Origin of the sequence: Candidatus Chloroploca sp. Khr17 (assembly GCF_004138165.1) — a bacterium.
GTDB lineage: Bacteria > Chloroflexota > Chloroflexia > Chloroflexales > Chloroflexaceae > Chloroploca.
On the sequence record NZ_RYFF01000006.1, the window covers coordinates 1 to 57,671 of the forward strand.

The window sequence follows — 57,671 nt, forward strand, 5'->3', positions numbered from 1 at the left end:
GGAAAGGTGCTGGCACGCACCCAGGGGCCGGTTACCGTGTTGGAACGGCCCGCTCAAAAAAGTGACACCTGGTGAGGGTATAGCCCTCTGATCAGAGGCATGCCATATTGCGGAAGTATCCGCGATCATGTTATGATGCTTCCAGTGACAAAGGTCTGGTTGTTCTTGCATCAGGCAGTGGAACATAGCGTACCCTGCGCGTAGCCGTCGGCGAAGCGAAGGGTTTTATGTTGTACGCATACTCAGTACACAGGTGCCGGAAAATGAACCAACATGGCCCACAACCTGATGCCCATGAACGTATCATTGAATTGCGCTTGCCTAGTAAACTGGGCTATGAGCGCGTCGCGATGGACATGGCCTCTTCTGTGGCTCGGCGCATGGGTTTTGCGTCCGAACGCATTGACTCACTCAAGACGGCGATTAGCGAGGCGGTCACGAACGCAATTGAGCACGGTAATGAGTATGATGCCGCAGTCAAGGTGGTGGTGCTGTTGACGGCCCGTGATGATGAGTTGATCGTCAGCGTTGCCGACCAGGGCCGCAAACCGCTCGACCAGAAGTGTATGGGCGCAACGCCGTCGATTGAAGACGCCCTCCAACGCGATGATAAGGGTGGGTGGGGCATCTGGTTGATCCGTGAGTTGATGGACGAAGTTGAGTTTACGACGGCACCGAGCGGGGGCAATCAGATCCGCATGGTGATCCATCTCGAATGAGCGCGCAACGCTTAGGTGTGATGATAGTTGAGCTAACTGACCTGCCTGGGAGGAACTGGCATGATGCTTGAAGACGAGTTGACGGTGAGCACCCGTGAACGTGACGGGGTCGCCATCATCGATCTCGTTGGTGATGTAACAACTTTCGCCGAAGAGAAGATCAATAGTGCGTATCGTGAGGTCACGAGGCGCAATGCGCAGCATATCTTGCTCAATTTTCGCCAGAATGACTATATCAATAGCGCCGGGATTGCGATTTTGATTGGCATCGTAACTGAGGTGAATCGCCACCAGCAAAAACTGGCGGTGAGTGGGCTCTCGCCTCACTTCCAGAAGATCTTTCGGATGGTTGGCCTCGCGCAGTATGCCGAGATCTATGCTGATGAAGAGAAGGCGCTTGAGGGCTTTCGCCAGTAGCAAGCACGGTGCTGTTCATGAAAGAGACCTGCAAAGCTGGCCTCTTTCGTGAACAGCATAAGGATCATGCAGCGCTGCCAAGCGCATTGCGTAGCTCGTCAGGCGTGACTACAGCATTGCCATACCGTCGCACAACCAGTGCTGCGGCGGTATTCGCAAGCTGGGCCAGCGCAAGAGGAGCGTAGCCTGCGCTCAAGGCGAGGGTCGCTACGGCAATAAACGTGTCGCCCGCACCGGTTGTGTCGTAAACTTCGCTGACCCGTGCGGCGGGAATGTGGTGGTACGCCAGCCCTGCCCCTTCGATCGCGAGGCCATCGGGTCCACGCGTGACAATGACGAGCTTGGCCCCTAGGCTGATGCGAAGTTGGTGGAGCCCACGCGCAAAGTCGCTTTCGGTGCCCAGGGCATAGCCAAGGGCCGCTTCAGCTTCGCGGTTGTTGCAGCGAAAGAGATCGGCCCCTTCGTAAAAGTGTGAGTTGCCCTGCGCATCAACACAAAACGTGGTGCCATGCGCCGCGCAGAGGCTGCGCACACGCCCGACGATCCTTGGCGTCAACAGACCGAGTTGGTAATCTGAGCAGATCACTGCATCATGGTGCGGGATCGCTTGCTCGAGCAGGGCAAGCACTTGTGCCTCTTCTTCGGCGTGCAAGGGGGTGCGATCAAGTCGATCAAGGCGGGCAATCTGTTGTGGCAAGCGTGGCGCTTCGTCGGCGAGGATGCGGGTTTTGCGGGTCGTTGGCCGTGTCGCGCTCGTCAGCAAACCCGTTCCGTCAATTGCGTGCGCCTCGACCAGTTCGTGCAACTGCGCACCCTCTGGATCGGCCCCGATGATGCCAACGAGCATTGCCTGGCTGCCTAGGGCAACAATGTTGCGCGCCGGATTCGCGGCCCCGCCGAGGATGACCTCGCGCCGCCGCAATTCGAGCACCGGAATCGGTGCCTCCCGCGAGAGCCGCGTGGCCTTGCCATAGAGGTACTCGTCGAGGGTGAGGTCACCAAGCACGAGGATGCGATGTTCGGCCAGTCCTGGCACGAGGGTGGCAAGATCGGTGACGGCATCTTTCGTCATTGAGGGTGTGCTTTCACATCTCACGGACAAGGCTTGCGGCACACAAGGCCAACGCAGCTGGCCTTGTGTGCCGCAAGCCTTGGTCGCTCCCTAAGGCAGGTTTCAGAATCGGGCCTCTCAGCGTGACCGTTTGGAGTGCCGACTTATGGTTTTTCAGGAAATGATCCGCTAGGAAACCGATGCCGTGGGGCTGAAGCCCTCGGCTCTGGGAAGCGAAGCCCGCCTGCGCGGGCGAGACCGGATTCATTTCTGGAAGACCATCAGTCGGCTGAGCGGGAAGCCGACTGAAGTCGGCACTCCAATCACCGCAAACGGTCAAGCTCGTGTGAAACACGCCTAACTTACTGACTCACGGAAACGACGCATTCCTTCGACAATTTCTTCTTCGGATGTTGCATACGAGAGGCGGATATAGCCGGGTGCCCCAAACGACTCACCGCTCACACAGGCAATATGGGCCTGATCAAGCAGGTAGTTGTTCAGATCGTCACTCGTTGCACAGACAACCCCATTTTTCAAAGGTTTGTTGAGCAACCCGGTCACATTCGGGAAGACATAGAAGGCCCCATCGGGGACATTGCATGTCACCCCAGGGATCTCGGCGAGCAAGCCGAGGATCAGGTCGCGGCGCTTGTGGAAGGCAGCAACCATCGTCTGCACCGCCTCGTCAAGTTCGTCACTGGGGGTATACGCTTTGACCGCGGCATCCTGGGTAATCGAGGCCGTGTGGGTGCTCGTGTGGCTCTGGATATCTTTGATTGCCGTGATGATCGGTTGCGGCCCGGCAACATACCCAAAACGCCACCCCGTCATCGCATAGGCCTTGGCGGCACCATTGACGATCAGGGTGCGGTCGGCCATATCGGGGGCCACCCGCAGCCAGCGGGCATAGGGCACATAGCTGATTGCATCATAGATCTCGTCAGCAATAATGATCGCGTCGCTCTCACGCAAAACATCGGCCAGCGCAGCCAGTTCATCAGCACTATAGACAGCGCCGGTCGGATTCGAGGGCGAGTTGAGCATCACCACCCGTGTGCGTGGCGAGAGAGCCGCCCGCAATTGCGCGGGGGTTACTTTGAAGCCCGTTGCTTCGGTCGTCTGAGGGGTGATCGGCGTAGCCCCTGCCAGGCGGGCCTGCTCCACATAACTGACCCAGTACGGGGCCGGAATGATCGCCTCATCACCCTCGTCACACAGCGCCTGGAAGGCGAGATAGAGACCTTCTTTGGCCCCGGCGGTTGTCGTAATCTGGCCAAGCGCATAAGGAATTTCTTGATCAGCCGACACTCGTGCGGCAATGACCTTGCGCACCTCAAGCGTGCCGCCCGCAGGCGTATAGTGGGTGCGATTCTTATTGATCGCCTCAATCGCTGCAACCTTGATTGGCTCAGGCGTATTGAAATCAGGCTCACCGACACTGAACGAAATCACCTTGATGCCTTCGGCGCGCAACTGTTGTACCCGCGCATTCATCGCGGCCGTTGCGGAAGGCTCAAGTTGGGCCAGACGGCGGGCTAACCGATATTCGGTTTTGACACTCATCTTGTCTACTCCTGCTTGGAACACTACGTGCCCAATTTTACCATGCTTCGTGGGGCTTGCCCCACGAAGCGATTCTTTTGGTTCGTGTTGGCGGCGAAGCCGCCAACACGAACCAAAATAGCCCCAACTCTTACCTTGAAGGTGCTATATACTTAGGTTATGCAAACCCTCGAAGGCACGCTTGAGCGCATTACGTATCAGAGTGAGGAGGACGGGTATACCGTCGCTCGTCTGACGCCCACTGGGCGTTCGTATCTCGTGACGATTGTTGGCAAGCTCGCCGGGGTGCGTCCCGGCGAGACGTTGCTGCTTGAGGGTGAGTGGCAGGCGCATCGTGACCATGGCCGCCAGTTTGCCGTGGTTACCTGTCGGACGCTGATGCCAGCCACGATTGATGGAATCAGGCGCTATCTGGGCAGTGGTCTGATCAAGGGCATCGGCCCCGCAACGGCACGCCGCATCACCGAGACGTTTGGGCGCTATACGCTCGAGGTGCTTGATCGTGAGCCGGAACGCCTCGCTGAGGTGCCCGGCCTCGGGCGCAAGAAGGCTGAGTTGATCAAAATGGCCTGGCGTGAGCAGCAACGCATTAAAGAGGTGATGCTCTTTCTGCAAGAGATTGGCTTGCCTACGGGAATGGCTGTCCGTATCTATAAGCAGTACGGCGATGAGGCGATCCAGGTAGTACGCAATGAACCCTATCGCCTCGCCGATGAGGTCTATGGGATCGGGTTTTTGACCGCCGATACGATTGCGGCCTCGCTCGGCGTCGCCCACGATGATCCCCGCCGTATCGCCGCCGGGCTCCGCCATACGCTGAGTACGGCGACTGACGATGGACACACGTTTCTCGCCGCCGACGATCTGATCCGGCGGGCGACGGCGATGCTCGGTGCCGAGCAAATACTGGTTCACGAGGTGCTGACAACCCCGGCGCTCGCCCGCGATCTCGAGGTGGTTGACCCCGCCGAGCCGACAACGCCCGTCTATCTCAAGCCGCTCGCGATGGCTGAGACCGGGGTTGCTGCGGCTCTCTTGCGCCAGCAACGCGCCCCTTCACGGATGGCCGCTTTCTATCGCCAGGCGCACTGGGATCGCGTCTTTGCTCATCTCGCCGAACGCCATGATGTCGTGCTGACCCCGCGGCAGCAAGAGGCAGTGCAGATGGCCCTGACCACCAAGGTGAGCATTCTGACGGGCGGGCCGGGTACGGGCAAGACGACGACGCTGCGTACGGTTGTCCGTCTCGCACAGGCCCGTGGCTATCGCGTGCTGCTTGCTTCGCCAACTGGCCGTGCCGCCCGCCGTCTCAGCGAGACGACAGGTGCCGAGGCAAAGACGATCCATCGGCTGCTTGAGTATGCGCCCGGTGGGGGCGGTTCCTTCCGCCGTTGCGCCGATTGGCCGCTCGAGTGTGACCTGCTCGTGGTTGATGAGGTGAGCATGCTCGATATTTTGCTGACCAACCATCTGCTCAAGGCGCTCCCTGCCCATGCCCACCTGTTGCTTGTTGGCGATGCGGATCAACTGCCGAGCGTTGGACCGGGGCGGGTATTGCGCGACCTGCTCGCGAGCCAGGCGGTTGCAAGCGTTCATCTCGATACGATCTTTCGTCAGGCCGCAGGCAGCGGGATCGCCTTCAATGCCCAGCGCATCAATCACGGCGAAATCCCGCAACTCAAGGGGCTTGACGATTTCTTCTTCTTCGCCGCACCTTCGCCTGAAGCCTGTGCCACACGGGTGGTGGAACTGGTGACCGAGCGCATCCCTGCCCGCTTTGGCCTCGATCCGCGCCGCGATATCCAGGTGCTCGCACCAACCCACAAAGGTGCCGCTGGTGTCACCGAACTCAACCGGCGGCTCCAGGCGGCCCTCAACCCACCCGCGCCCGACCGCCCTGAAAAAAGCTTTGGGGCCACGATCTTTCGGCTCGGTGACCGGGTGATCCAGCAGCGCAACAACTACGAACTCGATGTCTACAATGGCGACATCGGCACGATTGCTGCCTTCGACCAGGCTGAACAACTGATCCGCGTGCAGTTTGAAGATGGCCGTGTCGTCGCCTACGATGGCAGCCTGCTCGATGAACTAGCGCTCGCCTATGCGCTCAGCGTCCACAAGAGCCAAGGTGGCGAATATCCGGTGGTTGTGCTGCCGTTCCTAATGCAGCACCGCAGCATGCTCCAACGCAACCTGCTCTACACCGGCGTGACCAGGGCGCGTCAACTTGCCATCATCGTCGGCGACCAGCGTGCCATTATCACCGCCGTCACCGACGAACGCACCCAGGAACGCAACAGCGGCCTGAGCGACAGGCTCATCGCGTTGCCATAAGACCAATATTGTTGCGCAGGGCGCATGGTCGCTAGTAGTGTGTGAAGTAAGTTGTCTGGTGTCCTCAGCCGTCCACGAATTGGGGCCACGAATGAACGAAGAGCGTATGGAGCAGCCCGTATTCGTTTCTTCGTTCTCAGCATTTGTGGTCGGCGGCGCTACCGGGAAATGTAGTTGACAGACTAGTCACCCTGAGTGGCGCAAGGGGGCGGCCATGCCGGAGGGAAGACGCTTCGCTTGGCGCCGCATGACCATCATGCGCTACCATCAACGGTCATTGGCCTTATGCCGACGGGCATGTATCGGCCAACCAGGCCTGGAGATCATCCAGACTCGTGAAATCGAGCAACGTCTCGCTCAAATCCAGAAGGTGTTCGGGGCTCAGAGCGAGCACGTGATGCTGCACCGACTCCGGCAATGGGCCGCACCGCCGCGTCAGTTGGCGCAGCACGACTTCCTGGAGCGTCTGGTGACGTCCTTGCTCGACCCCCTCGGCGAACGCAAGCTCCTCAATACTGGTCACAAACGTGTCCATCTGGGTCTCCTCCTGTTCAATCAGGCGCATTGTAGCACGAACCGTCGCGTGCATGCTGGGGTTGAGGCGCAGCATCTGATCGAGCACACGATAGAGTCGGCGCATATCGGCGGCCCCGTAGCCGTTGCGGAAGAAGGCGCGAAAGCGGGCCAATTTGCGCCGCAGCCGCTCCGCAGGTTGCCCCCGGGTGGCCTGCGCGTCGCGGTGGATCAAAATGACCATCGCGATCGGATTGCGGCTGGCTTCGAGCATCGCCAAGTCAAGGTCGAGCAGTTTGACCGTGGGAAAGTCGAGCCGCACCACGCACCCGGCCTCGGCGTAGCCAAACGAGCGCGGGTGCCACCCCGGTTGGTCGTCGCTCAAGACGGCGAGGCTAATCACGGGGCGGCGTTCGCGGACAAAGATCTGGGCGTTCCTCGGGCAAAACGGATGTTGCTGGTTCTACCGCACGAGGGGGGCGAAAGATACGGGGGCACGCGAAGACGCGAAGACGCGAAGAGGGATTGACGCAAAGGCGCAAAGGCGCATGTAGGGGCACGGCTTGCCCGTGCCCCTCGCCCGTGCCCCTCGCCCGTGCCCCTCGCCCGTGCCCCTCGCCCGTGCCCCGCCCGTTGCACGAACGCCCCTGTCTGATGCTGCGCCCCCGGTGATGCCACCCGTGCCCGATGACACGCGATCGCGGTGCGATGGCCGGCTGTAGGGGCGCAGCAGCCCATGGCCCGCCCGTTACCCAAACGCCCCTGCCATCGCTGCTGCGCCCCCGGTGATGCCACCCGTGCCCGATGACACGCGATCGCGGTGCGATGGCCGGATGTAGGGGCGCAGCAGCCCATGGCCCGCCCGTTGCGCAAACGCCCCTGTCATCGCTGCTGCGCCCACCGGCCCCCGGTGACGCATCCCGCGCCTAATGGCAGGCCGATCGCGGCGAAATGGCCGATCCCGCACCCACGGCAGGGCGGACACGGGTGAATCATCGCGATGGGGCTGATCCCGCACCCACGGCAGGGCGGGCACGGGTGAATCATCGCGATGGGGCCGATCCCGCACCCACGGCAGGGCGCAGCAGCGAACAGAGGTCGTCGTGGTTGACAGGGGCGCATGGGCTGCTGCGCCCCTACATGTGCGTAACACGGGGATGGATCACGGCGATGGGACGGATGCGTACGCGGGGTGGGGATCATGTCCGGGGGCACGGCGGCGGGGCAGGGCAGGGCACGGCGGCGCCGTGCCCCTACATTGCGGTCTTGTATGCCTTGCAATTGCTCTGATTCTGGGTATACTCTTTGATCAGGATTACGCTTATTTTCAACCTTCGGTTTTCTTTATGGCACAACTCTCGCCTCATGCTTTTGTCGCTAAGTGGCGTTCGGTAACGGTTAAGGAGCGTAGTGGTTACCAGGAACATTTCCTTGACCTCTGTCATCTGGTCGGCCATCCCACTCCTCTGGAGGATGATCCGGTCGGGACGCGCTATGCCTTTGAGGCTGGTGCTGGCAAGCAGCAGGGCGGCCAGGGTTGGGCTGATGTCTGGAAGCGGGGCTTCTTTGCCTGGGAGTACAAGGGCAAGCATGCCAATCTGGATCGTGCGTATCAGCAATTGTTGCAGTACCGCGAGAGTTTGCAGAATCCGCCGTTGCTTGTTGTCTCTGATATGGCGACGATCCAGATCCATACGAATTTCACCAATACGGTGAAGCAGTTGACGGTGTTGACGCTGGATGATTTGCTGACGCCCGATGGGTTGCAGCGGCTGCGCGATCTCTTCTGGCATCCGGATGCATTTCGCGCTACGCAAACAACTGAATTGGTGACCCAGGAGGCGGCTCGTGAGTTTGCGCAATTGGCGACATTGCAACGACGCTATGGACACGATCCGCAGCGTACGGCCCATTTCTTGATCCGGCTGCTCTTCTGTCTGTTCGCTGAAGATAGCGGTCTCTTGCCGAACCAGGTCTTTGCCAAGCTGATCAAGGCGACGCGCAGCCGTGCGCCGCTCTTTACCGAGCAATTGGGGCAACTCTTCGCGGCGATGAACTGCGGGGGCTTTTTTGCGATGGAGGACATCCCGCATTTCGATGGTCGCCTCTTTGATAATGCCGAGGTGCTTCCGCTCGATAGCGAGAGTATGGCGATCCTCCAGCGCGTGAGCGAGCTCGACTGGTCAAGCATTGAGCCTTCGATTCTCGGCACGCTCTTTGAGCGTTCGCTTGACCCTGCCAAGCGTAGTCAGTTAGGGGCGCACTATACCAGTCGTGATGACATCCTGCTGATCATCGAGCCGGTGCTGATGGCGCCGCTGCGTCGTCGCTGGGCAGCGGTGGCGCAGCAGGCCCGCGAGCTGGCCGTGCAGCGCGATGCCGCCAGGGGCGCTCAGGCCAAACGCTTGCAGCATGAACTACAGGCGTTGTTGCAAGGCTTTGCTGGCGAAATTGCCGCCACGCGGGTGCTTGACCCGGCCTGTGGCTCGGGCAACTTTCTCTTCGTCGCGCTCAAACAGATGCTCGACCTGGAAAAAGAGGTCATCAGTTTGGCCCAGGATCTCGCCGCTGGTGGCTTTTTTCCTAGTGTCTCACCAGAGCAACTCTATGGCATCGAAATCAACGAATATGCCCACGAACTCGCTCAGGTCACCGTCTGGATCGGCTATATCCAGTGGCTGCGCGATAACGGCTTTGGGCAACCCGCCGAGCCGATCCTGAAACCGCTGGATACGATCCAACGCATGGATGCCATTCTTGCCTATGACGAGACCGGCCAGCCTGTTGAACCAGCCTGGCCCGCTGCCGACGTGATTGTCGGCAATCCGCCTTTTTTGGGGGGCAATAAGGTTCGCAAAGAACTCGGAGATGCGCAGATTGAGGCTATCTTCAAGCTCTACGAGGGACGAGTGCCAGCTTTTGCCGATTTAGTCTGTTACTGGTTTGAGCGAGCACGCGCACTGATTGAGCAGGGCCAGCTTCAACGCGCAGGTTTGCTTGCGACGCAGGGAATTCGCGGTGGAGTTAATCGAAAAGTATTAGAACGAATCAAGGAGAGTGGCAACATTTTTATGGCCTGGAGTGACCGCAAGTGGTATCAGGAGGGTGCGGCTGTCCAAGTTTCCATGGTTGGTTTTGATGATGGCAAAGAGACCGAGCGTGCGCTGGATGGGATGAAGGTCAGTGCTATCAACGCTGATCTCACATCATCGGTCAACCTTACTACGATCAAAAATCTTCGTGAAAATCATGGTATATGCTTCATGGGGCCATCGGCAAAAGCCCCCTTTGATATTGACGCTGATACCGCTGTTCACATGCTCAGCGCACCACTTAATCCAAACGGACGCCCCAATAGTGATGTCATCCGCCCTGTCGCTAGTGCGATCGATCTGGTGCAACGTCATCGAGGCAAATGGACAATTGATTTTGGTCTGCTATCACAAGACGAAGCGGCGCTCTACGAAGCACCTTTTGAGTACGTGCGAACGCACGTCTATCCAGTGCGTATGGATGCAAGCCGTATAAAGTATGCAGGTAATTGGTGGCAGTATGCAAGGCCAAGGGTTGAGATGCGTGAAGCGTTAAAGAAACATACCCGTTACATTGCCACCCCAGGCGTAGCTAAACATCGGCTTTTCGTGTGGGTTCAGCCCGAGGTGCTGTGCAACCAGGGCACGCTTGTTTTTGCGCGTTCTGACGACTACTTTTTTGGCGTTTTACACTCCAGGGTGCATGAATTGTGGGCCAGGCGAACTGGTACCCAGCTCCGCGAAGCAGAAAGCGGCTTTCGCTACACCCCCACCACCACCTTCGAAACCTTCCCCTTGCCGTGGCCGCCAGGCCAAGAGCCCGAGGGCGATGTGCGCGTCGAAGCCATTGCCCGGGCCGCACGGCGGCTGGTCGAACTCCGCAACAACTGGCTCAACCCCGAGGGGGCGAGCGAAGCGGAATTAAAGCAGCGCACGCTGACGAACCTCTATAACCAGCGTCCCACATGGCTTGACAACGCGCACCGCACCCTCGACGAAGCGGTGATGTCCGCCTACGGCTGGCCGGTGGATCTGAGCGACGAAGCGATCCTGGCGCGTCTGCTGGAACTGAACCTGGAACGCGCCGGCGATCGCGGCGACGGATAGGGGCACGGCGTAGGGGCACGGCTCGCCCGTGCCCTTGCTTCCATGGGGCACAGCGGGGATCGGGGATCGGGGATCGGGCGGGGCACGGCGACGCGGCAGGGCGGCGCGGCACGGCGGCGCGGCACGGCGGCGCGGCACGACGACGCGGCACGGCGGCGCGGCACGGCGGCGCGGCACGGCGGCGCGGCACGGCGGCGCGGCACGGCATCGCCGTGCCCGTACGTTGCTGTATCCGCAGGAGACCGGCTTATGCCGACGCGCACGTACGCGCCAACCATGCCTGGAGTTCATCCATGCTGGTGAAATCGAGCAGCGTCTCGCTCAACTCCAGGAGTTGTTCGGGACTCAGGGTGAGGAGTTGATGCTGCACTGACTCCGGCACTGGGCCGCACCGCCGAATCAGTTGGCGCAGCACGACTTCCTGGAGCGTCTGGTGACGCCCTTGCTCGATGCCCTCGGCGAACGCAAGCTCCTCAATACTGGTGACAAAGGTGTCGTCCATCTGGGTCTCCTCCTGTTCAATCAGGCGCATTGTAGCACGAACCGTCGTGTGCATGCTGGGGTCGAGGCGCAGCAGTTGATCGAGCACGCGATAGAGCCGACGCATGTCGGTGGCTGCGTAGCCGTTGCGGAAGAAGGCCCGAAAACGGGCTAATTTGCGCCGGAGCCGTTCCTCGGGTTGCCCGCGGGTCGCCTGCGCGTCGCGGTGGATCAAAATGACCATCGCGATGGGGTTGTCGCTTGCTTCGAGCATCGCCACGTCAAGCTCCAAGAGTTTGACCGTGGGGAAGTCGAGCCGCACCACGCACCCGGCCTCGGCGTAGCCAAAGGAGCGCGGGTGCCACCCCGGTTGGTCGTCGCTCAAGACGGCGAGGCTGATCACGGGGCGGCGTTCGCGGACGAAGATCTGGGCGTGGTAACAGAACATGCGCTCGGCAAAGCTAGGGTCGCGCTGGGACTGGACTTCCAGGTGGATGAAGATCGTGCGTGGGGTGCCATCGTGAGCCTGCACCTGCACAAGTTTGTCGATGCGATGCTTGCCGCGATTGACATCCGGGTCGATCTGGTGCAGTTCGGTATCCCGGAAGATGACCGGTTGCTGCCAGTCCACGGTGCGCCAGACCAGCGGGAAGAGCAGTTCGAGCAACGGAGCGACGTAGTGATCGAGCGCATATTTCCACGCGCCATCAAAATCAGCCGGCGGAAGTTCCATGGGCGTTCCTCGGGCAAAACGGGTTCGTGATGTTGTACCGCACGAAAGGGGCGAAAGATACGGGGGCACGCGAAGGCGCAAAGGCGCGAAGGGGGATTGACGCAAAGGCGCGAAGGCGCAGAGGGGGCGAAAGATACGGGGGCACGCGAAGACGCGAAGACGCGAAGGGGGCTTGACGCAAAGGCGCGAAGGCGCAAAGGTTTTGATCGTGCATGGAGGGGCACGGCGGTGTCGTGTCCCGCCCGTTGCCCAAACGCCCCTGTCTGCTGCTGCGCCCCCGGCCCCCCGGTGAGGCGCACCCGCGCCCGATGACAGGCCGATCGCGACGAAATAGCCGGGCGTAGGGGCACGGCTCGCCCGTGCCCTGCCCGTTGCCCGAACGCCCCTGTCTGCTGCTGCGCCCCCGGCCCCCGTTGCCACCACCCGCGCCTAATGACAGGCCGATCGCGGCGAAATGGCCGATCCCACACCCACGGCAGGACGGACACGGGCGGATCATCGCGCTGGGGTCGATCCCGCACCCACGGCGGGGCGCAGCAGCAAATAGAGGTCGTTGTGGTTGACGCAGGGCGCATGGGCTGCTGCGCCCCTACGGGTGCGTAACGCGGGGGTGGATCACGGCGCTGGGATGGATGCGTTGCCGGGCGTAGGGGCGCAGCAGCCCATGGCCCGCCCGTTGGCCGAACGCCCCTGTAATAGCTGCTGCGCCCCCGGTCGCCCGGTGACGACACCCGCGCCTGTGATGGGGCCGATCCCTCAGCGAGGGGCAGGGCTATGTTGCATAACCCTGCCCCTCACTCACGTGCCCCATCCCGACGTTCGACCGGTTGAGGTCTACTGGCAGGGCGAAGGGCGGTTTGTCTTTGGCTGTATCGCCGTGCCATACAGCCAGGGACTGACCTGTCATTCTCCTGCCGAGGCCACACCGCCACCCGTAAGCACCGGAATCTGCTAGGCCCCGACAACTGGCAGAATGATTGGCGACCCGCAACCCGTTGTTGTTGTTGCGGTTGCGCGGGTTGTTGTTGTTGCGGTACGAAGCCCGGACGTTCCACGGCAGAAGACCCTCCTGCCGCGCCACCTGGTGGTGGGTCGGTCAGCCCCCCTATCTCAAGACCCGGAGGTCGGAGACAGCTCTTCACCACGACGGAGCCAGCCGCCTAAGAGGCGGCCAAGTTCGCTGCTGCGTCGGGCACCTTCTTCATATTGTTTGAATGAGAGCATGTGCAAATCACGGGCGAGCCGTAGCAAGAGCCGCAGCTCGGCCAGGGTGATATCCGCTTCGCGTAACAATGGCGTCGGGTTGTGGCCCTGCTTGGCTGCGGCAATGAGTTGCCGTTGCAAGAGAAAGGCAGCCTCTGGCAGGCGGCGGCCCAGGCCTGTGCGATGTTCGCGTGGCATTGCGGCGGCCAGCGGAAGCAGCCAGCGCAAGAGGTCATAGGTCTGGCTAAAGATCGGCGACTGACTGGAATGGCTTGTCATCGGTGCTGATCCTTGCCAAATGGATGCGTGCGTAACAGGCGCGAACGGAGGCGATACGTGTCAGCGTGTTTGGCGTGGGCAATCCAGCTTCGTAACGAGGCCTGGATGGAAGCAGCCGCGAGATGACCCGCCCGATACCCGCGCTGTTGTCGGCGCAAGCGGCGCACAAAGCGTTGCACACCGCTGCGGCGCAACCGCCGATGATCACGGAACAACCGATAGCCGACAAACTCGACCCCTTCGTCGGCGGCATAGAGGCGCGTTTTGACCGGGTGCAGGGTTAGCCGCAACTGGGCGGTGTGCTCGTGAAGGAGCGCAAGCGCCTGGTGCAAGGTGGGCTTGTCATCGGCAAAGACGAGCATGTCGTCACAGTAGCGGACATGCGGCAGCCGCAATTCACGTTGCAACAGTGTATCGATCGGATTAAGGTAGACATTGGCCCAGAACTGACTGGTCAGGTTGCCAATGGGCAAGCCGCGTGGACGTAGGGCCGCCAGCAGATCATCCCCTGGAAAGAGTCGGAGCGTATATTCATTGGCGAGGATGCCATCGCCGCTTGCCATAATGCGCTGGCACAAGGCGAGGGTGGGCTTGCAGGCAAGATGGCGTTCGAGCAAGCTGGAGAGGATCGCGTGGTCAATCGACGGAAAAAACTGGGCAATATCAGCTTTCAGCAGATACTTGTGGCGGCGTAGCAAGATCTGCGCCTGGTCAGCGGCACGATGGGTGCCCTTTTTGCGGCGACATGCATACGAGGCATTCGAGAAGCGTGCTTCAAAGATTGGCTCGATGACGCGCACCAGCGCGTGATGCACCACGCGATCGCGGAAGGGGGCAGCGCTGATCTTGCGCCGTTTGGGTTCGCGGATGTAAAACGAACGATAACGCCCGGGTTGGTAACGCCCGGCGAGCAACTCGCGCTCGAGTTGCAGCAGATTCGGCTCAAGATGGCGCTCGAAAGCGGCCACATCAGGGCGACGGCGCTTGCCGCGCTGGGCTGCCTCCCACGCGGCAAAGAGGTTTTCAAAGCTCGCGATCTGCGGAAAGAGGTTGTTGAAACGCTTGGGCATCGCCCGCCCCTTGCAAAAAAAATCGCGGATGCGCGCTACGCGCGGGTGGGGAAGGAACCCTTCCCCACACCCCATCCCCTGGGTACACCATCCCCCTGATTGTACCAGACAAGCACGCCTGATACTACAGCAAACAGCAATCAGGATTCAGAACCGGGCAACGGAGAATGACTGGCGACCCGCAACCCGAAGTCGAAGTTGCGGTTGCGCGGGTTGAGGTAGACGCGGTACGAAGCCCGGACGCTGTTTGCGCTACTATAAAATGCCCCGCCGCGTAATCTACGTGGTTCGTCTTGCTCTAGATAGGTCTCGCACCATTCGTCTTCGACCGCATATGGATAGCCGCGACCATAAATGGTTGCGCACCATTCATAGACATTGCCAGCCATGTCGTGAACCCCGTAGGCGCTTGTGTCGGCAGGGAAGCTGCCAACTGGTGATCGTCGGCCAAGCTCTAGCTCTCTGCTATTGCAGCGCCCGGGTTCCCAGGTATTGCCCCAGGGCCAGATGCGTCCGTCGGGGCCGCGGGCGGCTTTTTCCCATTCGGCCTCGGTGGGTAGGCGAAACTCAATGCCGACTCTGGCGGTTAACCAGCGGCAGTAGGCCACGGCTTCGAACCAGTTGACTTCGACGACAGGCAGATTGTCATCACCGGTTGCCGGCCCCTCCCATCGCTTGGTTGTGGTTGTCCGCCGGTTGTTGCGCCATGGCAGCAGGCCACCAAGTCGCTCAAGCATAGTCGTGCTGCCATGCAACCACTGCCAACCTGCGGTCGTCCAGTAGGCCCGGTTGGTATAGCCATCGTCGTTGGCAAAAACACGCCACTGCGCGACGGTGACCGGATAAGTGCCGATCCAGTAGTCAGGCAGATCCAGGCGATGTTGGGGCTTCTCATCACTGTCGGCCATGGTATCCGCATCGCTGCTGCCCATCAGGAAGGGGCCAGCGGGGATGTGGGTCATCTGCGGGCACCAGTGTTCACCACTGAAACGCGGATCGCCACCGGCAAGCGCGTACCCAGCCGCGAGGCGGGGCCGATAGTCTGGATCGTCTGTGGCAAGCGTGCCAAGCAGGGCCCGCAGGGAGGCGTCGGTTACCGCAGGCATGCGTTCTGCCTCCCGCGAAGACCGACGCTGCGCAGGTGGTCTGATGAGCTTGCGTTCGAGCATGAGTTCGATGATCCGGGCGCGTACCGGGCCGTGGATGGCAGTACGCACGAGGTGGCGTAGTTCCGCCTGCGCAGGGATCATCTGGAGTTCTTCAAGGTGGGCTAACGCAGCAGTGGCTTCGGCTTCACTCGCATCTGGTTCGGCAAAAGCGAGGGCGTGCAAGCGTGATCGCGTGGCTTCGCGTAGCTCCTCCAGGCTGCTTTTGTTCGGACGTTCCAGCAGCACCGCACCGGCGAGCAGGGTACGGTCGTGACCCGGCGCGGCGAGCACCTGGCGAAGCACCGGATTGGGATCATGGCTCGCCGCATAGAGCAGCAACACCTCGCGCCAGGCGGGACGATCCCAGCGGTTGAGGATGATCGACTGGCGGGCTTCGGTCGCTTCGGTAGCCGCAGCGCGGGCCGCCAAATACTCCTGAAACGTCAGGTGCGCAAACTCCATCCAGAGATCAGTACGACTCCCCTTCACAAAGCCCTTTTCGAGCAGCACCCCTCCCCGTTGACTAAGGTATCTGCGCCACGTATCAGCGGAACGCACCGCAGCGACCTGACGTTCTTCTTCTTTCCGGTTAGGCTCAAACCCTCCCAGATTGGGCAGCAGCAACGCAAGCTTGGCGTTGACCTCACTGCTGCGCACCATCAGATGCGCCCGCGCATCACTGCTTGTGGCACCCTGTTGAAACATCATCCACGCCAACTCACGCAGCAGATAGAGCCGATCCTGGAGGCTCAGTTCCGCTAGGCCATCCTGGGTCTCATGCACCCGACGTTTGCGCTGCTCCCAGGCACCTGCCATCAAACCAATCGCCGCTTCGTAGAGCGTATGACGCTCTTCGGGCAACTTCAGGCGTTGGCCCTGATAGTCATAATGGAGCGCAACGGTCAGCGAGAGCAAGAGCGGATTGCGACTCAGGCGGCGCAAACCAGGATTGCCGGGCAAGCGCCGAATGAGATCCTGGGCTTCGCTTTCAGGTTGCCAATCGAGGACATCGAGACTGCCACTGCCTCCCAACTTACGGCTTTCACTGGCAGCAATGGCCGCATAACGTGCATGGATAAAGCGGGCGGTCTGTTCATCATCAAGCTCATCGAGCTGGCGTTGAACAAAGCCCTCGCTATCCAATTGACCTTCATAGCCGACAAAGCGTGACGTCACCACCACTCGATTAGGCCGTTGGCGCGGGCCAGCGGGTAACGCCGCAATCAACTGGCTGAGCCAGGTGCGCATATCAATATCTCGTTGCCCATCATCATGATGTGCTCCGCCAGCCGCCCGCACCTCATCGAAGGCATCAACCAAGATAAGGCAACCACCCTGTTTGAGCCGTTCGGCAAAGAAGGGGCCATCGCACCCCGGTAACGGTTTCGCGAATAAATCGGCAAGCTTCTGCGCATAGACCTGCAACAAATCCTTGTCACTGGTTTGCAGATCCAGATCACGCATTGGAATATAGAGTGGGAACGGGCAATCAGGCCAACCGTAGAGGCTACGAACCCGCAGGGTCTGTGACCTGGTTCCCAGGCGTTCCAGGGCACAGATGACCGCAAGATGGCGCATCAAGGTTGTCTTGCCACTACCAGGATGCCCCAGTAGCAACAGCCGTGGATGTGCCCAGATCTCGGCGCCGGGCGTACCAGGATCGGCAATGCACATACTACGCCGTCGCCACCAGGTCAGCAAATCTTCCAGCACATCGTCTTTACCGACAAGCCAATTGTGTAGCCAGCGGGCGGCCATGAACCAGCCCCCCGCGCCAACGATCGCCACCGTGACCCGCCACCAATCGAGCCGCCAACCACCCCCAGGCTCGCGCAGCAACCAGGCGCACAGGGCAAGCAAAACGCCCAGCAACAGCCCCTGGGCAAGCGCCCAGAGGCCCCAATAGACAACGCGCTCGAACACCTGGCGCACCCTACCTGGTGCCTCAGCCGACCGAGGCCCCCGTAGGCGACGCCCATCGCGCAAACCCACCTGGCGCAGTACAGCTTCTTCCGCATCGACTGCAAGCTCTTCATGCGCGACTGAACTGCCTCCTGTCTGCTCTAATCCATTGGGACGATAGGGACTCAGGGACAACGGACTAAACGCCTCAATGAGACGCATATCGCTCCGCTGACCGGCTGCCAGCAAATCGGGCGTCTTGCCATAGACCAGCCGAAGTGCCTCCAAATAGTCCGCCTCTACCCGCCGCCGAGGGAAGAGCAAACGCACCTTTGCCACCAGCCAGTTGCGCACGAGAAAGAGCACGACGGCAAGCAACAGCAAAAGCAACCCGACGGCGATCAAAAAAGGCAGAAAGAATGGCTTGGCAAGTTGCGCATTCAACCAGGGCTGCACCTGAGGCAGCGCCAGCAAGATGCCAATCGTACCAACGATAGTAACAAACAAGGTGATCAGAATGTAGGTCTCTTCTTTGCGTGTCATATGATGCATCGTGAGGATAAACAGCAGCTTTCTGCCCCATACTATACCACGCCGACACAACCAGCAACATACCAGCACCAGGGTGGATGTGGGGCTGTACCGCACGAAAGGGGGAAAGATACGGGGGCACGCGAAGACGCGAAGACGCGAAGGGGGCTTGACGCAAAGGCGCGAAGGCGCAAAGGTTTTGATTGTGCATGGAGGGACACGGCGGTGTCGTGTCCCGCCCGTTGCCCGAATGCCCCTGTCTGCTGCGGCGCCCCCCGGCCCCCCGTTGCCACCACCCGCGCCTAATGGCAGGCCAATCGCGGCGAAATGGCCGGGTGTAGGGGCGCAGCAGCGCATGGCCCGCCCGTTGCCCAAACGCCCCTGTCCGCTGCGGCGCCCCCCGGCCCCCCGGTGCCACCACCCGCGCCTAATGGCAGGCCGATCGCGGCGAAATGGCCGGGTGTAGGGGCGTAGCAGCGCATGGCCCGCCCGTTGCCCAAACGCCCCTGTCATCGCTGCTGCGCCCCCCGGCCCCCCGGTGCCACCACCCGCGCCCGATGGCAGGCCAATCGCGGCGAAATGGCCGGGTGTAGGGGCGCAGCAGCGCATGGCCCGCCCGTTGCCCAAAAGCCCCTGTCATCGCTGCTGCGCCCCCGGCACCCCGGTGCCACCACCCGTGCCTGTGATGTGGTCAATTGTGTCGGGGCCGATCGCTCACCCACGGTAGGGCGCAGCAGCAAACAGAGGTCGTTGTGGTTGACGAGGGGCGCAGCAGCAAACAGGATGCGTGGTGGTTGACGAGGGGCGCATGGGCTGCTGCGCCCCTACGGGTGCGTCATGCGGGGGTGGATCACGACGCTGGGATGGGCTGCATATGCGCTGCAATGGATGCGGCACGGCGGTCGGGGCACGGCGGTCGGGGCACGGCGGTGCCGTGCCCCATACGCATTAACTTACGGCCCACTCCAAGAGATTCGGGTTGAGCAGTAATTGGTAGGCATTCGGTTCTTTCGTGCGGGGCGTCTGCCCTTCCACCTTGGATATCTCCTCCATGAGCAGGCGCACGACCTTGCGCAACGTGCGGGGATGATGCATGGCCTGTGCCAGAAGCTTCGCAAACTCGCGTACTTTCTTGGCCACTTTCGGCAGACTCCGATCCGGTTTCTGCCAACATCCCGTGAGGAGCAGCCAGTGTTGCATGATCATCCCGATAAACTTTGCATAGATCTCGGTCAACACCCGCGCGTCGCGTTGACCGCGCGACTCATCCACCTTGCCATGGCTCTTCCACAATTTAAACAACAACTCAATTTGCCAGCGTAAACGCATCAACACCAATGCTTCGGTCAAGGTCACCATATCGGTCGGCATGTTCGTGACGAAGACCGTCCACCCACACCACGCCTCCTGCTCAGCGCTTGCCGTCCGTCCTTTCTTGCGCATCTCGCGATGCAACCGCCGCAGCCGTTGTGCGGCCGTTTGTTCCGGGACACGCACGACCAGCAAGCGACAGGCGATCCGTTGCGCCACGCCGATCTGTACGGCAATATCCAACGTTGTGTGCGCATCCGAGGCTTCCTGACGCAGCATCGTCAGCAGATCCACCCGCACACCGTCACAAAAGATCGCCGTATTCGGCTTCAAGCGATTGATCCAGAATCGCTTCTCCCGGGTATCCAGCGCCAGTTCATCGAGCTGGAAGTAACTCAGATCACGCAAGGAGAGCGACCCGGGCCCGGGACGACGCCGAAAGGCCACCGCACGATCCGAGGCTCGTCCGTCCTGAACCAGCGGCCCTTCCAGCATTCCCGTGCGCATTTCCAAGCGCACCTGGGCTTTCAGCGCCGCCTGCCCAGCGCCATTCCGTCCGCCACAGCCCCGGAACCGCTGCGCCAACGACGCAGGCAAACTGATCGTCGTACTATCCTGCAGCAACACCTCCGAAAAGCGAGCCAACAACGGAATCGCCACGGGGTCTGCAGCCACCAGGGTGCCCATGGCGTGCTGCAACACCCGTTCCATACAGGTCACCAACGCGTCCGTGAAGCGCTTGCAGAGCGCGGCTTTCGAGATCGTGATCCCCAGCACCTTCGCCATCGCCACCAAGTCGTCCAGCGTCGCATCGGGATTCGCCAACCAACCAAACACGAGCGTTTGCACCAAATGAGCCCCATGCATCACCCGTTCCCGTTGAATGACCCCGCACGCCCGGGCAACGGTTTTCGCGACCTCGTCCAACACCTCACGCATGGCTGTGGCAACATGTGGTATGCTCGTCATAAGAAACGCTCCTTTGGCATGGCTTCGGAGAAAGCATCATGATGCCACATGTGAGCGTTTCTTGCTTGCTTAAGTTAATGCGTATGCGGTGCCGTGCCCCTACGTCGTTGCGCTCAACCGCTCGATCTGCCGGGCGATCCGTAGGTCGCTGAGGGGCGAGGGGGCGGGGATCAGCCATGTTGCAAGATCGTTGATGGAGGCTGTGCGGTGCGCCTGGATCGCCTGGCGTTGCTGGCGTAGCATGGGTAGTTCGCGCATGGCTTCCAGGCGGCCTGCGATCATTGCGGGTTGGCGACGCACCAGGGCGTAGGCTGTCGCAAGCATGTCGTAGCATACGATCGCTGGCAGGCATTCCCGGAGCAGCGCTGTCGGGAGGCAGCGGATTAACACGCGGATGCGGTTGCGCCCAAGCAAGCGTTGTTTGAATGGGCTGCCTTGCCCCGATGTGGCTGAGTAGACGTGGCGCGCCCGTGCATCCGGGGCGAGCACGCACGTCCAGTTGCGTAGTTGCGCCCGCCAGGCGAGATCGACATCCTCGAGGTAGTTGAAGAAGCTGGTCTCGAATGGCCCGATGTCGTCGAGCATTGCTCGCCGTAGCAGCGCGAGACCACCGCTGGCCCCAAAGATGGGCTGTGTCTCGGTGGGTAAGGCGTTGATGGGCAGCCCCGGATGACGGTCGGTGGCGACACCGTCGCGCCGTACGGTGATCCCTGCCGATGCGATCCGTTCGGGGTGGCGGCTGAAGGTGAGGATACCGGCGGCGGCTCCGGCGTGCGGGTGTTCACTGAGGGCGTGCCACAACGCTGCAACGCAGCCTGGCTCGGCCAAGGCATCGTCGTTGATCAGCAGCAGCAACTCGCCCCGCGCTACGGCGAGTCCGGCGTTGGTGCCGCCAGCAAAGCCGAGGTTGGTGGGCAATGTGACTACCTGTACATCGGGTGCGTGCCGTTGCGCCCAGGCCCCCGCCTGATCGCGGGAAGCATTGTCAACGAGAATGATTTCATCATCAGGGCCAAGCTGCGCACGCAAGGCGCTGAGGCACGCCGGCAAATAGCGCAGGCCTTGCCAGGTTGGAATAACTGCGGAAAGGCGTGGACGTTGTTTTGTCATTAGCCGACACTCCTAGATGCAACCTAAGCCGGCCGGACTGCGCTATGTTAAACAGGTATAATACTATAGCAGTCCTAACAGGTTTGTGTCTACGGAGTGCCGGCTTATGGTCTTCCAGAAATTAATCCGGTATAGCCCGCGAAGGCGGGCTTCGCTTCCCCGAGCCGAGGGCTTCAGCCCCACGGCATCAGGCGCATAGCGGATCATTTACTGAAAGTCCATAAGCCGGCACTCCTGTTTACAATCCAAACAGAACTGCTATATAAACAAAGCAGCGATAGGGCATTGTGCGAAAAGATCATACGGAAAGGGCGTGCATGATGCAAGTTGTGATTATCGGGGGCGGCCCCGCAGGGATAGAGGCGGCGCGTACCGCTGCGCCGCATGCAACGGTGAAGGTCGTGACAGCCGGGGCGGTGGGCGAGTGGCGCCCGATGACGATGCGCGTCTGGTTGGCGGCGGCAGCGGCTGGCGAGCGCGATGTGGCAAAGATTGTTGCCCGTGCCAAGCAGGTCGCTACCGAGTGGCAGACCCGATGCGCCGATGAACTGGCGACCCTTGAAGTCGAGATCATCGCCGGACGTGGTCGCCTCGGTAAGCCCGGTGAGGTGCTGGTCGAGGCACCGGATGGTGGCCCGGCGCAGAGTCTCAACGCCGATGCGATCATTCTGGCGTCCGGGGCGCAGGTTGCGTTTCCCGAAGCGGTTGCGCCAGACGGCGAGCGTATGTTGACAAGTGGCGATCTTGGGGTGTTGCAGACGTGTCCTGAACGGGTGATGGTGCTTGGTGATGGGCGCGCCGGTTTTGAATTGTGCCATCTCTTTAGCCTGCTTGGCGCTGACGTCTCCTGGCTTATTCCTGAGGCGTCGCCTCGTACGCAGGTCGCACCTGAGGTTGATGGCTATCTGACGCGGATGCTTGAACGCCAAGGGGTGCGCGTGGTGCCGCATGCGACGGTGCAACGCCTTGCGCATAAGGGCGAGGATGTGACGGCGACCCTTGCTGATGGTACCCGGTATGGCGGCGAGATCGCTCTCCTCGCCTTCGAGCGTCGGCCTGACCCGATGGCGGTCGGGCTCTCGCTCGATCTGCTTGACACCGATATCTATGGGCAGACCAAGCTGCGCGGGGTCTATCTGGTCGGCGATATCTTGGCCCCCCAAGCGGCGAGCATTGCGATGGCGCAGGGGCGCGCAGCGGCGTTGCACGCGGTGCGTCGGTCGAGCGCGCCTGCCGATATTCGCGATATTGTGCTCACTTTTATGTATCAACCCCAGGTGGCGAAGGTTGGGCGGCTCACGACTGAAGGTGCGCACGGGAGTGTGACGATTGCGCTCAATGAGAGTATGGCCGCCCATGCCGATGGCGCAACCGAAGGCTTTTTGACCCTGGCCTGGGATCATGGGGGCTATGTTGCCGGTGCGCTGGCGGTGGCCCCTGCTGCTGCCGAGATCCTCGCTCCAATTGCGATGGCAATGCGTGCCGGGATGCAACTCCGCGATCTGGCGGCGATCTATGGCCCCCATCCGTCGGTCAGCGAACTCGCGGCAATGGCGGCCCGGCGGATTGAGTTGTAGGTGGGGCGTGCTGTTGCGGTACCCGTAAGGATTGGCCGATGACAGCCTGGTGGGTTACATTGGAGGTAGGGTGATGTCGTTTGGTGATGATCGTGGGGAAGCACATGCCGCCCCCCGCTATCCTCAGGAGCTCTATGTTGAACAGGTGGGCCACGGCCCGCCCTTGCTGATTTTGCACGGTTTCACGGGAAGTACCGCTGAATGGGATGAGGTGACGCCTCGGTTGACGCCCCACGCGACGCTGCTCAAGGTTGATCTGCTTGGTCATGGGCGCTCGCCAGCCCCCGCCGAGCTTGATGCATACCGGATGGAGCAGGCTGTGACTGATCTGCTCGCCCTCCTTGACCGCGAGCGGCTTGAGCGGGTCGCCCTGCTTGGCTACTCGATGGGCGGACGCGTCGCGCTGCACCTTGCGGCGGCGGCCCCCGAGCGGATCACCGCGCTGATCCTCGCAAGCGCCTCGCCGGGCCTCGCTGAAGCCCAGGAACGCGCTGCCCGCCGTGCAAGCGATGAGGCGCTCGCTGATCGCATTGAACAGCAAGGCCTGGCCTGGTTTGTTGATGAGTGGGCAAGCATACCCCTCTTTGCGAGCCAGGCCCGCTTGCCGTCCGCGACCAGGGAAGCCTTGCGAGCGCGTCGGATGCGCGGCACCGCCCATGGCTACGCCCAGAGTCTGCGGGGCATGGGCACGGGGCATCAGCGTAGCCTCTGGCAAGCATTGCCACGCCTGACAATGCCCACGTTGCTGATCACGGGGGCGCTCGACCAGAAGTTTGTTGCGATCAATACGCAGATGGCTGAACTCCTGCCGAATGCCGAGCATGTGCGTATCGCTGAGGCCGGTCATACGGTACATCTTGAGCAACCGCAAGCCTTTTGCGAAGTTGTGGTACGATTCTTAGACCAAGGACGCAACAAGAACCATTGAGGTACTTGAGTTTGTTGAATAAGGAGGAGCTATGCCCATTGAATGGGTACGGGTTGCTGAGTATACCGATATTATCTATGAGCACGATGCCGCCGGTGAGGGCATCGCTAAGATTACCATTAACCGCCCCGAAAAGCGCAATGCCTTTCGCCCCGAGACGGTGCAAGAGTTGCTTGACGCGTTTGGTCGGGCGCGTGACGACGAACGGGTTGGCGTCATTCTCTTTACTGGGGCCGGCGAGATGGCCTTTTGCTCGGGCGGCGATCAGACGGTGCGCGGCGACGGTGGTTATGTTGGCAAAGACACCGTGCCGCGGCTCAACGTGCTCGATCTGCAGCGGCTGATCCGCATCATCCCCAAACCCGTGGTTGCCATGGTTGCGGGATACGCGATTGGCGGCGGGCATGTGCTGCACATTGTGTGTGACCTGACGATTGCCGCCGAGAATGCTATTTTTGGACAAACGGGGCCGCGAGTCGGTAGTTTTGATGGTGGCTATGGCTCAAATCTGCTTGCCCGCATGGTGGGCGACAAAAAAGCCCGCGAAATCTGGTACCTCTGCCGCCAGTACAATGCGCAGCAGGCGCTCGAGATGGGCCTAGTCAACACGGTCGTTCCCCTCGAACGCCTGGAAGATGAAGCGGTGCAATGGGCGCGCGAGATGCTCGAAAAGAGCCCCATGGCGCTCCGTTTTCTCAAGGCAGCGATCAATGCGGCTGCCGACGGCCATGCCGGATTGCAACAGCTTGCCGGTGATGCAACGCTACTCTACTACCTGAGCGAAGAGGCAAAAGAAGGCAAGCAGGCCTATCTTGAAAAGCGACGCCCCAACTTCCGACGTTTCCGGCGCTTCCCGTAAGAGACGGGGTGTTTTGGCGCAAAGGCGCGAAGGCGCAAAGGTTCTATGGTGCTGCACTAAAACGCCCCTCCCCCCTCGTGGGGGAGGGGTTGGGGGGTGGGGGCAAGGGTGGCACCAGCCACAAACGCTACAATGGGACGCCCTGGCTCCCAAGAGCAGTATGAGCAGCTACCGGCAGGCCAGGTGACAGTGAGCGCTGAGGAGGTACCGATGGCAGAAGTGAAGGCCGATCTGGTCTACGCGGATGCGCCGCTCGATGATCCCGACGAGGCGTCGTTGCATTACTATGACCACCACCCGACACGGGAGGATCTGATGGGTGAGAGTGTGGCCCATTCGTGGTTGATCGCTTATGTGCAACAGGTGCTCGCGTGGTTGTATGCGGCCGAGCGCTGGTTTGTGGTGAATGATCTGAATATCTATCGCACCCGCTCGCGGTACGAGTATCCGGTCGCCCCTGATGTGGCGGTCTTTAAGGGCGTGGTGCTTGAGGGGCATAACCGGCACCGCTTCCGCAGTTGGCGGCTCTATCTCCCTGATCGTCCGCCGCCCCAGGTGGTCTTTGAGTTCTGTTCAGAGTCGACCTGGCGCGATGATCTGCAGCAGAAACCGCGCCAGTATGCGGCGCTGGGGGTGCGCGAGTACTTTGCCTATGACCCGAATGACCCGCCGTATACGCGCCGCCTGGGGGGGCGCCTGTATGGGTGGCGGATCGATCAGGGCAAGGCAGTGCCGCTAGCGCCTGATGCGACAGGACGGATCTGGAGTGAGGAGTTAGCGAGTTATCTCGTCGCTGATGGGGCATGGCTGCGTTTTTATGACCGTGACGGTGCTCTTCGTTTGACCCAGGCTGAGGCCGAGCGGGCAGCGAAAGAGGCCGAGCGGGCGGCGAAAGAGGCCGAGCGGGCGGCGAAAGAGGCCGAGCGGGCGGCGAAAGAGGCGGCCTGGGCGAAACTGCGTGAACTGGGGATTGACCCTTCCGAGTTATAAAAGAAGACGGTATGACGACTGATCTCTCGTCGGCTCCTCCGGGGCCGCTTAAAGTCTGGTTGATGGCGATCAGGGTGCCAACCCTGCCAGCGGCGGTGGTACCTGTGTTGGTCGGTTCGGCGACCGCGTTTGCGAGTGGCCTTTTTCAGCCGCTGGTCTTTGTTGCGGCGCTGCTGGCGTCGTTGTTGATCCAGATCGGCACCAATCTTGCGAATGACTATTTTGATTACAAGAAGGGGGCCGATACCGCCGAGCGGCTCGGGCCAACGCGGGTCACCCAGAGTGGCCTAGTGCCTGCGGCAACGGTGCGGACGGCGATGCTCGTCTGTTTTGGTTTGGCTGCGCTCTGTGGGGCCTATTTGATTCTGGTAGGCGGTTGGCCGATCCTGCTGATTGGCGTGTTCTCAATTGCCTCGGGCATCCTCTATACGGGTGGGCCATTTCCGCTGGGCTACAATGGCCTGGGCGATCTTTTTACGTTTGTCTTCTTTGGCCTGGTCGCGGTGATGGGCACCGCTTATGTGCATACCGGAACCTGGGGGGCGCTGGCTTTGCTGGCGAGTCTGCCGGTGGCGATGCTGGTCACGGCAATCATTGTGGTCAATAATCTGCGCGATGCGCCAACGGATCGCAAAGCAGGTAAGCGGACGCTGGCGGTCATTTTTGGTGAGCGCTTTGCGCGGATTGAGTATGCAGTCCTGGTGATCGGGGCCTATCTGGTGGTGCCCTTGTTGTGGATCGTGGGTGGAGCCTCGCCTTTTGTGTTGCTCGCCTGGTTGAGTCTGCCGCTGGCCGTGCCAATGCTGCGCCTGATGAGCCGTGGTCACGGACGTGAGTTGAACCTCGCCCTGCGTGGTACCGGTCGTCTGCATATGGTTTTTGGTCTTTTGCTTGCCGTCGGATTATTGTTGTAGCCGCAAAGAATATGCATCTTCCCGATTGGTTGGCGCGCCGTGCCGCGCTGCATCCCGAACGCCCGGCGTTGATCTGCGCAGGGCAAACGTGGTCATTTGCGGCTTTGCATCGTGACGCTGATCTGGTGGCGTTGCACCTGCGTGAGCTTGGTGTGCAACCCGGTGATCGGGTGGCGCTGCTGGCGCGGAATAGTCCTGGCTATGCGGCGATCCTGCACGCGGCTCCGCGCTGTGGCATGGTGCTTGTGCCCTTGAATACGCGCTTGCGTGAGCAGGAACTCGCCTGGCAACTTGCGGATTGTCAGCCTCGCTTGCTTATCGCTGATGAAGCCTACGCCGCGCAAGCGGCCTCACTGCCGGTGCGCTCGGTCGCCCTGGAGAACCTGGGCTTGGCTCGCTCTCCCACTCCTGTTTCTCCTGCTTCTCCAACAAGCTCTTCAGATCAACAGATTGATCTTGCGGCGCCGCATACGCTGATCTACACTTCGGGAACCACCGGACAACCCAAGGGGGCACTGCTGACGGCGGGCAATCATTGGTGGAGCGCGACGGCCTCGCTGCTCAATCTGGGCTTGCACGAGACGGATCGCTGGCTCGCGGTCTTGCCTCTCTTTCATGTGGGCGGCCTCGCGATCTTGCTGCGCGGTGCCATCTACGGGATGCCCGTGGTGCTGCACGAGCGGTTCGAGCCGACAGCGGTATTGCAGGCGCTGGTGGAAGAGCGCGTAACGCTTGTGTCGCTGGTCGCCGTGATGCTGCAACGGCTGCTTGACCACGATGAGGCCGGGGTTCTTCCTGCCTCTGTGCGTTGTGTTTTGCTGGGTGGAGGGCCCGCGCCGCGTCCGCTGCTTGAAGCGTGTGGGGCACGGGGGTTGCCGGTTGCGCAGACGTACGGTATGACCGAAACGGCGTCGCAGGTTGCGACGCTGGCGCCTGCCGATGCCTTGCGCAAACTTGGCTCGGCGGGGCAGCCGTTGTTGCCGATGGAACTGCGCGTCGAAGCGCCGACGGGTGAAGTGGGTGAGATCTGCGTGCGTGGGCCAATGGTGACCCCCGGTTACTACAACCGCCCCGACGCGACCGCCGAAGCGTTGCGCGACGGATGGTTGCATACCGGCGATCTTGGCTATCTCGATGACGAAGGCTATCTCTATGTCGTTGACCGACGCAGCGACCTGATCATCTCGGGGGGCGAAAATATCTATCCTGCTGAAGTCGAGGCAGCCTTGCTGGCGCATCCTGCGGTGGCCGAGGCGGGCGTTGTTGGTCTGCCCGATGCGACCTGGGGAGAGGTACCAGTCGCTTTTGTGGTGGCGCGTGAAGGAAGTGCGCCCGAGGTCGATACATTGCTTGCGCATTGCCGCACGCACCTAGCGAGCTACAAAGTCCCGCGCCAGATCACCATCGTCAACGAACTACCGCGCACCGCCGCAGGGAAACTACGGCGTAACCTGTTGCGTACCTCACGCTGATCGGCTCGTTGAGGCTCTATGGTACAATCGTGGGGGCTTACGGCCCCCACGATTGTTTTTTCGCTGGAACAAAAGCCAGCGTCGCTGGCTTTTGTTCCAGCGAAAGAAGTTGGGTTTGGGGGCTCTGCCCCCAGGAATCGTTCCCTGGCTGAGCAACAAGCTAGCGTAGCTAGCTTGTTGCTCAGCCAGGGTGCGTGGGTTTGAGGGCATAGCCCTCAGCACAACAACGGGTTACAGGGCGCTAGCCCTGAAGTAGAAAAAACTTATGCACGATCATACACCCTTCAACGACAAATTGATCCATTCGCGTCAGTTTGTAACCCTGTATGGTACGACGCCACCGCGTGCCGACAGTTCGCTTGAGCGCGTAGAGACGGCGGCGGCGAAGTTGGCCGGGCGCGTCGCGGGGCTCGACCTGGATGGCCTGGTTGTCTATGATGTCCAGGACGAACACGAGCGCACGAGTGAGCCGCGGCCCTTCCCGTTTCTGCCGACGCGTGATCCGCGTGACCATAGTCGGCGGCTGCGCGAGTTGACGGGCCTGCCAGCGGTGACGTATAAGTGCGTGGTCAATTTTACCGAAGCCGACTGGTTGGCTTGGCTCGATGAGACGGCGAGCAACTATGGCATCGAGCACCTCTCGCTGGTCGGCGCTTCGACGCCAACGCCCGATCCGCGTGCGTTGCCCGTTGACCGGGCGCTCGAATTGACCGCCAGGCATGACGAAGGCTTTGTGCTTGGGGGTGTCATGATCGCCGAGCGCCATAGTCCTGACTTTGACGAGAGTCGGCGGCTGATCGCCAAGGCCGAACGGGGCTGTCGTTATTTTATTTCGCAGGTTGTCTACGATCCCGCCCCGACGATCCGTTTGTTGCGCGATTACCGTGAGGCGTGCAGGCGGGCCGATGCCAACCCACAGCGACTGGTGCTCACCTTCTCGCCGTGCGGTCGCCCGCAGACACTCACCTTCATCAAATGGCTTGGCATCGCGATTCCGCCTGCGACCGAGCGTATGCTCTGCGAAGATCCGGCGCCTTTCCAGAAGTCCATCGCGATCTGTTGTGCTAACCTGCGCACCATTCTCGACCAGGCCTACCGCGAAGACCTGGCCCTGGGTATCAACATCGAAAGCGTCTCGATCCATCACGACGAGATCGAAGCCTCGATCGAACTGGTGCATGCGCTGCGAGCGGTGGCTGCTGAATACGGGCTATGAGGTTATGCCATTTGAGGTTGCAGATTTTGGATTGTAGACTGCCACGCATGGTGTTCCAATGCGATTTGGTAGCACTGGCTTCCAGCCGGTCAGGAAGCGCCACCGGCTGGAAGCCGGTGCTACAGACTTGCGCCGACATGCAGATGCGCGTGGTAACTCGAGCGCACCATCGGCCCGCTTTCGACATGGCGAAAACCGCGCCGTAGCCCCTCGGCCTTGAAGGTGGCAAACTCGTCGGGCGTGACATACCGATCAATCGGCCAGTAGCTGCTATCGGGGGCAAGGTATTGCCCAATGGTCATCACGTTCACATCAACCGACCGCAGCGCATCCATCACCTCCAGCACTTCAGCATTGGTCTCGCCCGCCCCGACCATCATCCCGCTTTTGGTGACCAGATCGGGAGCGAAGGCCCGTGCTCGCCCGAGCAATTCGAGGCTCTGCTGGAAACCTGCGCGAGGGCGGAAGCGGCGGAAGATGCGGGGCACAGTTTCGATATTGTGGTTGAGCACATCGGGCCGCGCCTCAAGCACCAGTTGCAGCGCGTCCCAGTTGCCATCAAAATCGGGGATCAGCACCTCGACCTTGCATTCCGGCACTCGTTCGCGGATCAATTCAATCGTACGGGCGAAGATATGCGCCCCACCATCAGGCGCATCGTCGCGGTTGACCGAAGTGAGCACCGCAAAACGCAGGCGCAGATGGTCCACCGACGCGGCGACGCGCTCGGGTTCAGCTTCATCAATCGGCTGGGGCTTGCCCTTGCCAATCGCGCAATAGCGGCATCCGCGGGTACACGTATCACCGAGCAATAAAAAAGTTGCCGTGCGATTGTTCCAGCACTCGCCCAGATTTGGACAGCGCGCCTCTTCACAGACCGTATTGAGGCCCTTCTCACGCATGAGGCGATGGACATCGCTATAATTCTCGCCGGAAGGCGCACGGGCCTTGAGCCACTCGGGGCGCCGGGGGCGCACCGGCGTTGCCGAGGCTGGCGTCTGCACCGGCGTCAATGGGATCAGTTCGGACATGCCATGTGCTTTCTAGCTTGATCCTGGTCTCTTTCTATTGTACCGCACTTTTCGCGCAACAGAGGTTCAACAGTCTGGCAACAAGGTTTCCTGATGTCGTTCGCCGTCCACGAATGGGGGCCACGAAGCAACGAAGAGCGCATGGAGCAGCCCATATTCGTTTCTTCGTGCGTGTTATTCGTGGTCGGCGGTGCTGCGAGAAAATTTACGTTCCAGACCACTAATGATGGTATAGTATAGGCAATACATAACCTTCGTGAAAGGACTCCGACATGGTTGCACAGAGGCTTCGTCCTCTTGCCCTGCTCGCTGTCTTCGCTCTTCTGCTCACGTTCCTCTTTCCTCTGATTTTTCCCATGGCTGCCCAACCTAACCCCACGAATCTCTTGAGCAACGGTGATTTCGAGCAAGGCACAACTGCTCCGTCTACTACCGATACTCTTTTAAGCAACGGCGATTTCGAGCAAGGCACAACGGCTCCGTGGCAAGGGCTTACCTCAGCACAGTTGACCACGGATTATGCTGCGTCTGGGCAGTCTAGTGTGCGCATTACTGCTCAGGAAGCTTCGCAGGGCTGGATCAATCTGCAAGCTGGCCAGGAATATGTCTTGACGGCCTGGTTTCGCTGGGCTAGATTTGCTGGCAATCAGTGGGGCTATGCGCATCTGACGGTTGAGGATACGGCCTATCGCGAGCTTGGCGCGATCATCAATCCCCAGACGAGCTATGAGCGGGATCGTTGGCATAAGCTGGCGCTTACGTTTACCGCGCCTGCCGGTGGTGTCCGGGTGCGCTTTGGGCTCTATGGCCCGCAGGACGATGTTGAGCTCTATTTTGACGATCTGCAATTGCGTTCCCGCGACGCAAATGTTGCCCCAGCGCTTGATCCGGTCGCAAGCACGCTGTCAGGGACGGCCCCGCTGACGGTTGGGTTTGAAGCGCGTGCCGATGATCTCGATGGTGCGGTACGAACCTATCGCTGGGAGTTTGGGGACGGGACGGAGAGTCGGAGCCCTGAACCGACCCATATCTTTCGTTCCCGCGGTTCTTATCCGGTGAAATTGACCGTCTGGGATAACGATGGGGCGTCGCAGAGTCAGACGCTGACGATCACCGTGACCGATGCAGTCAATCCTGCGATCACGATCAATGCCCCAACGAGTCAGCAAGCCTGGACGACAAGTGCGGCGAGTCTGGCACTCGAAGGGCAGGCGTCCACGCCCTCGGGGACGCTCACGATGATCGCCTGGGATAATCTGCGCACCGGCGCTGCAGGGAGTCTGGCGGTGCCGACAGCGGCGACGATGACCTGGGCGACGCCTTCCATCGCGCTTGCCCCCGGGCGCAATGATCTGCAAGTCAGCGTCGTTGACTCACGTGGCCGCGCGCATAGTGCGCGCCTGGTGGTGCAGCGTCAACTTGAGGCACCGCGCATCTATGATGTGCAGGTGCAAACATCTGCGGTCGCTGTCTACGAGCGCTATGAGGCGCAGTTTCAGGTTGATACCGTTGCTTCCTCGCCGCTCTTCAGTTATACCGACCAGCCGCCACCGGGGGTGCCCCCAGGAAGCGGGGTGACGGTTGAGGGGGTCATTACGACGCCTTCAGGGGCGATGGTGACGCATCCGGCATTCTTCTTCACCAGTGCCATTCGCCAGGGCCAGGGTTCGTCGGCTTCGTATGCACCGGGGACGACGAGTGGCTGGGCGCTGCGGTATGCCCCACTTGAGCCCGGTCGCCACCAGGTCTATCTGCGTGTCCGCGATGCCAGTGGCGAGACGATGGTTGATGTAGGCAGCTTCGAGGCAGGTGCGCCACGGCGTGCTGGCTTTATTGGGGTCAGCAGTGCAGACTCACGCTACTTTCAATTTAGTGATGGCAGTCTCTTCTGGCCCATTGGCCCAGCCTGGGCGGTCAATCTCCAGGGGGGCCGGGGCTTCAATTTTGAACGTCCCTGGCTCAGCGGTCTGGGCATCTACAGTACCAACTGGGCACGCTGGAAATCGACCGCCGAGACGCTTGGCAACGAAGGCTTCTCGTCGCGTCTGACGTTCCTTGAGCACTACCCCGGTCACGAGCTCGCCCAGGAATTGACGTACCCTGAGGGCTATCGACTCTGGATTGGCTGTTTTGGCGATGAGGCGTTTTGTCCTCGTTTCAAGCCAAATACCGATTATGAAGTGAAACTACGAGTTAAGGTGCTTGATCTGGCTGGCCCACGCAACGCTGCTTTTCCGTATGGTCTTGTTTTGAAATTCCATGGCTGGCCTCAGGAATCAGGGTTTGAAGAGGCGCATCGTGACTATGCTTCGCTGATTCCGCCGATCAGCGTGGATCGCGACTGGCATACCGTGGTGGCCCGTTATCGCACCGCGAGCGATGAAGGTGCTGGTCAAGCCCGTGGCGACCTGAGCCTCTATCTCGACAATGTCACGGCTGGGCGCGCATATGTTGACGAGCTTTCGGTGCGCGAGATTTTGCCCGGTGAGACACGTGGCCCCGAGTTGATCCGTAACCCGCGGGCGGATCTGCACACCTACGTCGAACAACGGCCAGCCGCATTTCTTGACGACCAACTGGTGCGTGGCGAAGCTGATGGCATCTACTTCCGCTATGTTGTTCACGACAAAAACGACTGGATCCAGAACCACCTGTCACGTGAGGGCATCTTTGTGGCTTCTGGCGATGGCTATTATCAGCCTGAGGGCACCCGAGCTCGCTGGTTGCTCGAGCAGTGGTGGCGCTATCTCGTGGCGCGCTGGGGCTACACGACCGCTGTGCATTCGTGGGAACTGAATAACGAAGGGCCACCTGATGATGGGAGCGGCTCGCACGCGCAGATGACGCAAGACTTCGCCCGCTTTATGCGTGAGCAGAATGCTCATCCGCATATGGCAAGCACCTCGTTCTGGTGTTGCTGGGAACCGACCTTCTGGGGTGATCGGGTGCGCTTCCCTGATGTAGCGTACGCCGATATTCATGAATACCCGACCCTCGATGTGCGCCTGGCCGATGGCTCGCCTGCTGTCTATGATGTGGCAGGGTTCCAGGCCGAGACCAGCATGACCTACGCTGCCGATAATGTTGGGCGCCCGATCATCCGCGGCGAGGTTGGCCTGAGCGGCGAGCCGGTCTTTGCGCTGCTCTCGCAGGCCAATCCGGGCATCTGGTTCCACAACCTGCTCTGGGCGCAACTCAACCCCGGGGCGGTCTTTGACCCTGGTTACTGGTTCAGTGAGCATTTCAACGTGATTGATGCGCAGGCGCATGCCGAGCCGTTTGCGGCCTTTGTTGCAACCCTTGATGTGCAGCGTGGCGGTTATGTGGATGCCGAGGCGCGTCTCAGCAACAGCCAGTTGCGCGCGTATGGGCAGCGCAACGTCGCCCGTGGCAAGGCGCATCTCTGGGTGCAGAATCGCCTGCACACCTGGCGCAATGTGATGGGGGGCACCGGGGCGGTTGCGATCACGCCACAGTCGGGAACAGTCAGCCTGACCTTGCAACCCAATCGGCGCTACGACGTCGCCTGGTGGGACACCTATGCCGGCACTGTTCTGCGGCGCGAGCTTGTCACCAGCGCGGCCAACGGCGAGATTACGTTGACCATCACCAACCTTGCCTCGGATCTGGCCCTGACGATTGAGCCAGAGACGCCTGATCCAGAGCCGAGCGCGACTGCGACGCCAACGCCGAGCGCCACACCCACGCCAGGCCCCAGCGCCACGCCGAGCGCCACACCCACGCCAGGCCCCAGCGCCACGCCGAGCGCCACACCCACGCCTGGCCCGAGCGCCACGCCGAGCGCCACACCCACGCCAGGCCCCAGCGCGACGCCGAGCGCCACACCCACGCCAGGCCCCAGTGCGACGCCGAATCCGAGCGTGACCCCAGGCCCGAGTGTGACGCCGAACCCGACACCTGAACGGGATCGCATCTATCTCCCTCTCGTACGGGCACGCTAGCCAGCGTGCCCGTACGAGCTCGACCGGATGATCCCGTACGCTGCACCTGAACGTAAGGTCGAAGCACGCCCCCAGGCAAGGAGTTACTTGCCTGGGGGGCGTTTTCTGGGTCGGCAGATTGGCATCGAAGAAAACCCTACCCAACCCTTCAAGCATGCTCAGACAGAACCCTAGCGCGTCTCGGGCAGGAGCGTATAGTCGGGGAAATTGCCAAAGAAGCGTTCACCCTCAGCACCACGGGTAACTGACTGAACCAGATATGTGCCGCCGACGAAGCAGCCTTTCCAGGAGGCCCCCATACCGCCGAAGACTTCCTCGCGGTCGCCACGCGAGCGCATTTGGTTGACGCCGACCTTGAAAGAGCGCAACTCGCCGCTGACCATGCGCGCAATCTCGGGGTCATCGGTAGCGATCGAAGAGACGAGGTTGCCATTCGAGATGTTCATCTCGCTGACCAGTTCCTCGATCCGGTCAACGACGACGATCGTATCCACCGGGCCGAAGGGCTCGTTGTGGTGTAGGCGTGCGTTGCGCGGCACGTTGAGCAGCGCAATTGGCGCGAGATAAGCCGAGATATCCTGTCCAGGGAGGAAGCGCTCTGGGTCGAGCTCGCCCTCGAAGAGGCTGATTGCGCCCAGGCCGACCGCTTCGGAGTACATGACGCGCAACTCCTCGACTTTGCGACTGTTGATCAGCGGGCCAAAATCGAGCGTGGGCAGCGCATCCTCTGGGCTCGCCACCAGCAGCGGGTGGCCGATCTTCAGCGCTTTGACCGCCGGTAGATAGGTGTCGAGGAACTTGGGGAAGAGGCGTCGCTGGACGATGAAGCGGATATAGGCCGTGCAGCGCTGCTTGCCGTAGGCGAAGCCCTTCTTGATCTGGGCGGCTAGGGTCGGCCAGTCAGAGAAGTCCCAGATCCCGTAGCAGTTGACGCCTTCCATCTCGAGCATGTAGCGCTTTTCACGGTCGTAGAGGCTGGCGGCGATATCGCGCCCATTCGATTTGCCGCCGACGAAGGCGAGGCAGGCCACATCAGGATTGCGTACGAGGGCGTCGGAGAGTACTCCGCCCGAACCACTCACCAGTGAGACGGGCAGGCCGACGCGTCGGGCCAGGGCAAAGCCGAGTGTAAGTGAGAAGATGCCCCCATCGGTAGGCGTCTTGGCAATCACAGCGTTGCCGGCGAGGGCCTGAACCAGTACGGAGTGCATAAGCACGGAGTAGGGGTAGTTCCACGAGGCGATATTGGAGATTACGCCAAGTGGTGAGCGCCCGGCCAGCATGGGCTCAATTGCACCCAGGTACCACTCGACGCCAGAGATGCAGCGGTCAATATCGTCGCAGGCAAGGGCGTAGGGCTTGCCGATCTCCCACATCAGCAACCGGGCAATCAGTTCACGGTGAGTGCGCAGCTGATCGAGACATGCGGCGACGCGAACCTTGCGCTCATCAAGATCGATCACAGACCAGCGGGCATGTTCGTGGGCGGCAAAGCGTACGGCGCGCTTGGCCAGATCGAGGTCGATCATTGGTATGCGCCCAAGCTCGTTGCCGTCGACCGGGGTAGCGTAGTGCTTGCCGTGGCCAGGGTGCCCCCAGTCGCCCTCGATCAGGTTGAGCGCGTGTCCATCAGCACCGAAGGCTTCGGGCACGGCAGCCCTGAGCTCACCGAAAAGATCCGGCCAGGCGTGGCCAGGCGCAATCATCTTCGCCATAGCGGTTAAACTCCTGTGTTCGTGAAATTTGCAACAAACCTATTTCAGTATAGCATAAGCCCTGTACGCTACGGCTCTCCACGGCAGCGCAGGGCTGAGGCAAAGTCAGCTCTCCGGGGGGCGCCGTCGCCGTCAACGGCTCGGCTACGCAGGGCAAAGCCGGCCTTCGCCGGCTGGATGAGGCCGCGCAGGCGGCCTTCGCGACCCGTCGCCGAGGGCTTCAGCCCGACGGTGCTCCGGTCAGGTAGACGTTGCCTCAGCCCTGCTCACGGCACGGCTGCCCCTGTGATCCAGATCCGATGCAACCGTACCCCCACGGTGCGCTGATCGCTCTGGCGGGGATCTTCGGCGGCAGGTACCCATCCGGGGCTATTGAGGTGCAACAGCAGGGTGCCACTTGGTGCGGGCGGGAGTTGCGTTGGATCAAGTTGGATTGTCACGGTGCCGGGGCGGTCTTCCACTGTATGACAGCCTAGCTCAACGGGCTCGCCAGTTGTCACCGGCCACGGCGCACCTTCGGGCACGGCGCTCAGGCAGACTTCGGCTGGCCCGAGGTGGGCCGGGCGCGAGCCGGAGCTCAGGTCGAGCGCGAGGGTGCCAGGTGAGCCAGCGTCGCTCCACGGTATGCGCAGTGTGGCTTTGCCATTCGTCCAGACAAACGCGGTGCCGTCACGTTCGCGTTCGGGGCGGTAGAAGCCGACGACCTGGGCGCTGAAGGCGTCGGGGGTGAAGGGCGGCGGTTGGACGCCGAGCACGCCTGGTGCGGCTGGAACGAGCCGGTAGATGTTGAAGGGCAGTTGCAATGACGAGACATTGCGTGGTTTCTGGTCGCTCAGTTGCTCGAATTCGGGGAGATCGAGGCTGAACCCGCCTGCCGGTTCGAGCACAAACCCCGGCAAGACAAAGCTCCCTCCCGAGGCGCTGAGCAACAGATAGACCTCGCGGCCCTGGTCGCGTAGGCGCTGCGCCGCTGCGGCCAGATCTTCCGCATACGCGCCGGGCTGGCTGCTCTTGACGGCAAAGGCGTCGATCCCGTAGATAAAGCGCAATGGCGTCGCAACCATATCAGGGATGTCGCGTGACTCGGCGTGGATCGGGGCACCCCCGCGCATCAGTAGGACGTCGCGCCCCGGCGTGAATTGCGCCGCTGCCGCTTCGAGTTGCGCAATTGCCCCACGATACTCCACATGGGCGAAGATCGGGCGATTTGTCCAGATCAGGAAGAAGAGCAGCAAACTCGCCAGCCCTCCGGCAACGGCGACGCTCACCCTGCGCGTTAGCATGTCTCTTCCCAGACTCGCCAGGGCCACCAGCGCATACGCGATGCTCAGGCTAAACGCCGGGTAGGCAATCGGCACAAAACGGCGCAAAATATAGATGTAATGCTGATCAGATGTGCCATACGTCTGTCGGATAAAAAAGAAGGTGCCAATGAAGGCCACGGTGAGCCAGAGCCACGACGCACCATTGAGGTCGCGTCGCCACCAGAGCGCGTAGCCGATGACGCCCAGCAAGACGCCGAGCGGTGAGAGATACCAGCCCATGCGTACCATGTTGGCAAGCGGGATCGTGTATTTGTCCTTGAGCGGCACCGGCTCAGAGGTGAGCGTTGAGCGGTCAACGAGCCGCTGTTCAAGCCAGTTCATTTCAGCAAACTCGGCATACCAGTAGGCGACCGGTGGGCGGATTGGGGCGCCAACATAGCCCTGCAGCCGGAGCCAGTTGATCGTTTGGTTGCTAAAGGGGCCGGCCCACGGCCCACGTTCCGCTGTCAGGCGCTCGCGGGTGACGGCAGTTGCGTCAAAATTGGGCGTCACGATCCACCACTGAGGATGTGGCTCCATCACCACCCCGGCCAGCGTGCGCGCCTCGTTATGGGTCAGACGGCCAGCGCGGATATCTTCGGCAACCAGTTTGGGGTCGCGCATCAGGGGATCGTTCCAGCCACCATTGGTATTGAAGAGCAGATCGGCGGTGATGATCTGCGGGCGGATCAGATATCCATAGGCACCAAGCAGCAAGACGCCAACCATCACGCCTTGCAAGAGCCGTTCCCGGTGCCTGGTCAGCCAGGCCTCAAGGCGATGCAGTAGCGCTGGAGCGAGGCGCAGCGCAACCAAGAGCGCAGCGCCAGCCAGGGCAAGACCGAGCTCGATCCAGATGCGCCCCGGACGGGCGAGCGCACTGCTGGCAAGAAACGTCTCGCGCACCGGCTCACTCAGGAAGGGCAGGCTGAAGAGGGCGATCAAGGCCGAGTCTTTGAAGCGGTCGTGTCCGGTGTCAAAAAAATAGGCCCGGGCGATCAGGCCGATGTGTAACCCGGCGTGCAGCAACATCAGCCCCAGCCCAACCGCCAGTGCCGTCTGCGCCCGCGTCCAGCGTCGGCTCAGCCAGCAGTAGAGCAGATAGAGGACAACCGGCCCCAGCAGAAAGAAGTCAATGCGGGTCAACGCAACCTGGCCGATCGCGAGGCCGGCGAGCAACCCGTAGAAGACCGGGGTTGGTTCATGATTGGTGCGTAGCCCGGTCACAGAATGTGCTCTGGCCGTCTGCATCGTGGCGAAGAAATAGAGCCCAGCCCAGATCAAGAGTTGCGCACTTGTCTCGGCGGTTGAATAGCGCGCAAACCAGACCTGCACTCCGTTCAGGGCAAGCAACGCCATCGCCAGCAACCCAACCCAGAAGCCTGCCAGGTGGCGTCCGAGCATGCCGACACTCCAGACGGCCAGCAGACCAAGCAACCCTGGGGCAAACATGCCCAGGTACGGCCCACCGATGCTGGCGAGCAGCGCAATCCATGCAGGCAAAAGGTGCAACCCCTGCGGCACCACGCGGCCCTCTTCGAGCTCGCCTTCGTAGATAAAGAAGCCAGCCGCCCGCAGGCGCGAGGCAATGAAGCGTTCGCGGGGCTGGCTGATCATATAGTTGGTAATGGCCTGCCGCGCCGGGCCGGCCACGGTCTCGTCGGGACTGGCCGCATCCTGGCCCCACCCGGCGACAACCGCGTCGTCCTGTACCAGTGCGCCGGTGCGCGCAATTGCCAGCCCCGTGGCCGCATAGACCCCGGCGTCGCGCACGCCGACGACCGTCTCGAAGGGGCGCACGACGGTTGCCAGCGTCACCAGCAACACCGCGCCATAGGCAAGCCCCTCGTACAACTGCCGCCTGCGCTCGTCACGCGAGGCACGTTGCTGTCGCAGCGGTTCGCGGCCCCGTCGCATCTGCACACCCCACAGCACCACAAGCACCCCGACGACCAGGCTCACCCCGAGTTGCAGCCAGAGTGAAAAGATGCCGAACGAGGCGAGCACGAGCGCCAGCCAGCCATGCCAGAGCGCCCCGACCAGAAAACGCTCGAAATGGCGCTTCAACGGATCAGCCGGACTCCCCGCAAGAGAACTAACCGCCCACCCTGGTAGGTAGAGCAGGGGTAGCAACAAAAGACCAGCCAAAAAGATCAGATCCAATCACTATCTCCCATGCGTATGGAACTGTGCCCCCACATCTGAAGATGCAAGCTCGGCCATCGTCTCGACAACAGCCCAGAGCAAGCACAGATAGGCCACGAGCACAATCCATGGTGGCAAGCCAAGCAACACGTCGAGTGGGCGTAGTAACTGGAGCAAGCCCACCGAACCGAGGGCGAGCCAACCCGCCCGCGAGGTGCCGTTCAGGAGGACCAACGCGGTCGGCACCGCGAGGAAAATCAGATGATGATACCAGACAAGCCCGGGCGCAATGGTCATCACCAGTACCCCCAGGGCAAGCAACAAGGTTGGTTCAGCACGGCGACGCATCACGATGAAAACGAGCCAAGCCCCGATCAAGGCGATCGCCACGATCCTGCCAACCCAGCCAAACCCTGGGATGACCCGATCAGCAAAGGCCCCCAGCGCATAGTTGTACGGATTAGCATCGGCCCCACCCAGCAACATGGGCGCAATGGTCGCAAAATCAACCCAGAGGTGCGCCGGAAACCAGATGAGCGCAAGCACGCCCAGGGCAACGGCCCCCACCGCAACGCGCACCAGACGCCCGAGTTCACCGCGCACCAAGGGCACCGCCAGCAGCAACGCAGGTGACAGTTTCAACACAATTGCCAGTGCCAGCCCCAGATCGCCGACCCACGCCCACCGCGGATAGCGATAACCGAGCAGAAAGAGCGTGATGCCCAGCAAGACAACCGCATTGACCTGCCCAACGCTCAGCGTCTCCCAGAGTGAACCAGAGACAACCCAGAGCCCAACAAAGCTTGCCCCGATCGCCGCCGCCCGCTCTGGTTGCCCAAAGCTACGCCAGAGCGCCAGCAACGCAGCCAGGGCTGCCACCAGGCTCAAGGCTCGCCAGAGCAGATCGTAGGTTGGGGGAGGCAAGAGGGCAAAGGGCAGAAAGACCGGTAGCGAGGCTGGCGGATAGATATACGAGACACCGATAACAAACGGTTCGTAGGGATTGCCGCCCGCGAGCGCATCGCGGGTTGCCGCCAGGTAGATGCCCAGGTCTGACGTGAACTCTGGATTGACCATCGTGACGTTCCAGATCACAATTGGCAGCATCACCAGCGCGATAAGTGCGCCAGCAACAAGGGGAAAGATCCGTTGTGCAGTCGCGTCCCCGCTGAACGTCGGCCGCTTGACCTTCTCACCAAAGCGATAGCCTGGCTCGCCAGCGTGCCATGAGCGTGCCGGCTGACGGATCGTGCTCGTGCGAGGCTTGCTCTGCCCAAGCAGGCGCTCGTGGGCAAAAAGCATCCGCCCCAGTTGCCCAGTCAGGCTCACGAGCGCAACGGCCAGCACGGTGACGGTTGCGACTGGGGCGAGGGGCGTGATCAGCCACCCACCACTGGCGTGCCACCAGAGCAGTGCGCCTGTGCCGAGTGTTGCCGCCAGCGCAGCAGGACGCGGCTTGACCAACATCCGCCCAGCGAAAAAAAGGCCCAGCGTTGACGCAAGGGCCGCTAGCCAGATCACCAGCACAGGCGACGTGCCTCCATCCAGACGCACCTCCGCGAACACAAGGCCGAGTTCACGCGGATCGCTAGCCGGTGAAAAAGGCGGTGTGCTCAGCCCCAATGCGATCGGTTCGCGGGGATCAGGACCCAGCAAGAGATGGTACGTGCGCAACGCGGGGCCAACCGTAAATGCGGCAACGGGCGTGGTCGCAAGTTGCACGGGCACAAAGCGCTCGGGGAAACCAGACGAAAGCTGCATCCGTAGATGCACCTGCCCCCCAGGGTTGGGGAGGATCAGGTTCAGCGTACTCTTTGTCCAGCGAAAGCGTTCATCGCGATCGGTAAACTGTTCAACGCTATGCAGACCCATCGTCGCGGGCAAAGCCTCGCTAGGGACATGAAGCGCACGTGGCTCGCGATACACCAAGCCACACCAGAGCATTGTCAAGACAAGGGCAACGGATAGCGCAACACCCGTCGTGCGCCAGGAAGTGAATGATTCGGCTTGCATCGCCCCATTATACCAAATCAGACGCTGGGTCTTCCGGCGCTGCCCATGGGCTCAAAACCCAGGTTGTGGTTGGGAAACGCTCCAAGCACAGCTTGGAGCGTTTCCCAACCACAACTATTACGGTTGCACCGGCACAAACGCCACCGCATCAGCCCACATCCCGCGGCGACTATCGCCCGCCAGGTTGCTTGAACTGACCAGGGCCGTGGCCGGGTCAAATTCGTAGATCCCCAGATCGGCCCACCAGTTGCGTTCAACCTCGGCATCAATGACCGCCACGCTCTCGCCGTCACGGTGGCGGATCAGATAACGGGCCTCACGGGTCTCATCAAGCCCATTCAGCGCATACGGGATGTACGCCATGACATGGTACCGCCCCGCCGCAGGCAGTTCTGGTTCCCAGATTACCACCTCGGCCTGGCGGAGACTCGCCGGTTGCCAGGGCCTGCTGCTGCTTCCAGCGAAATTGGTGGCCAGAAAAGAAGAGCCCCCTTCATTGCCGATTTCATGTGGTTGCCAGGCCTCGGTGCTGAAAAACCCTGGACTCGCATTGTGAACAACGATGACGCCAGGGGGCGGTGCTTCACATGGCGAGGGCATATCGGCCCAAAGCCACACACTCGTCTGGCCTGGAGGACTCGTTGCCCAGGGGCTTGCACCACTTCCGCACCAGCCATAGGGGTCAACATCACGCCCGAGGTACTGCACTTGGAAGTGGAGATGCGCCCCAAGCGCGCAACCAGTATCGCCAGCGATCCCAAGTACCTCGCCCTGCGTGACCTCTTGTCCAGCGGTGACGTTGAGGCTGTCTAGATGCCAGTAGAGGGTTCGATAGCCATTGCCGTGATCAAGAATGACCGCCCGCGCCGCGCTTGCGCAGCCATCATCAGAGTTACCAGCAAAGGTGACCAGGCCATCTGCAGCGGCGAGAATCTTGTCAGGCGGGGCCATCGCATAATCCCATCCGGTATGCCCGTCGTAGGCAAAAGCGCTATCGGTCTCTTCACGCCCCCAGAAGGTGTGAACCGAACCATTGGTGCGCAAAAAGGGAGCGTCGTGATCAAAAAATGAGGTTACGCGGAAATTGCGTTCCATCGGACGGCTCAGGAAGGGCTCGGCCAAAGGCGGCCAGTCGGTCGGCGGCTCACGTGGGTCACCAAAGAGCCGCGTATAACTCGCGATGAATTGATCAATGCGCACGCTAAGCATGTCTGGGGTCGTCGTCGGGGCCAGCATCCGGGCCAACACATACCGATTGAACGCGATCTCGCCAGTGACCTCCTGGCGGCTTCCATCGGCAAAGACCAGGGCAGGCGGTGGATTGTCACCCCGCAACGCATACTCGCGTACAGCGGCCCGTACTTCACGAGCAGCACGGCGCATTTGCCCATACACGCCCTGGTTTTCACCACGGAAGCCCATTGCCGCAGCGAATTGCTCAGGCCCAGCCGATGGGTTGCGCACTAATCCGCTCTGCATATCCATCAGCGCAAGCAGCAGCTGTGGATTGATGCTATAGAGCGTCGTGAGGCTATAGAGCACATCAGTGAAAGAGTGCGAGCGACTGCCGATCTGAAAACGCATGTCACGTACCGGGCTGCCGTACGTTTCCAGCAAGGCCTGGATCTCGGCCCCATTGAAATGATGGGCATAGCTGAGCCGCCGCGGATCAAAGAGCGGATCGCGGGGTTCGGGTGTCGCTGTGGGCAACATGGTTGGTTCGGGTTCACTGGTCGCAACCGGTTGTTCAGGCGGGGTGAAAGTTGGGGTTGCCACAACGGTAGCTGTGGGTGGCATCTCAACCACCGGCGTAGGGGCAGGCGGTGGTGGCGCCGCACAGGCAACCACCAGAATCAGCGTCATCAAGAGCACAGGTATGGCGCGAAATGGCAACTTCATAGTGCCATCAGCATAGCTGAAACACGGCTGTTGGTCAAATGTTCAGGGGGGGCTGGCATCCAATCAGCATTTGTAAAAACGACCAGCGAAGCCTGGTCGTTTTTACAAATGAAATTTCTAACGCTGAAACGCGCTGCGGATCTGGTTGACCAGGTTTTCCACAAAGATCCTCATCTCATCGGCAGCCTCTTGCACCGTCGTCCGGCCTGCCGTCAGGCTATCTTCGTTGGGCACAATCAGCCAGAGCACAAGATAGAGGACGCCGCCGATGCCATTGATAAACGCCAGGACAATGAAGGCCAGCCGGACAAACATCGGGTCGATATTGAAAAAAGCTCCCAGACCGCCAGCAACGCCCGCCACCACACGCTCATTGCGGCTCCGCGTAATGCGTCGAATATCCATTGTGTTCACTCCTTCTGTAACGTCTCGGCAGCCCTGTGGCTCCCGTTGCCGTTGTTTCTGTCTGCCTGTACGACGCCAGATGGATCGGGAATGTTGCGGGGGTACGGGCGCTGGCTGAACTTGGCGAAGCCAGCCTCTATATATCCACACCGTCGGCGTCACGGTATGTGCCTGTGCCGTGGGACTAAAGCCAATGCCTATCGGTGCTTTGCGAGCTGCCAGGAGCGATATTCACCATATCCGGCTTCTTTGGCCTGATACATCGCGCTATCGGCATGCTTCAGCAGGGTTTCGGCATCGGTTCCATCATCAGGGAAAAGAGCGATGCCCAGGCTGCTGGTAATGGTGAGCCTGTGGTTATCCAGGTAGAAATCCTTGTGTAAAGCAGCCTGGATCTTCTCGGCAATAGTGGTTGCATTCTGAACGGTGATGATTTCGGTCAAGATCAGGATAAACTCATCACCGCCGAGACGGGCCGCGGTATCACTTCGACGAATAAGCGTCGAAAGACGTTGGCCTAGTGCTTGCAATAACTGGTCGCCAACGCTGTGACCGAGGGTGTCGTTGATCTGTTTGAAGCGATCAATGTCGAGCAGCATCACGGCCAGTTGCTGCTGTTTGCGCTGGGCATTGGCCATCGCAATCGCAAGGCGGTCATTGAAGAGACGGCGGTTGGGGAGACCCGTCAGCGCATCTTGATAGGCCATCTCTTTGATGATTTGCTCGGCCCGCTTGCGTTCGGCAATCTCTTGTTGCAGGCGCTCATTGATCGCGATCAGTCTGGTTGTGCGTTCTTTGACCAGGTTTTCAAGGTGTTCGCGGTGTTGGCGGATTTCGATCTCTGAAGCGAGCCGGGTTGCAGTCGTGCCAAGAAGAACCGTCATCGCTAGGTAGATGTTGAGCAACTCGCGGGGGAACGGCTCGGCGGTGCGATAGCCCACCAGCAGTACCGCTGTGATCTGGTTTTCCTGATTCACGGGTAAAAATGCGAGCGATAAGGGTTCAGGTGTCGCTACGATCCGTGAGGCGAAAAAGCCACTCTCAAAGACTTCCTGGACTGCCTCCTGCACCTCGGCCCCAATGCTCTGCTCGTGCGCAACGATGCGGTTGAGCAGTGCGATCTGGCTCGTCAGGTTGGCCCTAAAATCTTGATCGGCAAAGATCGAGTGATGGTAAGCGATGCTTCCCTCGTCTTGCACTCGACCGAAGGCGACGACATCGGCACCCCAAAAATTGACGAACACTTTGCCAACCTCACTCCAGATATCTTGCTGGACAGTCAAACTGGCGAGGTACTGCACTGTTCTAAGCGCTGTATTGAGATAGCCTTGCTGGTTGGGCCAGTGCCTAGACATCACATGCCTGCTTCACGATGGCTGAAGGAAGAGGTTTTCGAGAAAGAGCTCGTCAAAATCATCACATTGGCCCAGGTTGATCATCGTTGTCCGGGCGCGCAGAGTCGTCAGGTGTTCGCATGCGACTGGTGAACGGAGCAGATCTTCGCACCCGAGCAAGGCCGTGTTGCCATAGAGTTCAACGCGATCTGGATTGATATTCGGCAGCAAGCCGATGGCCTGGGCATTGCGAACATCAAGAAAATGCCCGAAGGCACCGCCAAGACAGATGCGCCCGAGATCCTGGGCGACCAAGCCTGCCTCGCGCAGCAAGACCTGACATCCTGTGCCAATGGCGGCTTTGGCGCGTTGAAAGAGGTCAACATCATTGCGGGTCAGCACAATGTTGCGTTCGCCGTGGGCAATGAACACCCCTTCGTTGGGAACTTGCGGCGCAAACCGGCCAACGCTAGTTAGGAGGTCGGCGCTGATCAGGTTGGCAATGAGATCAACCAGTCCCGAGCCACAGATGCCACGCGGGGCGGTATCAGCAATCACCGAGGGTTCGATCATCCCATCGCGGAACGCGACGCGATAGATCGCCCCTGGTTCGGCTGGCATTCCACAGCGCAGGCCACTCCCCTCAAAAGCTGGCCCCCCTGCGGCCGAGGTGACCCAGAGGGTTGTGCCGTCCCAAAGCGCCATTTCTGAATTGGTGCCAAAATCAATCAAGAGCGCTGGCTCACTCGTATCGGTCAGGTTCATGGTGAGTACGCCAGCCAGCAGATCAGAACCAACAAACCCGGCCAGCGGTGGAATGATGACGATCTCGGCCTCGGGATGAAGGCCCCACGGGTCGATCCAGATCCGCGGATCTTCGGGCAAGCAATCAATCGCTTGCATCCAATAACGCGGGTGAAGCAACTGGGCATAGTTGCGCCCTGACAAAAGGGCGAGCATCGCGGTATTGCCAACCAGGGTGAGCCGGATAATCTGTTCGAGGTTGAGCCCTTCTCTCAGGCCAAGATCAAAGAGCGCCTCGGCAATGCCGTTCACAGCCAGGTCACGCAGATGACGGGCCTGTTCCGTATCTTCAGTCGCTGCGGCCAGACGGGTAATCACATCTGAGCCGACGGCTATTTGGGGATTCAGCCCATAGCGCCCTGCCAGACATTGATGCCCAATGAGCGTATGGAGCGCAAGGCTGATATGGGTTGTCCCGAGATCAATGGCAACACCATAGGGGCTAAGCATCTTCGGGGTCACCTTGCGGCGGGGAAAGGTAGACAGATAGTCAAAACGTCGGTTCGCCAGAGGCAGATTGCGCCAGGCCGAGGCCGGACTCCGGGCGAGGATGGTCACCTGCAGATCCGAGGTGGGCATGATCTGACAGGCGAGCCGGTAGCCCCTGGCGAGTTCAGCATCGTCCAGATGCAGATACTCACTCGGCATTGGCTCACCGGCGTCACCGGCTTCGATCTGAACGCGACAAAGACCGCAGGCACCGATGCCGCGGCACGCCGTGCGCACCCGGATATCGGTCGTGTCGAGGATCTCGCGCAGCGACACGCCAGGTTCAAAGGGAAGATGTCGTTCACCCTCATCCAGTTTGATCGTTACAACCGGCATCTAGAATGCTTCTCTCTTTGCGGCTTTGCGGCTTTGCGTCAAATCATCAGAAAATGGAATGCACAAACTCCTAACGTACAGCCTGCACCAGCGCGGTAATATTCTCTGGGCGTGCTTCGAGTGGAATCTCACAGCCAGAAGAGAGGATAAAGCCTCCCCGTTGGGCAAAGTGTTGCAACAGGTGCGTCGCTTCGTCAGCGATGAAGGCTGGCGACGCATCAACAAAGGCGAGCGGCTTGAGATTGCCGTCCAGACAGGTCTGTGGCAGAGCCTGCATCGCCCGTGCGGGATCGACGCAAAAATCGAAATTCGCAATTGCAACGCCTGCCTCGGGATAGAACGGTAAAATCGTGGTCGCATTCCCAGCGACATGCAGCCAGTTACAGATGGCCCCGGCCTGCGTGAAGGTGCTAACGATCGTTTTGAGGCGGGGAAGGATGAGTTCGCGGAAGAAGCCAACGGGAATAACCTCGGGGCAGGATGCCGGATCAAAAATGATTGGAAGATGAGCCCCGGCTTCAATTTGGGCCAGCCCAAAGCGGATGATCACCCTGGTGGCAAAGTCAAGTAACTGGATAAACTGCTCGGGCGCATCAATCGCGAGGTAGAGCGCCTCCTGGAGGCTCATCAACTGGCTGACCAGGGTCATCGGCCCAACCACGCAGCCAACCACGAGCACCTCGTCACCCACAGCTTGACGCAAGATCTGGATCGCCTTCAGCAATTCTGGCATCCGTCCGTCGCGCTGTGGATCAGGCAGATGCAGCTGCGCAAGGTCGTCGCGCTTGGCAAACACATAGGTTTGGACGGTTGGATAGGCATTCGTTCGATAGGCCAAGACCGAACCGACCGCCTCGGTCTCCACGCTCGTGTCCATCAAGGCAAAGACGGCGTCGTAATCATAGTAGGCAAGGGCACCGCGTTGACATGCGGCGAGCACCGCGCCATCTTGCACATAGGTCTTCAAGTCAACCCCAGCCAGGATCGCCGCATGACCAAAGACCTGGGCGATGACGGGCACCCGATCATGGGGTTGGAAATGAAGGGCAGCGTGAATGCGTTCAAGACTATTCATAACGCGCCTCCTGAGAGGGTTTCGACATAATGGAGGCAATCAAAGGCCGTTTCGCCGATAAAATCAACCTGCAAACTGGCAGCGGTCGCCTGCTTGAGCGCCGCCCCGCCAGCCATCACTTTGATTTGGGTGAGGCCAAGGGCATGCATTTTCGTTCGCACTTGGCGTACCTGTGGGATCACCGTGGTGATCAGCCCGCTGATACCGACAGCGAGCGGCGCTTCCTGGCGTGCCGTCGCGATCAAACGCTCAACGGGGCAATCTTTGCCACAATCCACCACGCGATAGCCTTTCGCGGTCAAGATCATTTTGAGGATATTCTTGCCCAGATCGTGGACATCGCCCTCCAGGCTGGCCAGAATGATCGTCCCTTGCGACGGCAACATCGCGGCATCGCTCGGATAGAGCACTTTCATCACGCTCATCACAGCCCGGCCCGCCAGCATAATCTCGAGCAGATTGAACTGCTCGACGGTACACCGAGCATCCAACTGGGTCATAGCGACTTCAATGCCCGCATTGATGATCGCTTCACGGGCAAGACCTGCCGCCTGAAGCTGGTGGGTCTGTGCGACAGCCGTCGCCTGATCGCCATCAACGAGCGCCTGGACGAGCGGTTGCATCAACGCACTGTACATAGTTGATTGTCTCCTCATTCCTGGTTTGAAAGCATTCCTGTCACTGGTAGCTTCTTGAGGATAGCCTGTTGCATCAATGTTTCGGTAAGCGAAGGAAAAAACCGGCCGCTGGTGGCAAGCAACCGATTGGCGCTACCTGGAATAAGGCTCGTTGCGCGCCGTTGCACCGCTGCAACAATAAGATTCGCCAGATGCGCAGGTGGCATCCGCCGTCGTTCGCGGCGATTATCCGGGCTGTAACGTCGGGCATGAGCAGTGCGCGTGGGGCCAGGATAGACGGTCAATACATTGAGACCCTGTGGAGAGAGGGCAACCCGAAGACTACGGGCATACGCGGAGAGGCCATCTTTGCTGGCGGCATAGACTGCCGCCCCTGGATAGCCCGTATAGACAGAAAGCGAGGCGATCATCACCAGCGTTGCGCCCGGGGCAAGCAGGTTATGCCTGAGCAAGCCTGCCGTCAGATGCATCGGGGCGTGCAGATTGAGCTCAAGCACGGTTTGTTGACGGGTAAGATCGCTTTGGGCAAACCGTCCGACCAGGCTGATTCCGGCACTATGCACAAAGACATCGGCTGCTGGCAAATCAGCTAGTTGCTGCAGCGCCCGGTCGCGATCAGCGGCTTGGATCAGATCTGCTTCGATGACCGTAACGGCTGCCCCCTGCGCACGCATAACGCGGGCTGTTTCATCTGCCCGTGCCCGATCACGGTCGATGAGCGTCACGGTCCATCCCTCAGTGGCATAACGCTCGGCAATTGCTCGTCCAATGCCATCGGCTCCGCCTGTCACGACACAGTGACAGACACCTTGAGGTGGGGCAACAACTGGTGGCTGAGCGGGCGTAGAAGCTTGGCGGATCGTGCGGGTACGGATAACCCGTTCAACAGACTTCCCCAGATAGATCCCGGCAAAACGAATGAGGCGATTACCTGCGCCAAGCGTTGCAACGGCGGTGCCACGTTCGCTGGCGCGCACAAGCTGACGAGCCACCCGTTCGGGCGGCGGGAAGCGTTGCCACCCGATCTGATCGAGTGGCGCACCAACTTTGCGATGCATAGCGGTACGGGTCGCCCCAGGATGGATCACCTGAACCATCACGTGACCAGCTAATTCCACCCGCAAACTCCGGGCAAATCCCTCGAGCGCAGCTTTGGTTGCCCCATAAACGGCATACGCTGGCACAGGTAAGCCAGCCGCAACCGAGCCAATGAAAACGATACGCCCCTGGGCCGCGCTCAAGAGCGGGAGCAGCGCGTGGGTAAGGGCGATAGGCGCATACAAATTCGTCTGCAACAACGCATCAAGTTCAGCTGGGGTTTGTACCATAAGAGGCCCATACGAACCTACACCGGCACAATGAATAAGTTGATCGAGTGTATGCACGTGACGCTGACGGAGCAATGCCGCCACAAGCGTGGCGGCAAAGGGTTGCGTGAGATCAACGCGGCAATAGTCAGAGCGCAATACGGCTGGGATCGCCGAAGCGGGCCGGCGCCCAACCGCGATGACGCGCACACCTCGCGCCAGATAGATCTGGGCGAGCGCCAGGCCGATGCCATCGGTAGCGCCAGTGATCAACACCTGTTGTCGAGCCATGCTGTTGCTCCAATGATGTGTCTTCAGCACATCTCGGTATGCTTAGAGCATAGCATGCGATCTGGCTCTCGACAAGATGCGCGTAGGTACGTTTTTACAGATGCGCGCCTTTAGGCGCTTCAGCGGCTTTCGCCCCTTGACGAACGGACGTGCTACGCCTATAATAGGCATGGGTGTTCGCACCTGAACAAGTGAGCCTTGCCAGTTCGAGCGGGCAATCCTCCGCTCGGTAAAAGGTTCAAGGTCATGTGGCGCAATTGGTTCGGCGGAAGGAGCCAACCTGAGCGCCAGCACAGCCACGTGCATCCAAAGGCCACACCCCACCCATGTGCTCCATGGAGCACGAGACTGGGGCGGCAGTCTCTGAAGCCCAAGCCCTCGGGCTTGGGAGCCGTCACGGTTCCTTAACTGGTTTCATTGATCCGTGCAGGCTTTGAGGCACCGCCTTGGCAACGCCTACAAGCGAGGCTGGTTGCACCTCGGCGCGACCGGCCAGCCCTGCGTGGTCTTGGGGCGCAAAAACCGCCTCCAACACCACTTGGGGTTGCGCCTGCGCCTCCAGAGCACGACTCTGATCTGAGCCACAACCTACCAGCAAAGAAAGTGAGAGTAGCAATGCAAGCAACATTGTACGCAGCATCATCTGACTCCTCGAATTTATATCTGTAATACGTATACTCATAGTGTAGCAAATGGCTTCTGTTTAGATAAGGCCAAAAGGCTGATATTTTCCCTACATCTTGTGGAGGTTTTGTTTGAGCAGGGGGTTGGGGCCACAGGCCTCAACCCCCTGCTCGTGGGCGGGGGAGGGCATGGTGCGGTGCCAGCATAAGCGCGTGCGCACAGAATGTGGTACAATAGGTCGAGTAGCGCGTTACGAGGGGACATGGCACCTATGACCACCCCGAGCGGCGGCGGTATTAAACGGAGTTCCTGGCTGACCTTTCGGCGGCGGCTACTGCTGGTGCGTACGTTGTTACGTGGCCCTGCTAGAAGCACAACGCTGATCGAAGCGATCAACGCTGAACTCGGAAGTCAGGGTTACCCTGAGGCAGCATCAGCAGCCCTCAAGCACGACTTTGATGCCCTCAAAGGCGAGTATGGTTGTGCGATCCGCTATGACCGGGTGACCCATCAGTACCATCTGGTGGATCTCGGTGAACTTGCGCTGCTTGATCTGCCTGATACGTGCATGGAGGCTTTAGCCTTCCTTGAGGCAAGTTTCCCTGAAGCGAGTGGCTTGTCTGAACACGCGAATCTGCGCGATCTGCTTGAGCGAGTGGTGCTTTTATTGCCACCCGCTCGCCAGCAACAGCATCGGCGCCGCCGTAGTGCGTTGCGTTTGAATGTTGGTGGTACGGCTGCGTCGGTTCATCCACAGACCCTGGCCCTGGTCAAGCAGGCGATTGAAGAACGGCGCGAGTTGAGTTTTGCGTATCTCGGTATCTTTGATCTTGCGCTTCCCCGTCGCCACCGCGTGGCACCGTATGGGATTACCTTTCGCCCCGAAGGTCACGGGTATCTTGATGCAACCCTGCTTGACGTTGCCCCCCGCGGTGCTGAGACCCGCCATGCGGCGATTGATTATCGGCTTGACCGGATTGTGACTGGGACAGTGGAGGTTCTGCCCACGATGCTGCCACAGGTACGCATGTTGCCACCTTCATATGACCTGCGCTACCAGTTGCTCCCTCAGGTGGCTCGTCGCCGCGATGTGGCTGTCGCTTTTCCCGAGGCCCAGATTGACTATCGCGACGATGGCAGCGCCGAGGTGACGGCGCGGGTGACAAATCTCTGGCAGACCCGACAGATACTGCTGCGCTATGGCGATGCATGTATCGTGTACGAACCACCCGAACTGGTGGAACTTTTTCGGCAGACGGCACGTGGCCTCGCTCGTATCTATGAGTCATGAGACGTTGCTGATGTACGTTGCCGTCGCTGTGATCTGATCACCTCCCCAGGTCTGTACCTCCCTCGCTCCTGTCGAGCCGAGGGCAGTCGGGCGTGAGGTCTGATCGTGTAGGATCGCTCTATACCTGTAAGGCTTGAGAACGAATGACCGCGATTTTTCATGGCACCTGGCTGGTGGCTGAACGGCTGTTTTTTTTCTGGGGTGAGCAGGCAACCCCTTCGGTACGGCGGAGTCGGCGGGCACGGGTGCAGATGCATCCGTTTCAACTGGTGACTGAGGCGCTGTACGAACAAGTCGCGTCGTTGCCTTCGTGCGCAACACTGCCTCCGGATCGTGATCGCATCATCTGGTTGCCGTCGCTTGGCCGGATGCCGTTGCCGCTCCGTGAATTGCGCAATGCGGGCGTTGAGGCCCCAGAAGGGCAGCCGCGTCTGGCATCCTGGCGCATGCGTGGCTTGCTCTTGACGCCGGTTCAGGCGCTTGAATTGTTGCTCGAACTGGCCCATCGTCACGATCTCGGGGCCGATCTTCAGGCATGGCGTGCGGGTGCGTTGCTGGCGATGGAAGTCGTCGCTGGCCAGCAGATCTTGCCTGCCTTGGTGCGTGAGGGGCCACGTGTGCGGGCCTTCTGGCAGCCACGCCCCATGCCGGCAACAGCCGCCAAGGTTGCCGCGCTTGCCCGCGCTTTGCCACCGCTCTGTCGGGCGTTTGTGGATCGCGTCGAGGCCGCCCCTGCACCGCGTGCCCTCGTTGACTCGTTTCTCGCAACGATGGCTGATGCCGCTATTCGCGATCTCGCCGCCGCCGACGCGGCTACCGCTCAGAAACTGGAAACCTGGCGGCAGGCTCCCGTGACCCCAGGTACGGCCTGGATGATGGCCTTGCTTGGCCCCGATCCCGTGCTGAAACTGGCTGGATCACCCGCCGATGAGTTGCTCAAGGCCTGGCAAGAGTGGGTCGGCCCTGAGCACGTGGCTGGTGATGAGATCTTTCGGATTACCTTCCGCCTCGAGCCGCCTGCCGATCCGGTGGCACCATGGTCGCTCAAGTATCTGCTGCAGGCCGTGGATGATCCGAGTTTGCTTGTGTCAGCTACGCAGATCTGGCGTGAACGCGGTCAGGAGTTCACCTTTCTTGATCGGCGCTTTGCACAACCTCAGGAGCGTTTGCTGCGCGGGCTTGGGTTTGCGGCACGTTTTGTACCCGCGATCGAGCGTAGCCTCCATAGCAAAGCACCCGAAGCGGCGAGCCTGACGATCAATGAGGCCTTTGCGTTCCTAAAGGATGCGGCCCCGTTGCTCGAACAGAGTGGCTTTGGGATGCTCGTGCCTGCCTGGTGGGGCGGCGCGGGCCGCCTGCGTGCGCGTGCCCGAACAACGCCTACCGAGGGCAAACGACGCAAAGCCGAGCGTTCTGAACTGCCCGGGCACCTGAGTTTCGAGAGCATGGTCAGTTTTCGTTGGGAATTGAGTGTGGGTGACCATCCTATCGATCGCGCCGAGTTCGAGCAACTGGTGGCCTTGAAACAGCCCCTGGTGCAGGTGCGTGGCGAGTGGATTGTGCTCGATCCTGAACAGGCACGCCAGGCCTTGACCCTCTTTGAACAGGGTGGGCAGATGACGGTCGCCGAGGCGCTGCGCATGGGGCTCGGTGGCGCGACTGAACCATTGCCGGGTGGGGTGGCCTTTGGGGGCCTAGAAGCTGATGGTGCCCTCGGTGAACTGTTACGCGATCTGTCGAGTTCTCAGCAGTTGGAAGAGTTGCCCCAGCCTGATGACCTGCACGGTGAGTTGCGCCCGTACCAGCGCCGCGGGTTTTCGTGGTTGAGTTTTATGCGTCGCTATAGCCTCGGCGCGTGCCTCGCCGATGATATGGGCCTGGGCAAGACGCTGCAGACGATCGCGCTCTTGCTGCACGAACGGGCAACCCGCCCTGCCGGTGGGCCGACCCTGCTCATTTGTCCAACCTCGGTGGTAGGCAACTGGCAGCGTGAAGTCGCTCGTTTTGCTCCTGCGCTGCGGGTACTTGTCCATCAGGGGGTGGGCCGTCTGCGGGGCAAAGAACTGGCCGCCGCTGTTGCTAACTATGATCTCGTTGTGACAAGTTACCAGTTGTTGACCCGCGATCGTGAGAGTCTGACGCCGATCAAATGGCGTCTGGCGGTGCTTGATGAGGCGCAGAATATCAAAAATAGCGATACCCGTCAGGCGCAGGCCGCACGGGCGTTGCGGGCCGAGACGCGCATTGCCCTGACCGGGACGCCGGTGGAAAATCGGCTCACTGAACTCTGGAGCATCATGGCGTTTCTCAATCCTGGCTATTTGGGGGGTGAGACCGAGTTTCGCCGCACCTTTGCTCGCCCGATTGAACGGACTGGCGACGCGCAGGTTGCTGAACGCCTGCGGCGCCTGACCGGGCCCTTTATTTTGCGTCGCCTCAAGAGTGACCCGACGATTATTAGCGATCTGCCCGATAAGATTGAAATGAAGATCTATGTACCGCTCACGCGTGAGCAGGCAACGCTCTATGAGGCGACGGTACGTGATGCGCTTGAACAGATCGATCTGGCTGACAGTGAGGGCGAACAGGCCCGTCGCCGGGGCTTGGTGCTCGCGATGTTGACCCGGCTCAAACAGATCTGCAATCATCCGGCCCACTTTTTGAAAGATGGATCGGCGTTGGAGGGGCGTTCGGGCAAATTGATGCGCCTCGAAGAGATGCTGGAGGAGGTTCTCGCCGCCGATGATCGGGCGCTGATCTTTACCCAGTTTGCCGAAATGGGCCACCTGTTGACGGCCCATCTTGCTGAACAGTTGCACACCCAGACCCTCTTTCTTCACGGTGGCACCCCCGCCCGTGAACGTGATGCGATGGTGCGTCGGTTTCAAGCCGCTGAAGGGCCGCCCATCTTGCTCCTCTCGCTGAAAGCAGGTGGCACCGGGCTCAATCTGACCCACGCCAACCACGTTTTTCATTTTGATCGCTGGTGGAACCCAGCCGTCGAAGATCAGGCGACTGACCGGGCGTTCCGCATCGGTCAGATCCGGAATGTTCAGGTCCATAAGTTTGTCTGTAGTGGCACACTCGAAGAGAAGATTGATGCCATGATCGAAAGCAAGCGAAACCTTGTCGCGCAGGTGCTTGGCACCGGTGAGAGTTGGCTCACCGAGTTGAATACCGATCAACTGCGTGAACTAGTTGCGCTGCGGCAGGAAGAAGTGAGTGATGCATAGGGAGTTATGTCGTTATGCCTAGACCCCGTCGTCGAGTGCAAGCCCGAACTGATGATGCACCTGAGGATCGAAAAGAACATCAGCAACCGCATCCGCAAAATGAGCAAAAGAAACATCAAAAACAAGCCGTGAAGCAAGCTCGTCAGACACATCCGGCCGATCCGGCCCACCCGACGGTGGAAGGGGAACCTCAGCACCGTTCGCGCCGTCGTCGCCGTCGTCGGCCTCGTTCGCCCGAGGCTCAGAGCGGGAGCAACCAGGATACGGCCGAGCACGTGTCGGCCAGGCAGGTTGAAACCACGGTTGCTTCGCCTCCTGCTGGACAAGCCGAGCAGTCCCGTTCGGAGCGCACAGGTTCACGCCGTCAACGCCGTTCACCCCGTCGACGGAGCAAGCAGGCGCAAGACGAGGGCACCCCATCACGGGCATCCAGCGCGTCACAGCGTGAGAAGACACCCTCAGGAGGCAAGCAAGGCCTCTCTGCCGAACGCTCTGCCCCACCGACCAGGAGCAGCGAGGTGCGCGAACGCACAGCGCGGGTTGGAACGACGCGTTCGGCCCGTCAGGGGCGGCGCACTGACCGTGGTTCAAGCGGAGGCCATAGTGATCTGCGGCCTGCACGGACGACGCGGATCAGGCCTGATCATCGCATTGTGTCACGGGGCGACACGCGCCCTCGCTTGCCCGCCGATGGCATTATTGCGCGAAGCCAGCAAGGTGATTTTGGCGAGTCGTGGTGGGCCAGGCGATGGATTGATGTGCTTGAGAGTTTCGGGTATGGCAATCGTCTGATCCGTGGGCAAGACTACGCCCGTGAGCGTGCCGTCTTGAACATTGATGTGAGCCTGGGGTATGTCACGGCGCGGGTGCAGGGGTCACGGGCAACGCCGTATCGAGTCTCGATCTCGGTCTTGCCGTTGAGCGATGCGCAGTGGGATCGGGTCATTGACTCAATGGCTGATCAAGCGATCTTCACGGCGCGTCTATTGGCGGGTGAAATGCCGCGCGAGATCGAACAGGCTTTTGCCAATGCGCGGGTTTCCCTCTTTCCCCAGAGCGTGCATGATCTGCAGACCAGTTGCTCGTGCCCTGATTATGCAAAGCCGTGCAAGCACATTGCGGCCGTCTATTATTTGCTCGGCGAGCGTTTTGACGAAGACCCTTTTCTCGTCTTCACGCTGCGCGGGCGAAGCAAAGAGCGGATTATCGAGGATCTACGGGCGCGGCGTGCCGATACGGCCACAGAGATGCATCTGCCCGATACCCCGACCGAGCGGGTGCCAGCCCTGGAAGATCTGCTGGAGAGCTTTGATGTGTGCGGCCCCGAATTTGCCGGGGTCGCCCCGCATATTGTTGCGCCAGGTGTCGCCTCGACCATGCTTCGGCGATACGGACCGTCGCCGGCCGAGACGACCAATGATCTCCATATGACCTATCTGCTAATGACCCGTGCGGTGCTCGAACGCCTTTTTGCCGACGAATAGCGACGACAGCCGTCGCTCAATCCTCGAGCTCGTAGAGCAGGTCAAGCAAGGCGTCGGCGGCCTCGTCAATCGCGGCCTCATCGCCACTGGTCGCAACGCGCTCGAGGTCGGCAACGGCTTTGGCGAGATCCGTATGCTCCGGATTGGCTTCCAGCGCGGTGCGGGCCTTTTCGAGCAGACTAAAAGCCTCTTCGCTGAGCACAAAGCTCTCGTCTTCGTCTTCGAAATTCTCAAGGAGTGCGGTAATCTCACGGGACTCAAGCTCTTCGAGGCCAACGCGCGCACCCGCGATCTCAGCCGGGCTTAGGCGTGCGTGGGCGGCACGCACATTGGCGTTGATCTTTTTGCCACTGCCGCGATCGACCGCCGAGACGTGCAAGATTCCATTGATATCAAAGTCGAACTGCACCGTAATGCGTGGCACTTCACCCGGAATTTCGGGGCGCAGATCTTCAAACATAAACTCCCCGAGCAGGGTATTTTTCGAGGCCGTGGCGTGTTCACCCTGATAGATCTTGAGGTTGATCGCCGTCTGGGCGGGATGCATCGCGCTATAGATCTCTGAGCGCGAGGTTGGCACGGTGGTATTGCGGGGAATGATGACACTGTAGATGTCAGTGACAAGCTGGCCCATCATATAGTCGGCAATTTCAATGCCGAGCGAATGTGAGGTGACATCAACAAGGATCGCATCGAGTGGCTCACCCGCGATGATCGCCGCCTGCACAGCCGCGCCAAGCGCCACAGCCTCGTCGGGATTGATCGCAACGGCCGGCTCGATGCCAGTATGACTGCGTACCATCTCCCAAACGAGAGGAATGCGCGTACTGCCACCAACAAAGAGCACCTTATCGAGTTGC

At 60.6% G+C, this 57,671-nt stretch carries 38 protein-coding genes (1 of these 38 running past the window's edge); 16 read left to right on the forward strand and 22 right to left on the reverse strand.

The annotated features are described in order from the left end of the window. Positions 1-263 precede the first annotated feature (263 nt). Together EKD05_RS05275 and EKD05_RS05280 are read left to right on the forward strand one after the other, a co-directional pair. Complete coding sequence (locus EKD05_RS05275) at positions 264-719, forward strand: ATP-binding protein (protein WP_129671397.1); 456 nt, start codon at positions 264-266, stop codon at positions 717-719. Between the two features lie 63 nt (positions 720-782). Then, positions 783-1,136, forward strand: a complete 354-nt coding sequence (locus EKD05_RS05280; protein ID WP_129671532.1) for an STAS domain-containing protein — start codon at positions 783-785, stop codon at positions 1,134-1,136. A 64-nt stretch (positions 1,137-1,200) separates the two neighbouring features. On the opposite strand, the gene EKD05_RS05285 is transcribed toward EKD05_RS05280, so the two are convergent. Together EKD05_RS05285 and EKD05_RS05290 are read right to left on the reverse strand one after the other, a co-directional pair. Further along, positions 1,201-2,208 carry a bifunctional heptose 7-phosphate kinase/heptose 1-phosphate adenyltransferase gene (locus tag EKD05_RS05285; RefSeq protein ID WP_129671398.1) on the reverse strand — a complete coding sequence of 336 codons (1,008 nt, stop codon included), beginning with the start codon at positions 2,206-2,208 and terminating at the stop codon, positions 1,201-1,203. Between the two features lie 336 nt (positions 2,209-2,544). Next, on the reverse strand, positions 2,545-3,753 hold the full coding sequence (locus EKD05_RS05290) for a pyridoxal phosphate-dependent aminotransferase (RefSeq protein WP_129671399.1): 1,209 nt from the start codon (positions 3,751-3,753) through the stop codon (positions 2,545-2,547). A 159-nt stretch (positions 3,754-3,912) separates the two neighbouring features. Here EKD05_RS05290 and EKD05_RS05295 point away from each other — a divergent pair, with 159 nt between their 5' ends. Next, entirely contained in the window at positions 3,913-6,087 is a 2,175-nt protein-coding gene (locus EKD05_RS05295; protein ID WP_129671400.1) for an ATP-dependent RecD-like DNA helicase, read from the forward strand. A gap of 283 nt (positions 6,088-6,370) precedes the next feature. On the opposite strand, the gene EKD05_RS05300 is transcribed toward EKD05_RS05295, so the two are convergent. Beyond that, positions 6,371-7,003: a DUF4351 domain-containing protein gene (locus EKD05_RS05300; protein WP_129671401.1), complete on the reverse strand. Its 633-nt coding sequence runs from the start codon at positions 7,001-7,003 to the stop codon at positions 6,371-6,373. Between the two features lie 584 nt (positions 7,004-7,587). On the opposite strand from EKD05_RS05300, the gene EKD05_RS05310 reads away from it, so the two are divergent. Then, positions 7,588-7,890, forward strand: a complete 303-nt coding sequence (locus EKD05_RS05310; protein ID WP_129671403.1) for a hypothetical protein — start codon at positions 7,588-7,590, stop codon at positions 7,888-7,890. A gap of 56 nt (positions 7,891-7,946) precedes the next feature. Next, positions 7,947-10,739 carry a DNA methyltransferase gene (locus tag EKD05_RS05315; RefSeq protein ID WP_129671404.1) on the forward strand — a complete coding sequence of 931 codons (2,793 nt, stop codon included), beginning with the start codon at positions 7,947-7,949 and terminating at the stop codon, positions 10,737-10,739. A gap of 247 nt (positions 10,740-10,986) precedes the next feature. Here EKD05_RS05315 and EKD05_RS05320 read toward each other — a convergent pair whose 3' ends face one another. The 6 genes from EKD05_RS05320 to EKD05_RS05345 all read right to left on the reverse strand — a co-directional run bounded on the left by EKD05_RS05320 (position 10,987) and on the right by EKD05_RS05345 (position 21,475). Further along, a complete protein-coding gene (locus EKD05_RS05320) occupies positions 10,987-11,952 on the reverse strand; it encodes a DUF4351 domain-containing protein (RefSeq protein ID WP_129671405.1) in 966 nt (321 codons plus the stop codon). 1,110 nt (positions 11,953-13,062) lie between these two features. After that, positions 13,063-13,434 (reverse strand): four helix bundle protein, encoded by a 372-nt coding sequence (locus EKD05_RS05325; protein WP_129671406.1) that lies wholly within the window; start codon positions 13,432-13,434, stop codon positions 13,063-13,065. Then, complete coding sequence (locus EKD05_RS05330) at positions 13,431-14,504, reverse strand: reverse transcriptase domain-containing protein (protein WP_165360597.1); 1,074 nt, start codon at positions 14,502-14,504, stop codon at positions 13,431-13,433. Before EKD05_RS05330 ends, EKD05_RS05325 begins: the two co-directional genes overlap by 4 nt. 140 nt (positions 14,505-14,644) lie before the next feature. Continuing rightward, on the reverse strand, positions 14,645-18,097 hold the full coding sequence (locus tag EKD05_RS05335) for an SUMF1/EgtB/PvdO family nonheme iron enzyme (protein ID WP_165360598.1): 3,453 nt from the start codon (positions 18,095-18,097) through the stop codon (positions 14,645-14,647). 936 nt (positions 18,098-19,033) lie between these two features. Continuing rightward, on the reverse strand, positions 19,034-20,335 hold the full coding sequence (locus tag EKD05_RS05340) for an IS4 family transposase (protein ID WP_165360599.1): 1,302 nt from the start codon (positions 20,333-20,335) through the stop codon (positions 19,034-19,036). Positions 20,336-20,464: 129 nt separating this feature from the next. Beyond that, a complete protein-coding gene (locus EKD05_RS05345) occupies positions 20,465-21,475 on the reverse strand; it encodes a glycosyltransferase family 2 protein (RefSeq protein ID WP_129671410.1) in 1,011 nt (336 codons plus the stop codon). Positions 21,476-21,792: 317 nt separating this feature from the next. Here EKD05_RS05345 and EKD05_RS05350 point away from each other — a divergent pair, with 317 nt between their 5' ends. The 7 genes from EKD05_RS05350 (at position 21,793) to EKD05_RS05380 (ending at position 29,431) form a co-directional block, all read left to right on the forward strand. Then, complete coding sequence (locus EKD05_RS05350) at positions 21,793-23,052, forward strand: FAD-dependent oxidoreductase (RefSeq protein WP_129671411.1); 1,260 nt, start codon at positions 21,793-21,795, stop codon at positions 23,050-23,052. A 73-nt stretch (positions 23,053-23,125) separates the two neighbouring features. Then, positions 23,126-23,980, forward strand: a complete 855-nt coding sequence (gene menH, locus EKD05_RS05355) for a 2-succinyl-6-hydroxy-2,4-cyclohexadiene-1-carboxylate synthase (RefSeq protein WP_129671412.1) — start codon at positions 23,126-23,128, stop codon at positions 23,978-23,980. Between the two features lie 31 nt (positions 23,981-24,011). Then, positions 24,012-24,839, forward strand: a complete 828-nt coding sequence (menB, locus tag EKD05_RS05360) for a 1,4-dihydroxy-2-naphthoyl-CoA synthase (RefSeq protein ID WP_129671413.1) — start codon at positions 24,012-24,014, stop codon at positions 24,837-24,839. Between the two features lie 210 nt (positions 24,840-25,049). Continuing rightward, positions 25,050-25,829, forward strand: coding sequence for a Uma2 family endonuclease (locus tag EKD05_RS05365; RefSeq protein WP_165360600.1), 780 nt, complete (start codon positions 25,050-25,052; stop codon positions 25,827-25,829). 11 nt (positions 25,830-25,840) lie between these two features. Continuing rightward, positions 25,841-26,743 (forward strand): 1,4-dihydroxy-2-naphthoate polyprenyltransferase, encoded by a 903-nt coding sequence (locus EKD05_RS05370; protein WP_129671415.1) that lies wholly within the window; start codon positions 25,841-25,843, stop codon positions 26,741-26,743. Positions 26,744-26,754: 11 nt separating this feature from the next. Next, positions 26,755-28,215, forward strand: a complete 1,461-nt coding sequence (locus EKD05_RS05375; RefSeq protein ID WP_129671416.1) for an o-succinylbenzoate--CoA ligase — start codon at positions 26,755-26,757, stop codon at positions 28,213-28,215. A 265-nt stretch (positions 28,216-28,480) separates the two neighbouring features. Further along, the gene (locus EKD05_RS05380; RefSeq protein WP_129671417.1) at positions 28,481-29,431 is read left to right on the forward strand and encodes a methylenetetrahydrofolate reductase; all 951 of its coding nucleotides are present in this window, start codon (positions 28,481-28,483) and stop codon (positions 29,429-29,431) included. Positions 29,432-29,550: 119 nt separating this feature from the next. On the opposite strand, the gene lipA is transcribed toward EKD05_RS05380, so the two are convergent. Next, positions 29,551-30,462: a lipoyl synthase gene (gene lipA, locus EKD05_RS05385; protein ID WP_129671418.1), complete on the reverse strand. Its 912-nt coding sequence runs from the start codon at positions 30,460-30,462 to the stop codon at positions 29,551-29,553. A 272-nt stretch (positions 30,463-30,734) separates the two neighbouring features. On the opposite strand from lipA, the gene EKD05_RS05390 reads away from it, so the two are divergent. After that, on the forward strand, positions 30,735-34,424 hold the full coding sequence (locus EKD05_RS05390; protein ID WP_129671419.1) for a PKD domain-containing protein: 3,690 nt from the start codon (positions 30,735-30,737) through the stop codon (positions 34,422-34,424). 170 nt (positions 34,425-34,594) lie between these two features. Here the strand turns inward: EKD05_RS05390 and EKD05_RS05395 are convergent, their stop codons facing one another. The 11 genes from EKD05_RS05395 to EKD05_RS05445 all read right to left on the reverse strand — a co-directional run bounded on the left by EKD05_RS05395 (position 34,595) and on the right by EKD05_RS05445 (position 50,822). Beyond that, complete coding sequence (locus tag EKD05_RS05395; protein WP_129671420.1) at positions 34,595-36,139, reverse strand: aldehyde dehydrogenase family protein; 1,545 nt, start codon at positions 36,137-36,139, stop codon at positions 34,595-34,597. Between the two features lie 266 nt (positions 36,140-36,405). Next, positions 36,406-39,606: a hypothetical protein gene (locus tag EKD05_RS05400; RefSeq protein ID WP_129671421.1), complete on the reverse strand. Its 3,201-nt coding sequence runs from the start codon at positions 39,604-39,606 to the stop codon at positions 36,406-36,408. Between the two features lie 3 nt (positions 39,607-39,609). Then, a complete protein-coding gene (locus tag EKD05_RS05405) occupies positions 39,610-41,601 on the reverse strand; it encodes a glycosyltransferase family 87 protein (protein ID WP_129671422.1) in 1,992 nt (663 codons plus the stop codon). Between the two features lie 117 nt (positions 41,602-41,718). Then, positions 41,719-43,500 carry a peptidoglycan DD-metalloendopeptidase family protein gene (locus EKD05_RS05410; RefSeq protein ID WP_240695648.1) on the reverse strand — a complete coding sequence of 594 codons (1,782 nt, stop codon included), beginning with the start codon at positions 43,498-43,500 and terminating at the stop codon, positions 41,719-41,721. Positions 43,501-43,617: 117 nt separating this feature from the next. Continuing rightward, the gene (locus EKD05_RS05415; protein ID WP_129671423.1) at positions 43,618-43,905 is read right to left on the reverse strand and encodes a PspC domain-containing protein; all 288 of its coding nucleotides are present in this window, start codon (positions 43,903-43,905) and stop codon (positions 43,618-43,620) included. Between the two features lie 197 nt (positions 43,906-44,102). Then, entirely contained in the window at positions 44,103-45,260 is a 1,158-nt protein-coding gene (locus tag EKD05_RS05420) for a GGDEF domain-containing protein (protein ID WP_129671424.1), read from the reverse strand. A gap of 12 nt (positions 45,261-45,272) precedes the next feature. Beyond that, positions 45,273-46,868, reverse strand: a complete 1,596-nt coding sequence (locus EKD05_RS05425) for an ASKHA domain-containing protein (RefSeq protein WP_129671425.1) — start codon at positions 46,866-46,868, stop codon at positions 45,273-45,275. 70 nt (positions 46,869-46,938) lie between these two features. Beyond that, positions 46,939-47,943 carry a uroporphyrinogen decarboxylase family protein gene (locus tag EKD05_RS05430; RefSeq protein WP_129671426.1) on the reverse strand — a complete coding sequence of 335 codons (1,005 nt, stop codon included), beginning with the start codon at positions 47,941-47,943 and terminating at the stop codon, positions 46,939-46,941. Beyond that, positions 47,940-48,581, reverse strand: coding sequence for a B12-binding domain-containing protein (locus EKD05_RS05435; protein WP_129671427.1), 642 nt, complete (start codon positions 48,579-48,581; stop codon positions 47,940-47,942). The genes EKD05_RS05430 and EKD05_RS05435 overlap by 4 nt, the downstream gene beginning before the upstream one ends. Before the next feature lie 14 nt (positions 48,582-48,595). Beyond that, positions 48,596-50,179, reverse strand: a complete 1,584-nt coding sequence (locus EKD05_RS05440; protein ID WP_129671428.1) for an SDR family oxidoreductase — start codon at positions 50,177-50,179, stop codon at positions 48,596-48,598. Positions 50,180-50,573: 394 nt separating this feature from the next. Next, positions 50,574-50,822, reverse strand: a complete 249-nt coding sequence (locus EKD05_RS05445; protein ID WP_129671429.1) for a hypothetical protein — start codon at positions 50,820-50,822, stop codon at positions 50,574-50,576. A 252-nt stretch (positions 50,823-51,074) separates the two neighbouring features. Between EKD05_RS05445 and EKD05_RS05450 the strand changes: the two genes are divergently transcribed. The 3 genes from EKD05_RS05450 (at position 51,075) to EKD05_RS05460 (ending at position 56,811) form a co-directional block, all read left to right on the forward strand. After that, a complete protein-coding gene (locus EKD05_RS05450; protein WP_129671430.1) occupies positions 51,075-52,094 on the forward strand; it encodes a YafY family protein in 1,020 nt (339 codons plus the stop codon). Positions 52,095-52,237: 143 nt separating this feature from the next. Further along, complete coding sequence (locus tag EKD05_RS05455) at positions 52,238-55,327, forward strand: DEAD/DEAH box helicase (protein WP_129671431.1); 3,090 nt, start codon at positions 52,238-52,240, stop codon at positions 55,325-55,327. Positions 55,328-55,341: 14 nt separating this feature from the next. Continuing rightward, positions 55,342-56,811 carry an SWIM zinc finger family protein gene (locus tag EKD05_RS05460; RefSeq protein ID WP_129671432.1) on the forward strand — a complete coding sequence of 490 codons (1,470 nt, stop codon included), beginning with the start codon at positions 55,342-55,344 and terminating at the stop codon, positions 56,809-56,811. A gap of 16 nt (positions 56,812-56,827) precedes the next feature. On the opposite strand, the gene EKD05_RS05465 is transcribed toward EKD05_RS05460, so the two are convergent. Then, a protein-coding gene (locus EKD05_RS05465; RefSeq protein ID WP_129671433.1) for an Hsp70 family protein crosses the window boundary here: on the reverse strand, positions 56,828-57,671 show its 3' end. It continues 908 nt past the right edge of the window; 844 of the gene's 1,752 nt are visible here — the last part of the coding sequence; its start codon lies off the right edge, out of view — the gene reads right to left on this strand; its stop codon occupies positions 56,828-56,830.

Excerpts from the sequence above, each read along its gene's own strand:
- EKD05_RS05275 (WP_129671397.1), top strand. The coding sequence starts at position 264 with ATGAACCAACATGGCCCACAACCTGATGCCCATGAACGTATCATTGAA.
- EKD05_RS05280 (WP_129671532.1), top strand. The coding sequence starts at position 783 with ATGCTTGAAGACGAGTTGACGGTGAGCACCCGTGAACGTGACGGGGTC.
- EKD05_RS05285 (WP_129671398.1), bottom strand. The coding sequence starts at position 2,208 with ATGACGAAAGATGCCGTCACCGATCTTGCCACCCTCGTGCCAGGACTG.
- EKD05_RS05290 (WP_129671399.1), bottom strand. The coding sequence starts at position 3,753 with ATGAGTGTCAAAACCGAATATCGGTTAGCCCGCCGTCTGGCCCAACTT.
- EKD05_RS05295 (WP_129671400.1), top strand. The coding sequence starts at position 3,913 with ATGCAAACCCTCGAAGGCACGCTTGAGCGCATTACGTATCAGAGTGAG.
- EKD05_RS05315 (WP_129671404.1), top strand. The coding sequence starts at position 7,947 with ATGGCACAACTCTCGCCTCATGCTTTTGTCGCTAAGTGGCGTTCGGTA.
- EKD05_RS05320 (WP_129671405.1), bottom strand. The coding sequence starts at position 11,952 with ATGGAACTTCCGCCGGCTGATTTTGATGGCGCGTGGAAATATGCGCTC.
- EKD05_RS05325 (WP_129671406.1), bottom strand. The coding sequence starts at position 13,434 with ATGACAAGCCATTCCAGTCAGTCGCCGATCTTTAGCCAGACCTATGAC.
- EKD05_RS05330 (WP_165360597.1), bottom strand. The coding sequence starts at position 14,504 with ATGCCCAAGCGTTTCAACAACCTCTTTCCGCAGATCGCGAGCTTTGAA.
- EKD05_RS05335 (WP_165360598.1), bottom strand. The coding sequence starts at position 18,097 with ATGACACGCAAAGAAGAGACCTACATTCTGATCACCTTGTTTGTTACT.
- EKD05_RS05340 (WP_165360599.1), bottom strand. The coding sequence starts at position 20,335 with ATGCGTGAGGTGTTGGACGAGGTCGCGAAAACCGTTGCCCGGGCGTGC.
- EKD05_RS05345 (WP_129671410.1), bottom strand. The coding sequence starts at position 21,475 with ATGACAAAACAACGTCCACGCCTTTCCGCAGTTATTCCAACCTGGCAA.
- EKD05_RS05350 (WP_129671411.1), top strand. The coding sequence starts at position 21,793 with ATGATGCAAGTTGTGATTATCGGGGGCGGCCCCGCAGGGATAGAGGCG.
- menH (WP_129671412.1), top strand. The coding sequence starts at position 23,126 with ATGTCGTTTGGTGATGATCGTGGGGAAGCACATGCCGCCCCCCGCTAT.
- menB (WP_129671413.1), top strand. The coding sequence starts at position 24,012 with ATGCCCATTGAATGGGTACGGGTTGCTGAGTATACCGATATTATCTAT.
- EKD05_RS05365 (WP_165360600.1), top strand. The coding sequence starts at position 25,050 with ATGGCAGAAGTGAAGGCCGATCTGGTCTACGCGGATGCGCCGCTCGAT.
- EKD05_RS05370 (WP_129671415.1), top strand. The coding sequence starts at position 25,841 with ATGACGACTGATCTCTCGTCGGCTCCTCCGGGGCCGCTTAAAGTCTGG.
- EKD05_RS05375 (WP_129671416.1), top strand. The coding sequence starts at position 26,755 with ATGCATCTTCCCGATTGGTTGGCGCGCCGTGCCGCGCTGCATCCCGAA.
- EKD05_RS05380 (WP_129671417.1), top strand. The coding sequence starts at position 28,481 with ATGCACGATCATACACCCTTCAACGACAAATTGATCCATTCGCGTCAG.
- lipA (WP_129671418.1), bottom strand. The coding sequence starts at position 30,462 with ATGTCCGAACTGATCCCATTGACGCCGGTGCAGACGCCAGCCTCGGCA.
- EKD05_RS05390 (WP_129671419.1), top strand. The coding sequence starts at position 30,735 with ATGGTTGCACAGAGGCTTCGTCCTCTTGCCCTGCTCGCTGTCTTCGCT.
- EKD05_RS05395 (WP_129671420.1), bottom strand. The coding sequence starts at position 36,139 with ATGGCGAAGATGATTGCGCCTGGCCACGCCTGGCCGGATCTTTTCGGT.
- EKD05_RS05405 (WP_129671422.1), bottom strand. The coding sequence starts at position 41,601 with ATGCAAGCCGAATCATTCACTTCCTGGCGCACGACGGGTGTTGCGCTA.
- EKD05_RS05410 (WP_240695648.1), bottom strand. The coding sequence starts at position 43,500 with ATGAAGTTGCCATTTCGCGCCATACCTGTGCTCTTGATGACGCTGATT.
- EKD05_RS05415 (WP_129671423.1), bottom strand. The coding sequence starts at position 43,905 with ATGGATATTCGACGCATTACGCGGAGCCGCAATGAGCGTGTGGTGGCG.
- EKD05_RS05420 (WP_129671424.1), bottom strand. The coding sequence starts at position 45,260 with ATGTCTAGGCACTGGCCCAACCAGCAAGGCTATCTCAATACAGCGCTT.
- EKD05_RS05425 (WP_129671425.1), bottom strand. The coding sequence starts at position 46,868 with ATGCCGGTTGTAACGATCAAACTGGATGAGGGTGAACGACATCTTCCC.
- EKD05_RS05430 (WP_129671426.1), bottom strand. The coding sequence starts at position 47,943 with ATGAATAGTCTTGAACGCATTCACGCTGCCCTTCATTTCCAACCCCAT.
- EKD05_RS05435 (WP_129671427.1), bottom strand. The coding sequence starts at position 48,581 with ATGTACAGTGCGTTGATGCAACCGCTCGTCCAGGCGCTCGTTGATGGC.
- EKD05_RS05440 (WP_129671428.1), bottom strand. The coding sequence starts at position 50,179 with ATGGCTCGACAACAGGTGTTGATCACTGGCGCTACCGATGGCATCGGC.
- EKD05_RS05445 (WP_129671429.1), bottom strand. The coding sequence starts at position 50,822 with ATGATGCTGCGTACAATGTTGCTTGCATTGCTACTCTCACTTTCTTTG.
- EKD05_RS05450 (WP_129671430.1), top strand. The coding sequence starts at position 51,075 with ATGACCACCCCGAGCGGCGGCGGTATTAAACGGAGTTCCTGGCTGACC.
- EKD05_RS05455 (WP_129671431.1), top strand. The coding sequence starts at position 52,238 with ATGACCGCGATTTTTCATGGCACCTGGCTGGTGGCTGAACGGCTGTTT.
- EKD05_RS05460 (WP_129671432.1), top strand. The coding sequence starts at position 55,342 with ATGCCTAGACCCCGTCGTCGAGTGCAAGCCCGAACTGATGATGCACCT.